Source organism: Rhizobium sp. SEMIA 4085, assembly GCF_013004495.1.
GTDB lineage: Bacteria > Pseudomonadota > Alphaproteobacteria > Rhizobiales > Rhizobiaceae > Rhizobium > Rhizobium gallicum.
The window spans coordinates 1-57,671 of the sequence record NZ_JABEPH010000002.1 but is presented as its reverse complement, the minus strand read 5'-3'; the positions used below and the strand labels follow the sequence as shown (position 1 = coordinate 57,671).

Sequence of the window (57,671 nt, the reverse complement as noted above, 5' to 3'; positions counted from 1 at the left end):
CAAATTTGATGTACGTAAATCAAAAATTTCAAACGGCTGTCGAGCACCCCATAAAAAGGCCGGCATGGTCTCCCAAGCCGGCCGTCATTTCGAACCTTCGAACGCTCAGTGGCCCCCGCTGCCGCCGCCGCCGCCCTGGGGTTCCGGTTTCTTGATCATCGCGACCCCGAGGATCATGGCCACGAAAAGTACGGTCAGGATCAGGAATACGTCGCTGAAGGAGAGAATGATCGCCTGTCTGGTGGCAAGTCCGACCATCTGCTTGATCGCAGCCGAAGCACCGTCCAAGCCATAGGAGTTGAAGTTGGCAGTGAGGTTGTTCATCTGGTCGATCGCAGCCGGATTACCCCAATCCATGTTTTCCCGCAGCCGCTCGTAGTGCACGTCCTGACGGTTGGAGAGAACGGTGTTGATCACCGCAAGGCCGACTGCCCCGCCGAGGTTACGAGTAAGGTTGAACAGACCGGAGGCACCACGTATACGTGAAGGCGGCATCGTGCCGAGCGCGATGTTGTTGATCGGCACCATGCACATCATGAGTCCGAAACCGCGCAGGATCTGCGGGATGAAGAGCTCGTAGAAATCCCAGTCTTCGGTCAGGTGGGTCATGACGAAGGTGCCGGCCGCGAAGCTGGTAAAGCCGATCACCATCATCAGGCGAAGGTCCATCTTCGTCGACAGCCGGCCGGCAATCGGCGCAGTGAGGAACATTGCAAGGCCAGAGACAAACATGGTCTCGCCGATCATCAGCGAATCGTAACCGCGGATGCGCCCCAGATAGACCGGATAGATATAGGTGAGGCCGTATAGCCCGATGCCCATGACGAATGAGAATACCGAACCGAAGGAGAAATTCCTGTTGGTAAAAGCCCTGAGGTCGACGACCGGGAAGTCCACGGTGAAAGCGCGATAGAAGAAGATGATCGCGCCTGCCACTGAAGCCACAGCACCGGCGACGATATAGCTGTCGTTGAACCAGTCGTTCGAATTGCCTTCCTCCAGCACATATTCCAGCGCACCGAGGAAAACGCCCATGGAGAAAAGGCCCCACCAGTCGAACTTCCTGAAGAGCGACAGTTCCGGCTTGTCGAAGTCGATGAAATTCCAGGTGATGGTGGCGACCAGGATACCGGGAATGACGTTGACGAGGAACAGCCAGTGCCACGAGAAGGCGTGGCTGAGATAACCGCCGACGGTTGGGCCGATGGTCGGCGCAAGGGTGGCGATCAGGCCGATGATAGGCGAGACGATGCTGCGCTTCGACGGCGGGAAGATGGTGAAGGCGGCCGCAAAGACGGACGGAATCATACCGCCGCCGATGAAGCCCTGGATGGCGCGGTAAACGATCATCTGGTCGATGTTCGTTGCCGTTGCGCAAAGCACGCTCGACAGCGTGAAACCAGCAGCCGAAATAGCAAAAAGATAGCGTGTCGAGATGATGCGAGCGAGCGTTCCCGACAGCGGAATCATGATGACTTCCGCAATCAGGTAGGACGTCTGCACCCAGCCGATCTCATCCGAGCCGGCGGAAAGGCCGGCTTGGATTTCCGCCAGCGATGCGGAGACGATCTGGATGTCGAGGATCGACATGAACATGCCAAGCACCATCGCAAAGAATGCGATGAGCTTGCGCGGGTCCATTCGCTCTTCGGAAGGAGCGATCGGAACGGCGCCTGCTGTTGCGGTGGTAGCCATTGGCCTACTCCGGCTGGCTGATCACTTTGCTGCCTGCTCTCGACCGGGGGCCGTGCGGGTATCGACATCGACGACGACGCTGAGGCCGGCGCGCAAGCGGCCGCTGTCGAGCGCATCTTGAGGCAGCGCAATGCGGACCGGGACGCGCTGGATGATCTTGGTGAAATTGCCCGTCGCATTTTCCGGCGGCAGTAGCGAAAAGACGGAGCCGGAGGCCGGCGAAATCGACTCGACGGTGCCGACGATCGGATGGTCGTCATAAGCGTCGACATGCACATTGACCTTCGAGCCCGGAACCAGGTGCTGGATCTGCGTTTCCTTGAAGTTGGCATCGATGAAGAGCTGACGCACCGGAACGAGTGCCATCAGGCGCTGGCCGGGCGAAACGAGATCGCCTTCCTGAACAGAGCGGTTGCCGACGACGCCATCATACGGTGCCTTGAGAATTGTGAAGGACAGATCGCGGGCTGCCTTGTCCCGCTGAAGCTCGAGCGTGCGGACCGAACCTTCGGCCTCCCTGCGCTGCGCCTCGAGGATGGTGACGTTTGCTTCCGCCGACTTGATGGTGGCGTCACCGCCGACGAGATTGGCCTTGGCCTGGTCAAGAGCAATATTGGCAGTGTCGAGATCGGCCGTCGTGCCGACCGACTTCGCCTGGAGGTCCGCCTGGCGCTTCTGTGTGATCTCGGCGCCACGGACTGCCGCCTCGAGAGCCACCTTGGAGGCCTGGGCCTGAGCAAGCGCTGCCTTGGCTCCTTCGATCTGCGCGTCGATGCGGCTCAGAGACAGCTTCTCCGTAGCGATCTGGGCTTCGGCCTGATCGAGGGCATTTTGATAATCGCCGTTGTCGAGCGTGGCGAGCACGTCCCCGGCCTTCACCTGCTGGTTGGCGACGACATTCACCTTCGCGACATAGCCGGTGACCTTTGGCGAGATCGTTGCGATATCACCTTCGATATAGGCGTCGTCAGTCGACACCATGAAACGGCCGTTTGTCCACCACTCGTAGCCATATGATGCACCGCCGGCAAGAATAGCGAGCGCCACGATCGGTAGCACCAGGCTGCGGCGTTTCTTCTTTTCAGCCGGAGCGGTCTGCGTATCGGGGGCAGTCTGAGGGGCACGCGGAGCTTCCGCAGTCGCCGGTTCGGCAGGGACAACGGCGTCCGGCGCCGTCTCGTCCCTTGCGGAATCGCTGACAATGCGGGCGACATTCGTTTTCTGGTTGGACGACATGTGCAAAGACCGGGTAAATCGAGTGATATTGATCGAACTGAACGGTTCGGTTCAGTTGACATAAAGCGTTTTTAAAGCCATATCAAGTCATATCGAACCAGGCGGTTCGATTTTGTAATGTTCGCATCGGCGAACGCGGTTAAGGAGACAATGACGGACATTTTCAAAGATACGGTCGAAGCCCCGGTCGCAAGTGGCCGATGGGCGGCAGGAGAGGATCCGGCAAAGCGCAGGCAGATCCTTGAGGGGGCGAAGCGTGTCTTCATGAAACTCGGCTTCGATGCCGCGAGCATGAACGACGTGACGCGCGAGGCTGGTGTTTCGAAAGGAACGCTTTATGTCTACTTCGCCAACAAGGAAGAGCTTTTTACTGCGATGATGGAGACCGAGCGCGCCGCTTTTGTCGCCAGCGTGCGTGCGGCTCTCAATGCCAATCCCGATCCGGACACGGCTCTTTACGATTTCGGCATGACCTTCGTCCGGCACACAACCGAAGAAAAGGTCATCAATGCCATACGCACCGTCATCGGAGTGCGCGACCGCATGCCGCACCTTTGTCAACGCTTCTTTACCGGTCCCGAAAATATCCGGACCGTCCTCACCGACTATCTGAAGGCGCAGGTCGCCGCCGGGCATTTTGTGATCGAGGATGTCGAGCTTGCCGCTCGCCAGTTCCTGGAACTCTGCGGCGGAGGCTTCTTCAAGCTGCGCCTTTTGGGCGACATGGCGGGTCCTCCCTCCGAGGAGGAGATGAGCCGCATCATCCGCGGTGCGATCCGCGTCTTCCTTGCCGCCTATGGCGTTAACCAGAACCGGCCAGCCTAAACGCCTTCGATTTCTTTCGGCGTCGCGCTAAAATCCAGCAAAAGCGATCAAACCTGCTTGCCGGTTTTACTCTAATCAGGAGACCGCAACCGAGGAAGTGTGCATGAGTGCCATTGGACGGGCGATTTGGTTTATCGAAAGCCATTCCGCCAGCGATATCTCGTTGGATGATATCTCGGACGCCGCAGGTCTGTCGCGCTATCATCTGTCGCGCGTCTTCGGGCTCGTCACCGGCCACTCGATCAGCGGCTATCTCCGCGGACGTCGTCTGAGCGCGGCCGCATTGGCCCTGATCGGCAGTTCATCGAGCATCCTCGAGGTTGCCCTCGGCGCGCGTTACGGCTCGCACGAGGCTTTCACCCGTGCCTTTCGCGACCAGTTCGGCATCACTCCGGACGCTATTCGAAAGCAGGGGCACGTCCGCAACATCGCTTTAGTGGAGCCGATAAAAATGGACCCCGCACGCCTCAACGAACCTGAAGGACCCCGCTTCGAAAGCCTGCCGCCAATGCTTTTTGCCGGACTGCAAGAGACCTATGGGTACGGCGACAATGCAGCAATTCCTTCACTTTGGCAGAAATTCAACTCTTATTTCGGCAATATTTCCGGCCAGCGCGGCAATGCCGCCTATGGCATCTGCACACATATCCAAGGAGAAACCGAAACGTTTCGCTATATGGCAGGTGCCGAAGTCACCGATGCCGACGACCTGCCGGAGGGTTTTACGACGCTGAAAGTGCCCGCTCAGCGCTACGCCGTCTTCACTCATCGCGGCCACGTCTCCGCTATTGCGGCAACGATGCACCATATCTTCGGGACATGGCTGCCCTCCTCGGGTCTGCAGCACGCCGAGATGCCAGACATGTTCGAACGCTACGACGAGCGTTTCGATCCCCATACCGGCACGGGCATCACGGAAATCTGGATACCGGTGAAGGAATAAAAGCCTTCCCGGTTTCGTATATTCCCCTGCGCGCTTGTTTCTTGGCGCCTTCACCTTAAATTGCGGGCGTCAGATTCCATGGCGCGAGGGAAAATAGCTTATGCAAGATATCATCATGCTCGTTCAGGATCCGGCAGCCTGGGTGGCTCTGGTGACCCTGGTTGTCATGGAAGTCGTCCTCGGCATCGACAACCTGATCTTCATTTCCATTCTCACCAACAAGCTGCCGGTCGAGCATCGTGATAAAGCTCGCAAAGTGGGCATCAGCCTTGCCCTTCTCATGCGTCTTGCATTGCTCGGTACCGTGGCCTGGATCGTCCAGCTCACCACACCTGTCTTTCAGGCTTTCGGTCATGGCTTCTCTTGGAAGGACATGATCTTGATCGCCGGCGGCCTGTTCCTCGTATGGAAGGCCACCAAGGAAATTCACCACAGTGTCGATCCGGAAGATCACAACGAGGATTTCATCGCGAGTTCGGCAACGACGGGCTTTGCGGCGGCGATCAGCCAGATCCTGCTGCTCGACCTTGTCTTCTCGGTGGACAGCATCATCACCGCCGTCGGCATGACCCCGCACCTGCCGATCATGGTCATCGCCGTCATCGCCGCCGTCACCGTCATGCTGTTTGCCGCCACGCCGCTTGCGAATTTCATCGAGAAAAACCCGACGATCGTCATGCTGGCGCTGGCCTTCCTGCTGATGATCGGCACCACACTCATCGCCGACGGCATGGGGTTCCATGTACCGAAGGGCTATGTCTATGCCGCCATGGCCTTCTCGGCGCTGGTTGAAGTGCTGAACATGTTTGCAAGAAACGCCCGAATGCGGAAGAAGGCCAGCGGGCATTGACGGGATTTAGACGGGGGGCGCGACAAAAACGCGCCCTTTGCTTTTTAGCCAGGCCGCTCCCCTGGCGAGCTCCCTGTGATCGCCGAAACCAGCCGCTGATCGCCTGCCGTGATGTCCGGCGCGAAACGGGCGGCGCCCGCCCTGTCCGGCGAGATGCTGGAAATGACCATTTGCGCCCGGCGAGGTGAAGGATAGGAACTTTGCATCCTGCATGACATTGATTGGTCCAGGAAAGCGTACAAGTATCATCCGGCGATCAGCCCTAACCTTCAGAGCGGTATGACGACCCAACAGATCCTTTCCTTCGGCGTGATCGGCCTGATGATGGCAATCTTCATCTGGGACCGGTTCCGTTACGACATTGTGGCTTGTTGCGCCCTCGTTCTTGCGGTTGCAGCCGGTCTCGTTCCTTTCGGCAAGGCATTTTCCGGCTTCGGAGACGACATCGTCATCATCGTCGGCAGCGCCCTCGTCGTCAGCACCGGGGTGGCCCGCTCGGGGATCGTCGACATGGCGATCAAGCGCTTCTTTCCCAATCTGGACAAGCCGCATCTACAACTTGCCCTGTTGCTTATCGTTGTTGCGGTGCTATCAGCCTTCATCAAGAATATCGGCGCATTGGCGATCATGATTCCGGTCGCCTTCCAGTTCGCCAGGAAAACCGGCAAATCACCATCGCTCTATTTGATGCCGATGAGTTTTGCTGCGCTGCTCGGCGGCTTGATGACGCAGATAGGCACTTCGCCCAACATCGTCGTATCGCGATTGCGCGAGGAGATCACCGGTGCTCCCTTCACCATGTTCGATTTCACGCCTGTCGGCGCGACCCTGACCCTTGTCGGCATCGTCTTCTTGATCTTCTTTCATTGGCTGGTGCCGGAACGGCAAAACGAGAATCCGTCGCTCGAGGAGGCGCTCGACCTCAAAACCTATTTTTCGGAGGCGACGGTTGTCGAAGGATCAAGCTTCGACGGCAAGAAGCTGAACGAACTCCTTCAACTCGGCGACGGCGAAGTCGTGGCGACGGCGATCCTGCGCGGCCACTCCCGCATGTCGCCTTTTCCCGACGTGACACTGAAGGCCGGCGATACGATATTGCTGGAAGGCGTGCCGGATGCACTCGATCGCGTGGTGACCCATGCGAAGCTGAAGCTCTCCGGAAAGCCCATCCCGGAAGCGCGGGCGGAAGGCAATCTCGTGTCGATCGAGGCTGTCATCACCGCGGAATCGATGCTGATCGGCCTTTCCGCTCGCCAGCTCTCGCTGTGGAACCGGCGGCGGGTCAACCTGCTCGCCGTCAGTCGCCAAGGCCACAAGCTCACCGAGCGGCTGAGCGAGGTGACGCTTCGGGCCGGCGACGTTCTCCTGCTTCAGGGAAGCCGCAGGAACCTGCCTGCCTTCCTGCAGGAATTTTCCTGCCTTCCGCTTGCCCAACGTGACATCATGCTTGGCACGCCACGCCGAGGCTATGTGCCCCTTCTGATCCTCGCCGCCGCCATGGGCGTGACTGCCGCGGGCCTCACGCCGGTTTCGGTCGCGTTTTTCTGCGCGGCGCTGGCCATGGTCGTCTTTCGCGTGATCCCGCTCGTCGATGTCTATAAGTCGCTCGATGCGCCGATCCTGATCATGCTTGCAGCACTGATCCCGGTATCCGATACGCTCCGTACCACGGGCGGCAGCGATCTGATTGCCGGATGGCTTGGCGATTTCGCTGCCCAGATGCCGCCATTCGGCGCGCTGGCGTTGATGCTGGTGACCGCCATGGCAGTCACGCCATTCCTCAATAATGCCGCCACAGTCCTTGTCATGGGGCCGATCGCGGCGAGTTTCGCCGAAGCCCTCCATTACAAACCGGAAGCTTTCCTGATGGCGGTTGCTATTGGCGCCGGCTGCGACTTCCTCACGCCAATCGGCCATCAATGCAATACGCTGGTTTTCGGCCCCGGTGGCTACCGCTTCAGCGATTACCCTCGCCTGGGCCTGCCGCTCTCCTTCATCATCATCGTGGTGAGCGTGCCCGTGCTTCTCTATGTTTGGCCTGCGCTTTGAGTGCCTGGCGCCCATTTTCCTTGACGTGCGCGGTCGAATATGGCCTTAAGGCCAGCCAAACGGACAATCGGCGGATGAAGTGGGCAGAATGCCCTTATCCGGCCGGTTTCCTGATCCAGTGATCTGCATTCTTACCGCCGAACGTCGCTTTCGCAGGAAAGCCGTCCGGCATTCATTTGACGGGCACATAAAATGACAGCTTCCGGCGTCCGCGTCCGAATCGCTCCCTCGCCGACTGGCGAGCCGCATGTCGGGACCGCTTATATCGCTCTCTTCAATTCTCTTTTCGCCAAGAAAAACGGCGGCGAGTTCATTTTACGCATCGAGGATACCGATGCTACGCGCTCGACCCCGGAATACGAAAAGAAGGTCCTGGATGCGCTGAAATGGTGCGGCCTGCAATGGTCGGAAGGCCCCGACATCGGCGGGCCCTATGGCCCGTACCGCCAGAGCGACCGCAAGCATATCTACGGCGAGTATGTCGAAAGGATCGTTGCTGCCGGCCACGGTTTTCGCTGTTTCTGCACGCCGGAGCGTCTGGAAAAGATGCGCGAGGCGCAACGCGCGGCAAACCTGCCGCCAAAATATGACGGCCGCTGCCTGAGCCTCTCGGCAGAAGAAGTCACCTCGCGCATGGCGGCAGGCGAACCTACTGTCGTGCGCATGAAGATCCCGGCCGAAGGCTCCTGCAAGTTCACCGACGGGGTCTATGGCGACGTGGAAATCCCGTGGGATGCGGTCGACATGCAAGTCCTCTTGAAGGCCGACGGCATGCCGACCTATCACATGGCAAACGTCGTTGACGACCACCTGATGAAGATCACCCATGTCGCCCGCGGCGAGGAGTGGCTGGCTTCGGTACCAAAACACATCCTGATTTACCGGTATCTCGGCCTCGAGCCGCCGGTGTTCATGCACCTGTCGCTGATGCGCAATGCCGACAAGTCAAAGCTGTCGAAGCGCAAGAACCCGACCTCGATCTCCTATTACACCGCGCTCGGCTATATCCCCGAGGCGCTGATGAACTTCCTCGGCCTCTTCTTCGTCCAGATCGCTGAAGGCGAAGAGCTGATGACGATGGACGAGCTCGCCGGAAAATTCGATCCGGAGAACCTCTCCAAGGCGGGCGCGATCTTCGACATCCAGAAGCTCGATTGGCTGAACGGCCGCTGGATCCGCGAGAACCTTTCGGAAGAAGATTTCCAGCATCGCGTCCTGCAGTGGGCGATGGAAAACGATCGCCTGAAAGCCGGTCTTGCGCTCTCGCAGTCGCGCATCTCCAAGCTTGGGGAACTGCCGGACCTCACGGGCTTCCTGTTCAAGTCGGACCTGAACCTTGATCCATCCGCCTTTGTCAAGATCAAGTCGCCGCCGGAAGAGATTCTGGAAATCCTCAACACGGTTCAGCCGGACCTCGAAAAGATCCTTGAATGGAACGTCGGGTCGATCGAAGCCGAGATGCGCGCCGTTGCCGATCGCATGGGCAAGAAGCTGAAGGTGGTCGTCGCACCGCTTTTCGTCGCCGTCTCCGGCTCATCGCGCTCGCTGCCGCTCTTCGATTCCATGGCGATCCTCGGCCGCGCCGTCGTACGCCAGCGCCTGAAACTGGCGTCCCAGGCGGTCGCCTCCCTCGTCGGCCCGAAGAATTGAACCGGACGTTTGCATCATGACTGAGAAGACCGAAACAGCGACCCTTTCCTCCGACGCGACGGAAGTCCGCGCCCAGAAGCTGAAGCTGCTGCGCGAACAGGTCGGCGATGTCTATCCGGCGCATTTCCACCGGACGATGACCAATGCCGAACTCGCTGCGAAATACGAGGGCCTGGAGCCGGACACCGAGACACAGGATGTCGTCACCGTCGCCGGCCGCGTCTATTCCTCGCGCAACTCCGGCATGTTCATGGACATCCATGACGCTTCGGCCAAGATCCAGATCTTCAGCCACAAGGACACGACGCCGCAAGAGGCTCGCGCCCTGCTGCCGATGATCGACATCGGCGACATCATCGGTGTAACCGGCGCGGTGCGCCGCACCAAGCGCGGGGAACTGACGATCAACGCGCAGCAGATCACCATGCTGACCAAGTCGCTTTTGCCGATGCCCGAGAAGTGGCATGGCCTCTCCGACATCGAGCTGCGCTACCGCAAGCGTCACCTCGACATCATGACCAACGAGGAATCGAAGCTCCGTTTCCAGCAGCGTTCGAAGATCGTCTCCGGCATCCGCCGCTTCATGGAGAATGACGGCTTCATGGAAGTCGAGACACCGATGCTGCAGTCGGTCTACGGCGGTGCGACCGCCGAACCCTTCAAGACGCATCACAACACGCTCAAGCTCGACATGTACCTGCGCATCGCGCCGGAACTGTTCTTGAAGCGCACGCTGGTTTCGGGCCTCACCGACAAGGTCTTCGAGATCAACCGCAACTTCCGCAACGAAGGCGTCTCGACAAGGCACAATCCCGAATTCACCATGATGGAGTGCTACTGGGCCTATGCCGACTACGAGGACATGATGGACCTCGTCGAACGCATGTTCGCCGAGCTTGCCGTTTCGGTCCATGGCAGTACGGAATTCACCTTCGTCGACAAGCAGATCTCCTTCAAAGGCCCGTTCCGCCGTGTGCCGATGCCTGACGCCGTCAAGGAAGCGACCGGCATCGACTTTCTGGCGATCAAGACCGACGAGGAAGCCCGCGCCGCCACGAAGGCCGCGGGTTTCGAAATCGAGAAGGACGCAACCTGGGGCGAATGCCTTGCCTTCATCTTCGAGGAGAAGGTCGAAAGCACGCTGATCCAGCCCGCGCATGTCACGCATTTCCCAAAGGATATTTCGCCCTTCGCCAAGGAAGTGCCGGGTGAGCCGCGCCTCGTCGAGCGTTTCGAGACCTATTGCAACGCCTGGGAACTCGGCAACGCCTTCTCCGAACTCAACGATCCAGAAGAGCAGCGCAAGCGCATGGTCGAACAGCTGGAGCAGGCTCACGCGCGCGGCGAAAAGGAAAAACAGCTGGACGAGGAATTTCTGGACGCAATTGACCAGGGCATGCCGCCCGCCGGCGGTCTCGGCATCGGCGTCGATCGCCTGATCATGCTGCTCACGAATTCCGCCTCGATCCGCGACATCATCCTCTTCCCGGCCCGCCGCAGCAAGGCGGACTGAGCAGGTTCAAAACGCGGGCGGCCGATGGTCGTCCGCCTTTCGCATGCCCAATGATCAATGGCCGGAGGCAGGAGCAGCCTTGCTGCCTTCTGGCGCAGAAACGGCTTCGCCTTCCGATGGTGCATCCCCTTCACCGCCTTTTTCGTTGCCCTCGCCTGCGGTTGCAGCGACAGCCGTCGGATCAATGCAATCGGAGCGTTGCTTGAACGAGGCGTTCAGCGCCTGGATTTCTTCGTCCGGCAAATCGATGCGCTCGCCGAAAAACAGGCCGTTCTCGCTCGCCTGACCATCGTAAAAGCGGGCGGTATAGGGTTTTCCGTTCAGCCCTTCGACCAACTGGTCGGGATGCGGGATATAAACCACGTCGGCGCCGATCGCCCTGCCGCGAATATCCGAACGCAGCGTTGGACCGTTTTCATCGAGGACCACGACCTGTACCAGATCCGGCCTTTCTTGCGCGTAAACGGCTTGCGCCACGCGGAGCGCCGTCTTGACCCGTGTCATGCCGTCCGTCGGCTCGGTCTTGATGTATTTGCGAATCCAGACGCGATCCTGCTTCTTGATGGTCACCAAGTTGACATCGGTACAGGAGACGCCGTTCGCCTCTTCCAACACCTGGCCGATGATGTTGTCCCTGCCGATATAAAGGGCAACACCGCCGGAAGCGCCTATGAACAAGGCCATTCCGCCGATCACGATCACCAATTTCCGGGAGGGCCGGAAGATGCGCAGTAAGGCCTTCACGCCAACTGCTCCGCCATCGAAAAAACTCCAACGCAATACATGCGAGTGATGCTAGTCAAACGACGTTTCGGAATGCTTAAGTGGTCTTTCGAGAAACATACCAATTCAGGCTAAAGACCAAAAAAGGTCCACCACCCGATGTGCTTGCCATGATCGGTTTGGCCGTGCTCTAAAAACACACATGGCCTTCACCCTTCGCCAGATCCAGTATTTCGTCGCCGTTGCCGAGCAGGGTTCGGTGACGCGCGCCGCGCAGAATCTTTCCATCTCGCAATCATCGGTCACAGAAGCGCTGAAGGAGTTGGAAACCGACCTCGGCGTCGAACTCTTCGAACGTCACCCCCGCGGCCTGACGATCACCCACAACGGTCACCAGTTCCTCCGGCATGCGACTAAAATTCTAGCCAGCGTCTCCGATGCCCGCGCCAGTTTTTCCAGCCTGCAAAGCGCTCTGTCCGGAACATTGAATATCGGCGTCACCTCGCTGGTCGCAGGCTACGTTCTCTCCGATCTTCTGGCGCGATACCGCCGCGCCTGCCCTGGTGTGGAGGTTAGTGCAATCGAAGACAATGGCGGCTATCTGGAGCATCTGCTGGTCGGCGGTGAACTCGATGTCGCGGTCATGGTAATCTCCAATCTGCGCGACCGCATGGCGCTGCAGGCGGAGATCCTCGAAACTTCGCCCTATCGTCTCGGGCTGCCGATCGGCCACCCGTTGGTTTCGGCCGACATCATCTCGGTTGCCGACATTGCCCGCGAGCCGCTGATCATGCTGACGGTGGATGAGATCGAGGAGAACACCGGCAAGCTGCTGTCAGCGCTCGGCGCCCGCCCGCATGTTGCCTTCCGCACCCGGTCGGTGGAAGCCGTGCGCAGTCTCGTCGCAACAGGCGCCGGCGTCGCGCTGCTTCCTGATCTCGTCTACCGCCCCTGGTCGCTGGAAGGCGACCGGATCGAAAGCCGCGATGTCTCCGGTTCATTGCCAGTCGTCCAGGTCGGCATGGTCTGGCGCAAGGGTTCCAGCCTGCCGCAAGCAGCACGAGATTTCGTCGGTATTGCGGAAGCGATGCGATCCGGCCGTGCGCGATAAAAGATATCGGAATTTCCGATATCGTCTTTCTGATAAATGAATTTGCGAAACCGGATATTTCAGCGCACCTTTCAGCCGGGAACAAAATGCCGCAACAAGCGGCACAAACCGGGAGACAGGCGATGAAGTACCTTCTGAAATCGTGCACTGCTGCCCTCGCAAGCTTAAGCTTCGTGACGCAGGTGGCTGCTGCCGAACCGTTGAAGGCCTTGGACAAGGGTGAGGGTGCGGTCAGCATCGTCGCCTGGGCCGGCTATATCGAGCGCGGCGAAACCGACAAGAATTACGACTGGGTTACAGATTTTGAAAAGAAGACCGGCTGCAAGGTTTCCGTGAAGACGGCGGCGACCTCGGATGAGATGGTGGCGCTGATGAACGAAGGTGGCTTCGATCTCGTCACCGCTTCGGGCGATGCTTCGCTGCGTCTCGTTGCCGGCAAGCGCGTGCAGCCGATCAATACCGATCTCATTCCGAGCTTCAAAAACCTCGACGAACGCCTTCAGAGCGCTCCGTGGCATACCGTGGGCGGCGTCCACTACGGCGTGCCCTATCTGTGGGGGCCGAACGTTTTGATGTACAACACCGATGCCTTCAAGGATAAGGCCCCGACCAGCTGGAAGGTGGTATTCGAAGAAGAAACGCTGCCTGATGGCAAGTCCAACAAGGGCCGCGTCCAGGCCTATGACGGGCCGATCTACGTCGCCGATGCTGCCATGTATCTGATGGCCCACAAGCCTGATCTCGGTATCAAGGATCCCTACGAACTCAATGAAGACCAGTATAAGGCGGCCCTCGATCTGCTGCGCGGCCAGCGAAAGCTCGTCTCCCGCTACTGGCATGACGCGATGATCCAGATCGACGACTTCAAGAACGAAGGCGTCGTCGCATCCGGCTCCTGGCCGTTCCAGGTGAACCTGATGCAGGCCGACAAGCAGAAGATCGCCTCGACCTTCCCCGAGGAAGGCGTCACCGGCTGGGCCGACACGACAATGCTTCATGTCGACAGCGAGCATCCGAACTGCGCCTATATGTGGATGGAGCACTCCCTGTCCCCCAAGGTCCAGGGTGATGCCGCCGCCTGGTTCGGCGCCGTCCCCTCCGTTCCGGCAGCATGCAAGGGCAACGAACTGCTGACCGATACCGGCTGCACCACCAACGGCTTCGACCACTTCGACAAGATCAAATTCTGGAAGACGCCTGTTGCCAAATGCACGACACAAAGTGAATGCGTGCCGTATCATCGCTGGGTGTCTGACTATATCGGCGTGATCGGCGGGCGGTAGTCAACAGGCAGAATGATTGCCCCTAATCCTCTCCCACACGCAGGGAGAGGCGACATGCCCCAAAACCTCTCGCCGCTATCTGAAACGCCCCGAGGGGCGAGAGCATCGCCGCGAATCCCCTTCGCCGCGCGCTTGCGGCGAGAAGGTGTCCCGCAGGCAGGATGAGGGGCATCATGTATAACCCGGAGACCCCAATGACCCCCGCCGTCCGTTTCCAGCAGGTTTCGCGCCATTTCGGCCAGGTTCGCGCAGTCGACGGCGTCGATCTCCAAATCGCACCGGGCGAGTTCTTCGCGATGCTCGGTCCGTCGGGTTCTGGAAAGACGACCTGCCTGCGTCTGATCGCCGGCTTCGAACAGCCAACGGATGGGCATATCGAGATTTTCGGAGAAACGGCAGACGGTGTCCCGCCCTACCGCCGCAACGTCAACACCGTCTTCCAGGACTACGCGCTCTTCCCGCATCTCAACATCCTCGACAACGTTGCCTACGGGCTGATGGTCAAGGGCATCGGTAAGGCAGAGCGCACCAAGGCGGCCGAACAGGCGCTGGAACTTGTGAAACTTCCGGGCTACGGCGCCCGCCGCCCCGGCCAGCTCTCCGGCGGCCAGCGCCAGCGCGTGGCACTCGCCCGAGCGCTCGTCAACAAGCCGAAGGTCCTGCTGCTCGACGAGCCGCTTGGCGCGCTTGATCTGAAGCTGCGGGAGCAGATGCAGGAAGAATTGAAGAGCCTTCAGCGCGCACTCGGCATCACCTTCGTCTTTGTCACCCACGATCAGGGCGAGGCGCTCTCCATGGCAGACCGCGTCGCCGTCTTCAACAATGGCGGCATCGTGCAGGAGGGTACCCCGCAGGATATCTACCGCCGTCCGAAGACATGCTTCGTCGCAGATTTCGTTGGTTCCTCGAATGTCATCGCGCCAGATGTAATGACGTCGCTGGGCGGCGAAAAGCGCTGGGCAAGCCTGCGCCCCGAGGCGATCCATCTCTCCGGCGACGGCATGGAGGCGGCGGTCGAAAACACCAGTTTCCTTGGCGCCGCGACTCGCCTGACGGTCGGCATGAGGGGCACACGCCTGCATGTCACACTACCCGCAGGTGCCATTGTGCCGGATATCGGCGCCAGCGTGCGCCTTGCTTGGCAGCCGGCCGACGTGCATTACATGGATGATGCAGCATGACAGTGCTTGCCCTGACAAAGCCTGGCGTTACGACCTCCATCTTGCCCGGCCGGGGCGGAATCTTCGGTGGGTTGTCGGACGCCTTCTGGCGCCATCCGAAGCTACTGCTTTTGCTGATGCTGACACCGCCGCTGCTGTGGCTCGGCATCATCTATATCGGTTCGCTTATCGCACTGCTGCTGCAGAGTTTCTTCTCGATCGACGATTTCTCCGGCTTGATCAAATACGAGTTCACGCTTGCGACCTATGCCGAGCTTCTGAACCCGGCCAATTTCGACATCATCGTCCGTACCGTCGTCATGGCGGTCATGGTGACGATCGCATCGGCCGTCATCGCCTTCCCAGTCGCCTACTACGCCGCGCGCTATGCGCAGGGAAAGTGGAAGGCGTTTTTCTATCTCGGTGTCATGCTGCCTCTCTGGTCGAGCTATCTCGTCAAGGTTTACGCCTGGAAGCTGATCCTCGCCAAGGAAGGCATCCTCACCTGGATCTTCGCCAAACTGCATCTCTCATGGCTGCTCGACGCCATTCTTACGCTGCCGGTTGTCGGCGGCAATTCGCTTTCGGTGAGCTATCTCGGAACCTTCGTCGTTTTCGTCTATATCTGGCTGCCCTACATGATCCTGCCGACGCAGGCCGCTCTCGAGCGCGTGCCTGCAAACCTGATCGAGGCCGCCTCCGATCTCGGCGCCACGCCGGGCCAGACCTTCCGCACGGTGCTGTTCCCGCTCGCGCTGCCCGGCATCGTCGCCGGCTCGATCTTCACTTTCTCGCTGACCCTCGGCGATTACATTATCCCGCAGATCATCGGTTCTTCCCGCCTCTTCATCGGCCAGGCGGTCTATGCGCAGCAGGGCACCGCCGGCAACGTGCCGCTCGCCGCCGCCTTCTCCGTCGTGCCGATCGTCATCATGGCCATCTACCTCTGGCTTGCAAAGAAACAGGGGGCCTTCGATGCGCTCTGACCGAGGACACCGCTCCCCTCTCCCCCTGAAGATCGCAGCCGTGAGCGGCCTGCTTTTCCTGCATCTGCCGATCCTTTTGATCTTCGTCTATGCATTCACCACCGAGGAGAAGAGCTACCAGTGGCCGCCGCCGGGGCTGACGACGCAGTGGTTCGACGTGGCCTGGAACCGGCCTGACGTCTGGGCAGCCCTCGGCCTTTCTGTTCAAGTCGCCTGCATCGCCACCGCTATCGCCCTGGTGCTCGGCACGCTTTGTGCTGCCGCCGTCAGCCAGACGAAGTTCTTCGGCCGCGAGGTAATCTCTTTGCTCGTCATTCTGCCGATCGCCCTTCCCGGTATCATCACCGGTATTGCGCTGCGCTCGGCCTTCAGCCTGTTCGACATCCCGTTCTCGGTCTGGACGATCGTGCTTGGCCACGCCACCTTCTGCGTCGTGGTCGTCTACAACAATGCGGTCGCCCGCTTCCGCCGCACCTCCGGCTCATTGATCGAAGCTTCGATGGACCTAGGTGCCGACGGCTTCCAGACTTTCCGGCACGTCATCCTGCCGAATATCGGCACCGCGCTGCTTGCCGGCGGCATGCTTGCCTTTGCGCTCTCCTTCGACGAAGTCATCGTCACCACCTTCACCGGCGGCCAGCAATCGACACTGCCGATCTGGATGCTCGAAGAACTCATCCGCCCGCGCCAGCGCCCGGTCACCAACGTGGTCGCCATGGCCGTCGTGCTCGTCACCTTCCTGCCGATCCTGGCAGCCTACTACCTCACCCGCGACGGCGACCAAATCGCCGGAGCCGGCAAATAAAAGGGAGAACATCATGGACACCCAGATGCTGATTGGATCCCGCTTCGAAACGGGCACGGAAACGGACGAACACATCCTGAACCCGAAGACGGGCGAGACGGTGCTGAATCTGCCGGAAGCCTCGTTCGGCCAGATCGATGCCGCTGTGGAAGCCGCCGGGAAGGCTTTCAAGCGGTGGTCGCAGACGACACCTGCCGAACGCTCCGGCTATCTGCTGAAGATCGCCGATGCCATTGAGAAAGACGGACAGGGCTTTGCCACGCTCGAAGCACTGAACTGCGGCAAGCCGATCAACGCCGTGCTCAACGATGAAATCCCGGCGATCGTCGATTGCTACCGTTTCTTCGCGGGCGCTGTCCGCAACCTGCATGGCCCGGTTTCGGGCGAATACCTGCCTGATCACACCTCGATGATCCGCCGCGACGCAATCGGCATCGTCGGCTCGATCGCGCCCTGGAATTATCCACTGATGATGATGGCCTGGAAGCTGGCACCCGCGATTGCCGGCGGCAACACCGTCGTCTTCAAGCCTTCCGAACAAACGCCGCTGACGGCTCTGAAGATGGCGAAACTGCTCGCTGACATCCTGCCCGAGGGCGTTGTCAACGTCATCCTCGGTCGCGGAGAAAGTGTCGGCAATGCGCTGATCAACCACCCGAAGATCGCCATGATCTCGATCACCGGCGATGTTGCGACCGGCAAGAAGGTGCTGCAGGCAGCCGCCAAGTCCGTCAAGCGCACGCATCTGGAACTTGGCGGCAAGGCCCCCGTCATCGTCTTCGACGACGCCGATATCGATGCCGTAGTTGCAGGCATTCGCACCTTCGGTTACTACAACGCCGGCCAGGACTGCACCGCCGCCTGCCGTATCTATGCTGACGCCAAGGTCTACGACAGGTTCGTCGCCGATCTCTCCTCGGCGGTTTCCTCGATTAAGTTCAACCAGGCCGAGGACACTGAAAACGAGATCGGCCCGCTGATCTCCAAGCGCCAGCGCGACCGCGTCGAAAGCTTCGTCACCCGCGCTGCCGAGCACAAGCACATGGAAATTACGACCGGCGGCAAGACCTCAGGCGACAAGGGCTTCTTCTTCACGCCAACCGTCATCGCCGGTGCCACGCAGGATGACGAGATCGTCCGCCGCGAAGTCTTCGGCCCGGTCGTCTCCGTTACGCGCTTCACCGACGTCGAGGATGCCGTCGCTTGGGCGAACGACAGCGACTATGGCCTTGCCTCCTCCGTCTGGACCAAGGACATCAGCTGCGGCATGAAGACGGCCGCGCGCCTGCAATATGGCTGCACTTGGATCAACACGCATTTCATGCTGGTCAACGAAATGCCGCATGGCGGTCTCAAGCAATCCGGCTACGGCAAGGACATGTCGGTCTATGCGCTGGAGGATTACACCGCCGTCCGGCACGTGATGATCAATCATGGTTGAGTAATTCCGACCAGTATCAGTTGTGATCAAGACCGTCGCAGACAACTGCGGCGGAACAATTTGGCCTTTCCTGCGTCCTCTTTCTGTATCCAACGCAGAGGAAACATCCATGCTCAAATGGGCTCTCATATTTCTCGTCATTTCGCTGGTTGCCGGGTTCTTCGGTTTTTCCGGTATCTCAGCCGCCACCGCAACGATCGCGCGCGTCCTTTTCGGCATCGCCCTCGTCATCTTCCTGATCTTCCTGATCTTGGCGCTGATCGCCGGCCAAGCGGTTCTCTAGAACAGCGTGGCTTGCCTAGAGCAGGCTCGCTCCGACATTGATCGCGAGTGCGAGGATCGTCGTATTGAAGAGAAACGACAGCACTGCGTGAAGCAGCGCGATCTTGCGCATCGTCATGGTGGAGACGGCAACATCAGCCGTCTGCGCCGCGACGCCGATCGTGAATGAGAAATAGAGGAAGTCCCAATAGACGGGCTCTTCGATCCTGTCCGGAAAAATCAGGCCTTCACCCTTGTCAGGTCCGCCATAGAATCGATGGGCGTAGTGGATGGTGAAGAGCGTGTGGAGGAAAATCCAGGAGACCAGGATCGTGACCACCGCCGCGCAGGCCCTGGCGAAGGCGACATCAGGTGGTGCTTCTTTCACGGAATGCAGCTCGAGCCCAATGCCAGCAATGCTTGCGAGCGCCGCCGCGATCGACAGGAAGAGCACGAAGGTGTCTGAAAAATCCAGATCTTCCGCTCGCTTCCTGATATCCGCGACTGTCGCCCGAAGCATCCTTCGCCAACTGATACATGTAAAGACGATGGCCGTCACGTTCCAGCCGACCAGCACGTTCTTGGCGTTCACATCCCGGGAGGTGAGAAGGAGGAAAACGACCAAGCCCGCAATGAAAGCAATGATGATGCTCAGATGCCGGACGGCATAGGTCATTATCGAACTGCGCTGATCGTCATCCGCCATGTCTTTCCTCAGGCTTTATGCCATTGATATCAGTACGAAAAAGGCGCGGCCACCATTGGCAACCGCGCCTTTTAGCCGTTTTCTATGAAGACGTCAGGCAGCAGCGAGCTGCAATTCCTTCTGGACCATCGTGCGAAGCGCTGTCAGGTCCTTGGCGAAGGCGCGAATGCCTTCGGCAAGCTTTTCGGTTGCCATCGCATCTTCGTTCATCATCCAGCGGAAGGCCTTCTCGTCGATTTCGATCCTCGGCTCGGCCTTCTTCGTGTCCGGCGAGAGCTTGCGGACCAGCGCGCCCTGATCGTTGGCGAGTTCGTCGAGCAGCGCCGGGCTGATGGTCAGGCGGTCGCAACCAGCCAGTGCTTCGATTTCACCGGCGTTGCGGAACGAGGCGCCCATGACGATCGTCTTGATGTCATGCGCCTTGTAGTAATTGTAGATGTCACGGACAGACTGAACGCCCGGATCCTCTTCCGCAGTGTAATCCTTGCCCGTCGACTTCTTGTACCAGTCGAGGATGCGGCCGACGAAGGGCGAGATCAGAAAAGCCTTCGCATCGGCGCAGGCAATGGCCTGGGCCTTGGAGAAGAGAAGCGTCAGGTTGCAGTCGATGCCCTCCTTCTGCAGCACTTCCGCGGCGCGGATGCCTTCCCAGGTCGAGGCGAGCTTGATCAGAATGCGGTCGCGCTCGATACCGCGCTCCTTGTAGGAGGCGATGATGCCGTGCGCTTTGGCGATCGATGCTTCAGTGTCGAAAGAAAGGTCAGCATCGACCTCGGTCGATACGCGACCCGGCACGAGCTTCGACAAGGCGGCGCCAACGGAAATCGCTAGACGATCGGCAACGGCTGCGGCAACCGCATCGCTGTTTCCGCCCTGTTTCTTGCCCCAGGAGACGGCTTCCTTGATTGCGTCGGCAAACATCGGCGTTCCGAGTGCCTTCAGAACGATGGTCGGATTGGTCGTGCAATCGACCGGCTTCAGGCGGGCGACAGCCTCGATATCGCCGGTATCGGCGACGACCGTGGTCATGTCGCGAAGTTGGTCAAGCTTGGATGTCATGGTCAAAATCCCTTGTGAACTCGAACTGCTAACTTGAGCTGCGGACCGGCGCGAGCTCCGCCCGGCAATGAGGTAGTCTACAGGCAGATGAGTTTGCTGCAGGCGAAAACGCGTGCCTTCCCATGTGCCCGCACATTGTCTTCCTCGGACAAACGACTGCGTCGGGAATGACTATCGCCATTCCGAAATGAGAAAGTCAAGGACATTTGTGCATTTCAATTGACATAAGTGTCACGCCCGTCATTATCGCTGGGAACAAGGAAAATGGCCCTGTTTTTCCGCCTCCGGATGCAACTAGGGTGAAACTCAAGCAGGAGAAGATGTGGTCAAGCTGAAACGCGGCACGCACACGGCTTACTCAGAAGCCTCCTCGCTGAGGCTACGCGCCGCGTGGCTCTACTACAATCAGGGCCTGACGCAGAAGGACGTCGCCGAGCAGCTCGGCATAAGCCGCACGACAGTCATCCGCTTGCTCGACGAGGCGATGAAGCGCAGCGAGGTGCAGATCTGGATCAACGATTCGATCGGCGACTGCGTCGAGCTTTCCGTGAAGCTGGAGCGCGCCTACGGGCTCGACGAGGCAATCGTTGTGCCCGCTCCCGTCAGTTCCGACGTCGATAGTCTCGCAAAGAGCGTCGGGCTTGCGCTCGGCCAGTTCCTCTCCGAGGCGATCCCCGACGACTATACGATCGGCGTCGGCTGGGGACGCACGATGACGGCTTCGCTTTCGAGCTTCCGGCCGCCTCGGCGCACCAATTGTAAGGTCGTCTCGCTGCTAGGCGGCATCGTCGCCGTGCACCAGACAAACCCCATCGACTATACGTGGCGGCTTGCAAGCCAACTTGGCGCCGAGTGCTACATGTTCCTCTCGCCGCTGCTCGTGGATTCGGTCGAGACGAAGCGTAATCTGATCGAAAAATGCGGGCTGGACACGATCTACCGGCTTGCGGAAGACCTTGATCTTGCGATCGTCAGCTGCGGCGACATCGGCCCGCATTCGACATCTCTGTCGGAAGGCTGGATTTCCAAGGCCGAACTGCGGCAGCTGATCGAGGCCGGCTGCGTCTGCGACACGATGTTCAATTTTCTGGACAAGGACGGCAACACCGTCGATCACTCGATCAACAGCCGCGTGATGTCGGTCGATCTGGACACCCTGAAGAAGGCACGGCACATCGTGCTCTCTTCAGGGGGCGCACACCGCGCCGTCGCGGTCCGTGCCACCATCCGGCGCATCGGCTGCAATACGCTGATCACCGACGAGAGCGCCGCAAAGGCGCTGCTCGAACTAGCCGAAATTCACGCCTGACCGGCTTCCCACCCCAGTATCGCCCGTTTGCGGGTGAGACCCCAATGGTAGCCCGTCAAGTCGCCATTTTTCCCGAGCGCACGGTGGCATGGCACAACGAAGGAGATCGGATTGCGTCCAATCGCAGCACCGACTGCACGCGATGCCGTCGGCTGGCCGATATCTTTAGCGATGTCCGAATAAGTCATCGCTTTGCCAAGCGGAATCTTCAAAAGACTCTCCCAGACGCGGACCTGAAAATCCGTGCCGATGAGCACGACGCGCAAAGGCTGGTCTGCAGACCACTTTCCGGGCTCGAAAATGCGCTCTGCATAAGGCGTGGTTGCCTGCCGATCCTCGACATATTGGGCATTCGGCCAGCGGCACGTCATGTCTTCGAAACAGGCGGCCTCGTCGCCGAGATCGCTGAAGGCAAGGCCTGCAAGGCCGCGATCGGTGGCCATGACCAGCGCGACGCCGAAGGGCGACTGATGGAAGCCGTAGCGGATCGTCAGGCCGCCGCCCTTTGCCTTCCACTCACCGGGCGACATGGCCTCATGGGTGACGAAGAGATCGTGAAGACGGCTTGGACCGGAAAGGCCCACCTCGATCGAAGTTTCAAGCAGCGGCATGTCTTCATTGCGCAGCAACCGCTTGGCATGATCGAGCGTGACTGCCTGCAGGAAGGCCTTGGGCGAAAGCCCGGCCCAGCGGGTAAAGGTCTTTTGAAGCTGCGTCGGCGACTGGTTGAGCCGCGCGGCAATCGCCTCCAGCGACGGCTGGTCGCGATAGTCCTCGGTGATAAGTTCGATGACCTGACGGACGGTCTCGTAGTCCGGACCCTCCGGCGTCGTGTCTCTGTTCAGATTGGCGATCATATTCATCGTTCTTCTCCTTGTAACAAGGAGATAGTCAAGGGGAGCATCGCAAGCCACCCGTTTCTTGCGCAACGTCTAAATACGCTGCTTGACTGTCGCCAGCGCTCCTTTGAAGGCCTTGGCAAAGCTTTCGCGATCATCCGGATTGAGGAAGGAGCCGATATCCGTCCTCCGGCCCTCGCCGAAAATATGCATGGACAGAATGCCGATTTCCTGGTGGCGGCGGACGAGGAAACGCGCCCAGAAGGGATTGAAGTGATGCTCCACCATGCGTCCGGAAGGCGCGAACTTGCGGATCGCGACATCTGTGCGCGAAACGGTCACTTCCTCGCGCGCCTTGCCGGAGCGATAGTTGAGCCAGAAGGCACCGTAGAGCAACGCGAAATCCAGCCCGAAGAAGAAGCCGATCGGCCAAGCGCCTGTTATGACGAAGAATATCCCATAGATGAAACAGACGGCACCGGAAATCAAAAGCAGCACCCTGAAACCCTTGCGGCCGAGCGACCGGTAAGGGAAAAGTTCGGCTGCAAAAACAGGCTGTTCGTTCGCCCGCCCGGCGTTGCTTTCCGTCATGGCTGATGAGTATAGATTGTCGATGCCCGATCCGAAACTCAAATCCGTCCGCAAAACATCGCAAAAATCGAAAGTGATCACCCGCCGCAAGGCCGTCCCGGTGCGCACCGCGTATTCGCAAGCCGAGCGCGAGGAGATATTCCGCCGCTTCTCGATCCAGCGGCCGGAACCCAGAGGCGAGCTGGCACACACCAATCCGTTCACGCTCGTCGTTGCCGTGGCACTCTCCGCCCAGGCGACGGATGCCGGTGTCAACAAGGCGACGCGGGCGCTTTTCAAGGTAGCAGATACGCCGGAGAAGATGTTGGCGCTCGGCGAGGAACGCCTTCGCGACTACATCAGGACGATCGGCCTTTACCGCAACAAGGCGAAGAACGTCATGGCGCTCTCGCAAATGCTGGTCGATGAATTCGGCGGCGAGGTTCCGCAGAAGCGCGAGGAACTCGTGCGCCTGCCGGGCGTCGGCCGCAAGACAGCGAACGTGGTTCTGTCGATGGCCTTCGGCCAGGCGACGATGGCGGTGGACACGCACATCTTCCGCATCGCCAATCGCATCAAGCTGGCGCCGGGAAAGACACCGGACGAGGTCGAGGACCGCCTGATGAAGGTGATCCCCGGTCACTACCTTTATCATGCCCACCACTGGCTGATCCTGCACGGCCGCTACACGTGCAAGGCGCGCCGCCCGGAATGCGAGCGCTGCGTGATCGCCGATCTCTGCAAATCGCCGGAAAAGAGCTGCGACATACCGGCGCCGCTGGTCGAACTGCCGCCGCAGGTGATCGGCGAGGCCGTCGAATAGCCGAACAATCGGCCTCCTCGAACTGACCTACCGGTGAAAACCGAGATCCCGTTGGGAAATCAGCTTGTAGAGATGAACCATCATGCCCGCCGCAAAAAGCGGCGTCAGCAGATTGAGAAAGGGGATGGCCAGGAAAGCGGCGATCACCAAACCGCCGAGAAAGACGGTAGAAGCGTGCTTTGCCCTGAAGAGCCGGGCCTCCTGCGGAGAACGGAAGCGCATGGCGGCGAATTCGAAAAATTCCCGGCCGAGCAGATAACCGTTCACCAGGAAGAAGGCAATCAGGTTCACGCCCGGGATGAAGAGCAGGAGAAGAGCGACAATATTGCCGGCGATCACCACGCCCAGGAACTTGAGTGAACTCGCGATTGCCGGGGCGATCGGCATCGCCGTCCCCGGGGTATCCTCGGGATAATCCCGCTTCTCCACCACTTCCGCCACGTCATCGAGAAAAAGGCCGGCAATCAACGCCGTCACGGGCGACAGCAGCAGCGCCAAGGCCAAGGCAAGACCGATGCTTGCGAGAATAACAAAGACGAAGCTCAGCCAGCCGGCCCAATCCGGAATTTCCGGAAAGAAGCCCGCGATCCACGGAAATAGCAAAGTCATGAACAGGCCTCGCAGCACGAACCAGAGCCCAATGAGAACCAGGATCGTAAGCCCCAGCACCTTCCAGAAAACAGACCGGGTTTCAGGTGCAAAAAGGTTGAAAAACGCAAGGCGCGCGGCATCGAGGATCATTCTTCGCATCTCCAGGTTATATCTGCGCATGTAGGAATCTCAACGCCCGACGGCAAGTCGAAATAAAACTACATGCAACGATGGAAAACTTGTCTAAAATAACACACTAATATATAGTCTATAGTATTCGATATAAACTTGAGCCTAGGACGCAGCTTCCGGAAATAGTTGCAACGGCAAGTCTCGCCAATAGCGCATCCGCGAATTGCCTCTGGGAAGTCAGGGAGGCTGATGTGGAAGACTTTGTTCAGAAGCTCAGACACTATGTGAAGTCAGGCACGCCGGCCGAGCGCAGAATTGCGAAGTATTTTACCGAGCATCTGAACGACCTTCCCTTCGAGACCGCTGCCTCCGTGGCCGACAGGCTCGATCTAAGCCCGATGACGGTTGGCCGTTTTCTGCGCGCCCTCGGCTATCAGGGTCTCGACAGCGTCAAAGTCCATTTCCGTGAAACCGCAGTCACCTCTCCTGTCCAGCTTCAAAATTCGCTCAACGAGTTGCAGACCGACGCCTCGGAAGGAAAATCGCTTGCCTTGCTCGTCACCGAGCAGATCCAGGCACTGCACCACATCTACCATCTGACCGCACAGACGCATTGGGCCGAAGCCGTCGCGATGATTGGCATGGCGCGCGAAGTTTTCATTGCAACGCATGTACGGCTCGCGGGCTTCGCGACGCATTTCGCCCACCGGCTGACACGGTCGCGCGATGGCGTCCACGCACTGGACGGTTCGGCAAACCGCTTCGCCGAACTCTTCGCTCGCCCGAGCGGCGAAGGCGCCCTCTTGATCATCATCGATTGCCGACGCTTCGGCAAAGCGCGTCTGTTGGCGCGAACCGCGCGGCGCTATGGCTACAAGGTCGTGCTGATCACAACGGAAAACAGCGACTGGCTGCCCGACCAATCCAACGTCATGCTGGCGCTTCCGCCTGCCCGCTCGCCCGACGAGGACAACCTTCCTCCGTTGATCGCTCTTCTCGACTGTCTGTCGGAATCCGTCATTGCCGCCGCAGGCGAAGAGGCGCTCGCACGCCGGCGGCGAATGTCGGAATTCGGCACCATTCTCGGAGAAAGCGGCAATCGCTAGCTTATCGCGTCCAGTTCGGCGCGATGGCGATACATCGCGAGAAACCGCCGGTATTCGCGATCATACAGAGCCTGCTTTGTCGCGTCCGGCGCACGCTCTTCACCGCCGGGATACATTGCCACGCCGGCCGTCGTGAGATCCTTATGTAAGCCACAGGCAACAGAAGCCCCGATCGCAGTGCCCAGCAACACCGCCTCGTTCATCTTCGGAACGACGACCCTGCAGCCTGTCGCATCCGAGTAAAGCTCCATCAGCACGGGGTTCTTTACATGCCCGCCCGCAACATGCAGCGTGTCCGGCACATAACCGTATTCCTTCATCTTTTCGAGAATATGCCGGATGCCGAGCGCAATGCCGACGGCCGTACGCCAGTAGAGCGCGCAACGGCCGTCGAATGACGTATCGAGCGTCAGCCCGCTGATAGTGCCGACGGCGTGCGGATCGGCAAGAGGCGACCGGTTGCCGTGGAAATCCGGCAGCACGAAGATGCGCGAGCCGAGCGTGTCGCCGTCTTCGGCCCGCAATTGCGCAATGCGGGAGACGATCTTCTGATGCAATGCGGCGGTGGGCTCGCCCCCGGCGGCATGCATACGCACGATATGCTCGAGCAACGCACCCGTCGCCGATTGACCGGCTTCAACAAGCCACGAATCGTGAAAGACGACCTCGTAGTACGGTCCCCACATGCCATGGCTTGGCTTTCGATCGCGGGAGAACGAAATGATGCAGCTCGAGGTTCCCGCAATGAGCGCCAACTGACGCTCAAGCTGCGCTGGGTCGGCCGCATAGCCGGCAAGCGTGCCGAGCGCGCCCGCATAGGCGTCGATCAGGCCTGCCGAAACGTGGCAATCCGTCGTGAGCCCGAGTGCTGATGCGGTCTCCTGGGTGAGCGTGCCGACGCTAGTGCCGACCGGTGCTGTCTCGTCGGGTAGATGGCCGCGCTCCTGCAGGTCTTCCAGACCGATCTGCGCGAGAAAATCCCGCTGCCAGCCCTTTTCCTTGTGCGCCAGATAATTCCACTTCGCCGTCAGCGTGCTGCGCGAACGGGCAAGCGAGCCCGTCGCCTTCCATGTCATGAAGTCGGCAAGATCGAAGAAATAACCGGCATTCATCCAGGTGCCAGGCAGTTTCTTCTTCAGCCACATCAGCTTTGGCATCTCCATCTCCGGCGACATGAAATGCCCGCAATGATCGAGAACCGCATGGCCGGTTGCCGTGCAGAAATCAGCTTCGTTCAACGCCCTGTGGTCGAGCCAGACGATCGTGTCGAAGCGCCTCTCGCCCCCGGTCGAGACGCTGATCTGCCCACCATCGACATCGCGGACGACGAGCGAGCATGTGCCGTCGAAGCCGATCGCACCGACAGACGCAGGAGCTGCGCCCGATTGTTCCATCGCCTTGCGAACGACGATGCACACCGCAGACCAGATGTTTTCGGAATCATGTTCGGCATGATTTTCACGCGGCCTATTCATGATGATCGGATGTTCGGCCTTTCCGAGCAGGCGACCGCGGGCATCGAACACACCGGCACGCGCGCTGCCGGTGCCGACATCCACCGCAACCACATGATCATGCATCAAGGGCAGGCCCCATCCAGCTTTTGTTTCTGGATAAGGTGTATCAAATCCGGCATTGCGTCAAACACGCGTTCCGGCGAAAGCCGCTCGAGTTCGGCACGATAACCTGCAAAATTGGCATGCGACCCGCCGGTAAAGGCAAAGACCGTCATGCCTGCGGCCTGGGCTGCCTCGATCCCCGCCGGGCTGTCTTCGATTACGAGGCAGTCCTCCGGATCGACCTGCATTTCGCGGGCCGCATGCAGGAAGAGGTCCGGCGCCGGCTTTCCATTCTTCACCATCGAGGCGCTGAAGATGTTCGGTAGCTTGTCGATAAGGCCGGTGACGGTGAGCGACAGCCTGATGCGCTCGACCTGGCTGGACGAAGCGACGCAGCACGGGATGTCGAGCGCGTCGATTGTCGCACCTATGCCTTCGATCGGCCTCAGTTCTTTCCTGAATCGCGAATAGAGATTGGTGCGGATGCGCTCGAGAAACTCGTCGCCGGCATGCACCTGATATTCGCTCTTCATCGTTTCGATGACGGTCGCTAGGCTCTTGCCGAGGAATCGCCCATAGACCTCCTCCTCGGTGATCGGCACTCCGAGGTCGTTCATCGCCTCGACGAGCACGCTGACGGAGATCGGCTCGCTATCGACAAGGACACCGTCACAATCGAAAATGACCAGGCGTGTTTCAGAATTAGCCATGAAGACCAACCAGAGTTCCGTTCGGGCGCGTTATCGGCTCGCGCATGCGCAAGCCGGATCAATGGCGGCAGGAATTGCCGCCATGTTGATTTCCTACACTGCAAGCTTGCCGTCGAGATAGAGCTGCAAGGTCGCGCGGGTGCCCTTTTCCCACGCTGTTTTCAGGGCATGCGCAAAACGCTTGCAGAACAACTCCGATTGCGACACCTCGCCGAAAATGTCGTCGAAGACGAGGAACGCCGCCGGATCGTCCTTTGCCCTCAGCGCGGCGGCATGGAGCCGGTCGGCACTAGCATCGTTGAAAACGATCTTTTTGCCGCTGTCGGTCGTGCCCGCGAAGTAACGGCACCAGAGAGCCGAAACCAGCGAAAGACCGACGACGTCCTTGCCCTGGCGCAGATTGTCGAGCGTGGATGGCAGGATAAATTTCGGCTGACGGTTCGAACCGTCCTGGGCCAGGCGCGGGATCGTGTCGGCGATCTTCGGGTTCAGAAGTCGGCGTTCGATCAGCGCGAAATAATCCTTGAGCGAGGTATTCGGCACGGGCGGCACGATCGGGATGATCTCGTCGTTTTCGAGTTTGGCGAGGAACGCGCGGATCAGAGGCTCTTGCATCGCGTCATGCACGAAATGGATGTCCATCAACGCCGCCGGGTACGCGATCGCCGCATGGCCGCCATTGAGGATGCGTATCTTCATATGCTCGTAAGGCGTGACATCCGGCACGAAGGTGACGCCGACTTTATCGAGCGCTGGCCGTCCGGCCGTAAACTTGTCTTCCAGCACCCACTGCTTGAACTCTTCACAATAGACCGGCCAGTTGTCTTCAATACCGAAAGTATCCGTCAGCAAATCGATCTCGCGCTGGCCCGTTGCCGGCGTAATGCGATCAACCATGGCGTTCGGGAAGGCGACATTCGCCTTGATCCACACGGCAAACGCCGGATCGGAAAGCTCCGCCATGCCCAAGACGGCGTTTCTGGTGACGGCACCGTTATGCGGAATGTTGTCGCAGGACATAACGGTGAAGGGCACGATGCCCTTCTCCTTGCGTGTCTTGAGACCGGCAACGATAAGGCCAAAAACGGTTTTCGGCTCGGACGGGTTTTTTCCGTCCGCGACAATCGCCGGATTCGATGGATTGAATTTGCCGGACGCGTCGATGAAGTATCCGCCCTCGGTGATCGTCAGCGAGACGATGCGGATAGCGGGATCGGCGAGTTTGGCGACGATGGCTCCGCAATCGCCGACCGGCAGGATGTCGACCATCGGCCCCGTGACACGCGCCGCCGTCTTGTTGTTGTCCTGCTCCACGACCGTCGTCAGGAAGTCCTGCGCTGCAAGCTTCTCGCGCATCGCGGCGTCGGAAGGCAGCATGCCTGCGCCGATGATGGCCCAGTCGTGATCCTTTCCTTGGTTGAAAAGGTCATCGAGGTAGATAGCCTGGTGGGCGCGGTGGAAATTGCCAACGCCGAAGTGCACGATGCCGGCCGTAAGCGACGCTCGGTCATAAGCCGGGATTTCGGCCGTTTTAGCCGCAGCGGCAAGCGTTGCCAGCGTTAATTTGCACGCAGTGTTCACGCCCTCTTCGGTGCTGTCGACCTCGTTCTCCCGCTCTGCTCTCAGCAAACCGGACGCCTTGCCCGGCCTGCATTCTCACCCCGCCCGGCATTTGCCTCAGATGGCGAGGCCGCCCTCGTTGAATTTATGGATACGCGTCTTGTCCGCCGTCAGATAGACGGTGTCCCCGGCCTTCGCCGGGAAATCGCCGCCACCACGTGCCGTAACCGAGCCGATACCATCGACGTCGATATGCAGGAACGTGTCGGAGCCGAGATGCTCGGCGACGATGACCCTGCCCTTCCAGTCGCCGCTTTCGGTCGAAAGCAGCACATGCTCCGGACGCACGCCGATCGTATGCGCATTCAGCGCAGCCGCATTCTGACCGGTGATGAAATTCATCTTCGGCGAGCCGATGAAACCGGCAACGAAGAGATTGCGTGGGCTCTTGTAGAGCTCCAGCGGCGAGCCCACCTGCTCGATGTTGCCGCGGTTCAACACGACGATCTTGTCGGCCATTGTCATGGCTTCCACCTGGTCGTGGGTGACGTAGACCATCGTCGTCTTCAGTTGTTGGTGCAGTTCGCTGATCTCGATGCGCATGTTGACGCGAAGTGCGGCATCGAGGTTCGATAGCGGCTCGTCGAAGAGGAAGGCAGATGGCTGGCGCACGATGGCGCGACCGATCGCGACTCGCTGCCGCTGGCCACCGGAAAGCTGGCGCGGCTTGCGCTCCAGATAATCCGTCAGGTTGAGCACGCGAGCGGCATCGCTTACCTTCCTGTCGATCTCGGTCTTGTCCATGCCCGCCATCTTCAATGGGAAGGCAATATTGTTGCGCACGCTCATATGCGGATAAAGCGCATAGGATTGGAACACCATCGCAAGCCCGCGCTCGGAGGGTGCCTTTTCGGTGGCGTCCTTGCCGTCGATGACGATCTTGCCGCCGGAAACGTCCTCCAGCCCGGCGATCAGCCTGAGCAACGTGGACTTGCCGCAGCCCGACGGGCCGACGAAGACGACGAATTCGCCGTCCTGGATGTCGAGATCGATCGAAGGGATGACCTTGGCTTCGCCGAAGACCTTCGAAACGCTCTGAAGGGTAATGCTGCCCATGTTTCTCTCCCTGATGTCTTATTTCACCGCGCCGAAGGTCAGGCCGCGGACGAGTTGTTTTTGGCTGAACCAGCCGAGGATCAGGATCGGCGCAATTGCCATTGTCGATGCTGCCGAAAGCTTGGCGTAGAACAGACCTTCGGGGCTGGAGTAGGAGGCGATGAATGCCGTCAGCGGCGCGGCTTTCGATGCGCTGAGGTTCAGCGTCCAGAAGGCTTCGTTCCATGCCAGTATGATGTTGAGGAGCAGCGTAGAGGCAATGCCCGGTATCGCCATCGGCGTCAGCACGTAGATGATTTCCTTGGCGAGCGATGCGCCGTCCATGCGCGCCGCCTCGAGGATTTCGCCAGGGATTTCCTTGAAGTAGGTGTAGAGCATCCAGACGATGATCGGCAGGTTGATCAGCGTCAGCACGATCACCAGCCCCATCCGGCTGTCGAGCAGGCCGAAATTGCGGAACATCAGGTAGATCGGAATGAGCGCGCCGACCGGCGGCATCATCTTCGTCGACAGCATCCACATCAGCACGTCCTTGGTCCGCTTGGTCGGCGAGAATGCCATGGCCCAGGCGGCAGGGATCGCGATGATGAGGCCGATCAGCGTCGAGCCGAAGGAAATGATCACCGAATTCATGAAGTGGCCGAGATAGTTAGACCGGCTCTGCACCTCCGCATAGCTTTCCGTCGTCCAGTGGAAGAACAGGAACTGCGGTGGCGAAGCAATCGCGTCGGCCTCCGACTTGAAGCTCGTAAGAAACGTCCAGAGGATCGGAAAGAAGATCAGGATCGCCAGCGTCCAGGCGATTGCCGTCATGATCACCTTGCGTTGAGTTGTGACTTTTCTAGCCATCTCAAGACTCCAGATTCTTGCCAACAAGGCGGACAAGGAAGATCGCGACGATGTTGGCGAGGATGACCGCAATGATACCGCCCGCCGAAGCGCCGCCGATATCGAACTGAAGAAGCGCCTGCGCATAGACGAGGTAGGTCAGGTTCGTGCTCTGCGTGCCCGGGCCGCCGTTGGTGGTAACCAGGATTTCGGCAAAGACCGAAAGCAGGAAGATCGTCTGGATCAGGATCACCACCGTGATGGCGCGCGCCATATGCGGCAGAATGATATAGATGAATCTCGATATCGCGCCGGCGCCATCCATTTCGGCAGCTTCCTTCTGCTCCTCGTCCAGCGACTGCAACGACGTGAGCAGGATCAGCGTCGCAAACGGCAGCCACTGCCAGGCAACGATCAGAATGATCGAGAACAACGGCGCGTTTGCCAGCCAGTCGTAGGGCTGCAGTCCGAGCGCCTTGGCAAGATGTGCGAAGAGCCCGTTGACCGGGTTCATGAACATGTTCTTCCAGACAAGCGCTGCCACCGTCGGCATGACGAAGAACGGCGCAATCACCAGGATGCGCACGATGCCCTGGCCATAGATGTCCTGGTCGAGCAGCAAGGCGAAGGCGATACCGCCGACCACGGTGATGATCAGCACGCCGAGCACCAGCAGCAGCGTATTGGTGAGTGCTGCGAAAAAGGCCGGATCGGACAGGAAGTAGCTGTAGTTCAGAAAGCCGACGAAGCTCTCCATTCCCGGGCTGAGAAGGTTGTAGTTCAAAGTCGAGAAATAGATCGTCATCGCAAGCGGGACGATCATCCACGCGAAGAGAAGCACGACGGACGGTGCGATCATCATTCGCGCTGCGGAGCGGGTGTGTAACGTTGCCATGGCGATGACCGATCCTGTTTCGAGGGACGTCTGGCTGCAGGGCAGCTAAGAAAAAGGGGCCGCCGACGCTATTCGGGCATTCGGCGGCCCAGAGGGGCGGGAGGTCAACGATCCCACCGTCTCAGGAGGTTATTATTTGATGTAACCAGCCTTGGTCATTTCGCGGGTCGCCAGTTGCTGCGCGCTCTGCAGCGCCTGGTCGACCGAGACCTGGCCGGCGAGAGCGGCGGAGAACTGCTGGCCGACGGCCGTGCCGATGCCCTGGAATTCGGGGATCGCCACAAACTGGACGCCGACATAGGGAACCGGCTTTACGGTCGGCTTGGTCGGGTCAGCCGCATTGATGGAGTCGAGCGTCATCTTCGCGAAAGCCGCAGCCTTCTGGTATTCTGCGTTCTCATAGAGCGAGGTACGCGTGCCGGGAGGTGCGTTCAGCCAGCCTTCCTTCTCGGCGACGAGCTTGGTGTAGTCCTTGCTCGTTGCCCAGGCGACGAACTTCTCAGCTGCTTCGACCTTCTGCGAGCTCGCCGGGATGGCAAGGCTCCAGGCCCACAGCCAGTTGCCACGCTTGCCGAGACCCTTGTCCGGAGCCAGTGCGAAACCGACCTTGTCGGCAACCTTCGATTCCTTCGGGTTGCTGACGAAGGAGGCCGCAACGGTGGCGTCGATCCACATGCCGCACTTGCCGGTCTGGAAGAGCGCCAGGTTTTCGTTGAAGCCGTTCGACGAAGCGCCGGGAGGGCCGGCTTCCTTCATCAGGTCGACGTAGAAGGTGAGCGTGTCCTTCCACTCCGGCTGGTCGAACTGGGGTTTCCAGCTCTCATCGAACCAGCGGGCACCGAAGGAGTTCGACATCGCCGTGAGGAAGGCCATGTTTTCGCCCCAGCCGGCTTTGCCGCGCAGGCAGATGCCGTAGATTTCCTTGTCCTTGTCGGTGATCTTCTTCGCAGCGTCGGCGATGAAGTCCCAGGTCGGCGCGTCGGGCATCTTCAAACCGGCGGCGTCGAAGAGGTCTTTCCGATACATGACCATCGAGCTTTCACCGTAAAACGGCGCCGCATACAGCTTGCCGTCTACAGTCAGGCCGCTGCGTATGGCTGGCAGCAGGTCGTCGGCGTCATAATCGGCGCCCAGGTTGTCGAGCGGCAGGAGCCAGCTCTGCTTTGCCCAGATCGGGACTTCATAAGTGCCGATCGTCAGAACGTCGTACTGGCCGCCCTTGGTCGCGATGTCAGTCGTGACCTTCTGGCGCAGAACGTTCTCTTCGAGGGTAACCCATTCAAGGTCGATGTCGGGATTCTTCGCCTTGAAGTCATCCGTCAGCTTCTGCATTCGGATCATGTCGCCGTTGTTCACGGTCGCGATCGTCAGCGTTTCGGCCGAAGCCATGCCCGCAAACGCCAATGCTGAGCAGGCGCCCAGCAGAATAGTTCTCAATGTCATATCTTCCTCCCAGAAGATGGGGTATGAGCATTCGCTTTGCTCGTGAGCAATTACTCACTACAGAGCGTGGGATGTCAATTGGAATCGTTGCTGCAACAGCGAAATGACCAGCTATGCGATTGATTTTGAATATGATATTTTTTGCTCAAGACGTGAGCAAAAAATCGGCAGTCTGTTCATCGGTGATCAGGCTATTGATTTGACGGCCAACAATTGCGGCCCTAATCGCCTTGAACTTGCGCTTGCCCTTGGCGATTCCAATGACTGTCGAGGTTTCGCGTGAAGGAATCGAGGCCGACGCGACGCGCTCGTTGATCGGATTATCGAGAAGCCTGCCCTCCTCGTCGAAAATCCAGCCGCAGATTTCGCCGACGGCCCCCTCGCGCATCAGCTCCATCATCTCGTCCTTCTCCAGGAAGCCGTCGACGCACAGTGGGCCGTCGATGCCCAGTTCGCCGATACCGACGAAGGTCACATCGGCTTGGGCGCTGATTGCAAGCGTGTAGCGCACCAGTTGCTGGCCATGGAGCAATTCACGCTCCTCGGCCGAGGTGACGAGCACGGGCAGCGGCATCGGGAAGTGCCGCGCCTTCACCGCATCCGCCATGCTGAAGATGACATTGTAATAGGCGGCTGAACCGTCCGGCGTGATGTTGCCCGTCAGCGAAACGATGCGATGATTCGGACATTCGATCGTCGGCAGTTGATCGACCGCAGCCTTCAACGTGCGGCCGGTACCAACGGCGAGCACGATCGGATCCGGCCGCTTGAGCCATCGCTCGATCTCAGCAGCCGCCGCTTCGGCAATGCCGACCGTCCTCGATGAAGACCCCGGATCGCTCGGCACGATCTCGACATGCTTGAGGTCGAATTTCTTGCGCAGCTGGTTGGCGAGCTCGAGGCAGGCAGCAATCGGATGATCGAGCCGCACTTTGATGAGTTTTTCAGCGACGGCCAGCGACACCAGGCGCTGTGCTGATTGTCGCGAGATACCCATCGCAGAGGCAATCTCGTCCTGCGTGCGCCCAGCCACGTAATAAAGCCAGCCCGCACGCGCTGCGTCGTCCAGCCGTCCAGGTGTCTCGGTTCTTTTCGCCATTGAGGTCTACCGCGCGTAAAATGGGCCGGCTTTCTGCCGGACGAATATCTTTGAGTCTGTGCCGCGCCAGATCAGAACAAAATTGAGCAAAAGTCGAGTGCATTGAGAAAATGCATCGGCGGTATGGGCGAATATTCGCTCAGGCAAACCAGTTTGTGACGAAGAAGATCGCAGCCTTGATAAGGCCGTAGATCACGCCGCCAACGACGGTCAGTGAAATACCGGCCATGACCATTCCAAACGCCGAAAAGAGACCGTCCTTGCCCAAAATGCCGAAGGAAAACAGGCAGATGGTAAAAGCCGGCAGGATGTTGCCGAGCGGGATCGGCAGCGTCAGGATGACCGCAAGCACTAGGCACAGAAAGCCCACAAGGTATTCGGCAGGCGGCTCGACGAGGAAAGAAAGCCGCGGCTGCAGCATGCGCTCGGCAAAGGCGAGCCAACGGTGGATTCGCGAGACGACCGCCTCGAAATCCTCGCGCTTCATCGACCGTCCGGCAATTACCTTCGGTAACCATGGCTTCAGCCCGAACGTCAGCTGCGCTGCAAGAAAAAGTAGCGGCGCGCCGAGGATTGCGGAGGTTCCGGGCGGCGTCGGCACCAGATTGGGAATGGCAAAGACCAGCATGAGCGCACCGGTCGCGCGGTCGCCCATCACCTCGAAAAGATCGCCGATCGAAATGCGCTCGCGGCTCCTGTCACCCGCAAGCTGCCTCAGGATGGCCGAAAGCCGTCGCCCTCTTAGGCGCGGACTCCTGATCAAACGCCTGCGCGATGTCTCCATTTGCTCGATTGTCATAACATCCCGGCTCGTCGGCTCGCGACTGATACCATCTCAATGTGAATCTTCTCTGTCGAATGCGCCGCCATCATGGCCGCGCGGGTTCTGGATCACGGCTATTGCATGGCGATTTTTCGCCGGCACCCTTCACTTGACCCTTAGCAAAAAGCAGCGCTACTGCTCTTGGCAAGGAGAAATTGCTTGCGCATTCTTTTGGTTGAAGACGACAAGATGATTGGGCAAGCGGTGCGCGATCACGTTGCAGCGGCCGCTCACGCGATCGACTGGATGTGTACGATCGGCGATGCTGAGGCCGCTGCAGGCTCCGTCGACTACGGTCTGATCCTGCTTGATCTGCAGCTTCCCGACGGCAGAGGCATCGATTTGCTGAAACGGTTGCGTAACGACGGCATGGCAATGCCGGTAATAATTCTCACTGCGCGCGACCAGATTTCCGATCGCATCGAGGGCCTGAACGCCGGCGCCGACGACTACCTCGTCAAGCCATTCGATCTCGGAGAATTGCAGGCCCGCATCATGGCGGTCGCGCGCCGCTACGACGCCAATCCAAGGACTATCATCCGCATTGCCGATATCGAGATCGACCGGCCGCAGCACAGAATTGCCATCGCCGGCGAGCCGGTCGTGCTGACCAGCCGCGAATGGGCTGTGCTCGATCTGCTCATCGCCCGTCCGGGCGCAATCGTGCCGAAGGACCGGATCGAGGAAGCCCTTTATGCCTTCGGCTCGGAGATCGAAAGCAATACGGTTGAGGTCTATGTCAGCCGGCTGCGCAAGAAGATCGGTCGCGACAGGATCAAGACCGCCCGCGGCATCGGCTACACGCTGGCGCAAGCATGAGACGCGAACCGAGCATTACGCGCCGGCTCATTCTGGCGCTCACAAGTACTATGGTCATCTTCTGGCTCGCCGCGATCGGGCTCGGCATCCAGGTGATGCAGCACGAATTCGACGAGCTTTTCGACAGCGCCCAGCAGGAGACGGCCCAGCGCCTTTTGGCGCTGATCGTCGACGACCTGAACCAGCGCGCCGAAACCTACGCTTCCGGCGTCGCAATTTTAAATACGCCAGCCAGCCGCGAATATCTGACCTATCAAGTCCGCGACAAGGACGGAAATGTCGTTCTCCGCTCCAATGACGCTTCGCCCGAACCTTTCGATGCGCCACTCGTCCGCGGTTTTCACAACAACGATCACCAGCGCATCTATACCGAAGCGACCGCTGACGACGCCCTGTTCATGCAGGTGGCCGATCGCCTCGGCAATCGTCGCGAAGCCGTGCGCGAAAGCGCCGTCACGCTGCTGCTTCCACTGATCGTGCTGATCCCGGCGAGTATCTTCGCCATCTGGCTCATCCTTGGCCGGGCGCTGAAGCCGATCGAAACGCTACGCCGGGACATCGCCACCAAGGACAGCGGCAACATGGCAGCCATTGAAGGCGACGGGTTGCCGAAAGAAATCAAGCCGATCGCTCGCTCGGTCAATCTTCTGCTCGCTCGTCTCCGGTCGGCCCTTGAAGCGGAACGCGAATTTACCGCTAACAGCGCTCACGAGCTCCGCACGCCGATTGCCGGCGCTCTGGCACAGACCCAGCGATTGGCCGAAGAACTGTCGGCCGGTGCCGCCAGGACGCGGGCGCTGCAGGTCGAAAGCTCGCTCGTCGATCTCGGCCGCCTTGCCGAAAAACTGCTGCAGCTTTCACGCGCCGAAGCCGGCATCGGTGCCAGCGACAAAGCCGCCGATCTCAGCAAGGTGCTGGAGATGATCGTCAGCGACTACGAGCGCGACAGCCGCACCAAGGGGCGCGTCAACTATGTGCCCGACGCCGGAGCAACGCTTGTCCGTTATGCAGACATGGATGCCTTTGGCATCGTCATGCGCAACCTCATCGAAAACGCGCTTCTTCACGGCGACCAGGATCGGCCCGCCACGGTCAGCCTGGATAAGGCCGGGACCATCCGTGTCGTCAATGGCGGCCCTGCGATCCGGGAAGCCGATCTTGCGGGCCTCAAGAAACGCTTCCGGCGCGGCACGACCAGCGCATCCGGTTCCGGACTGGGCCTTGCGATCGCCGACCGCATCGTCGCACAGATGGGCGGCACGCTGGAACTCCTCTCCCCGGCAAGCGACGAGACTTCCGGCTTCGAGGCGAAGGTGAACCTGCCGGCATAGGACTTGCAAATCCGCCCGAAGGGTGCGAGCAGACGCGGAAACTTTCGAGGCAGACAAGCATGATCATCTCACTCGACATCGGCGGTTCGGCGATCAAAGGCGGTATCGCACGCTCGGAAACGGATATCGTTCCAATGGGTCGCCGTCCGACGCCCAAGGATGATTTTGCTGCTTTCGCCGAGACCATCCGCAGCTTCATAGCAGAGACCAGCGAAACACCTTCGTGCCTTGCCTTCTCGATTGCCGGCGTCGTCGATCCGGATACGCAACGGCTGACATGCGCCAACATTCCCTGCATTCACAACCGCAGCCTTGCGGCTGATCTGGAGGCCGAACTTGGCTTTCCGGTCCTGATTGCCAACGACGCCGATTGCTTCACCATGGCCGAAGCCGAACTCGGCGCCGGGCGCGGCCACCGCATCGTCTTCGGTGCGATCCTCGGCACTGGCGTCGGCGGCGGGCTCGTTTCCGACGGCCGGCTCGTCAACGCCTCGGGCGGTTTCGCCGGCGAATGGGGTCACGGCCCGATCCTCGCCTGCGAAGCCGGCAATCCCCCCGTGAAAATCCCGGCCCTTCCCTGCGGCTGCGGCCAGAAGGGCTGCGTCGATACAGTCGGTGGCGCCCGCGGCCTCGAGCGGCTTCACAAGACGCTGCACGACCTCGACTTCCCGAGCGAGGAAATCATCGCGCAATGGCGACGGGGTGAGGAAAAGGCGACGAACACGATCGATGTCTATACCGATCTCGTCGCCTCGCCCTTGGCACTCACTGTCAATATCACCGGCGCGACCATCGTCCCGGTCGGCGGCGGCCTTTCCAATGTCGAGCCGCTGCTTGCCGAACTCGACAAGGCCGTAAGGGGCCGCACGCTGCGCAGGTTCGACCGGCCGCTGATCGTGCGCAGCGAATGCCGCTTAGAGCCGGGCCTCATTGGCGCGGCTCTTCTGGGCCTGAAAGCGGTAGCGGCTTGAGAGCATTTTTTCGAGTGAGTTGATTGGAAAATGAAAATGGCGGGGCTTTCACCCGCCATTTTCACTCTGCTGCCAATGCCGGCGGATGATGGTCATCCGCCTCTTCCTGGTTGGCATTGGCATATTCGGTCTCCGTGTCCTTGGTCTTCGGCTCGCGGGCGAAGAAGAGGGCATAACCGGCTGGTAGCACGAGGATGGTCAGCACGGTCGCAACAAGAATGCCGCCCATCATCGCGTAGGCGAGCGGACCCCAGAAGACACCGCGGGAGATCGGGATAAGGGCGAGAACTGCCGTCAGCGCCGTCAGCATGATCGGCCGGAAACGGCGCACGGCCGCACCCACGATCGCCTCCTGCCGGTCCATGCCCGCCTTGATATCCTGGTCGATCTGGTCGACGAGGATGATCGAGTTGCGGATGATGATGCCGAGCAGCGCAATCACGCCGAGGATCGCGACGAAACCGAAGGGCGCGCCGCTGATCAGCAGTGCGGCAGAGGCACCGATGATGCCGAGTGGGCCGGTCGCGAGCACCAGCATCGCTTTGCCGAAATGCTGCAGCTGCGCCATCAGCAGCAGGACGATGACGACGAGCATGATCGGCGCCTTGGCGGCGATCGAAGCCTGACTTTCAGCGGCATCTTCCGCACCGCCCTGGATTTCGATCTTGTACCCGGCAGGCAGGCTGTCGCGCAGGCCCTGCATATCGGCATACATCTTCATCGCCACGTCGTTTGGCTGGATGCCATCTGGCAGCGTCCCGCGGACGGTGATCGTCGGCAGGCGGTCACGCCGCCATTCGACGCCTTGCTCCATGACGGGGACGACCCTGGCGACCTGCGAGACCGGAACAAAACCTCCGAAGTCCGTCGGGACATAGACCGAATTGACCGCCGACACCAGCGAACGGCTGGAATCCGGCTCCCGGGCCACGATCGAGACCGTCTCTTCGCCGTCGCGGAAGTCGTCAAGCGACGTGCCGGACACGGCGGTCTGCAGCGTCTGGCGGACGCGCTGCGAAGTGACGCCGAGGGCGCGGGCACGATCCTGGTCGATCACCAGCTTCATGGCCGGCACCGGCTCCAGCCAATCGTCGTGGACGGCACCGAGCTGCGGATTTTCGGCAAACTTCGCCTTCACCTGATCGGCGATATGGCGAACCTCCTGGCGATCCGGTCCCATGACGCGCATTTGCACGGGCCAGCCCGTCGGCGGACCGAGGAAGAGACGGTCGACCTTGCCGCGGATCGACGGAAAATCGTCCGCAAGGATGCTGCGCAGCTTGACGATCAGCCGCTCGCGGGCAGGTTCATCATTTGCGATGATCAGGAGCTGTGCGAAGTTTGGATTGCGAAGCTGCTGGTCGAGCGGCAAGAAGAAGCGCGGTGCGCCCTCGCCGATATAGGTGGCAATGAACTTCTTGTCCTTGTCATCCATCATCTTGGCTTCGAGCATCTTTGCCTGCGTCTCGACTTCCTTGATGCTGGTGCCTTCCGGCAGCCAGAGATCGACGAGAATTTCCGGACGCGAGGATTGCGGGAAGAAGTTCTGCGGAATGAACTGGAACGCCCAGAGACTCGTCGCAAAGGTGAAGAGCGTGGCAGCCAGCACGATGATGCGATGACGCACAGCCCATGCGACAGTGGTGCGCAGGCGGCGGTAAAAGCGCGTGTCGAAGACATCGTGATGCTCGCCGGCGTGCTTGCGCTGCTTGAGGATCATGTAACCCAGCCACGGCGTGAAATAGACCGCGACGAACCACGAGACGACGAGCGCGATGCCGACCACATAAAAGAGCGAGCGCACATATTCGCCGGCCGTCGATTCTGCAAAGCCGACGGGAATGAAGCCTGCCGTGGTGATCAGCGTACCGGTCAGCATTGGGAAGGCGGTCGAGGAATAGGCGAAGCTCGCCGCCTCGATCTTCACGAGGCCCTCTTCCAGTTTTCGTTCCATCATCTCGACGACGATCATCGCATCGTCGACCAAAAGTCCAAGCGCAATAATGAGCGCGCCGAGCGAGATGCGCTGCAGGTCGATGCCGAGTTCGTACATGATGGCGAAGGTCGCAGCCAGCACAAGCGGAATCGCTATCGCAATGACAAGGCCCGATCGCCAGCCGATCGACAGGAACGAGACGATCAGCACGATGATAAGCGCTTCGCCAAGCGCATGCATGAATTCGCTGATGGCCTCGGTCACGACATCCGGCTGATTGGATATCTGGTCGACGGAAACGCCATAGGGAAGAGATTCATCGAAGCGCTGATAGGTCGCTTCGATATCCTTGCCGACATCCGTGACCTTGAAGCCTTTGGCCATGACCACGCCGACCTGCACGCTTTCGTGCCCGTTGAAACGGTATTTGCGTTGATAGGGGTCTTCGAGCCCGGAGGTAACGGTGGCAATATCACCGAGACGCGTCACCTGGTTGCCGGAACGCAGGCGTAGTTCGCGAATATCCTCGGCCTTCTTCACATCGCCTTCGACGGAAATACGCACCGAACGCAGCCCGGTATCGACAGAGCCGGCAGGATCGACTGTGTTCTGGCCTTTGATGGCATTTTGCAGGTCGAGGATCGTAAGTCCTCGTTCGGCAAGCGCCTTGGAGGAAACGTCGATGTAGATCTTTTCCGGCTGGTCACCAATGATGACGGCCTTCTCGACGCCCCGCGTCGAAAGCAGCATGTCGCGCGCCTGGATCGCGAATTTCTTCAGTTCCGGATAGGAGTAGCCGTCGCCGCTGATCGAATGAAGTGTGATGAAGGTATCGCCGAATTCGTCATTGAAATAGGGCCCAAGCAGGCCTTCCGGCAGCTCGTTCGAAATATCGCCGACCTTCTTGCGCACCTGATAGAAGGCATCCGCCACTTCCGCGGAGTTCGTGTCGCCCTTCACCTGCAGCGTAATGACGGCGCTGCCGGCACGGGTGTAAGAGCGAACGAAATCGAGATGCGGCGTTTCCTGCAGCTTGCGCTCGATCTTGTTGACGACCTGGTCCTCCATTTCCTGGATCGAGGCGCCTGGCCACATAGCTTGCACGACCATGACACGGAAGGTGAAATCCGGATCTTCCTTCTGCCCCATGCGCATCAGTCCGAGCGCACCGGTGATGATGATCAAACCGAAGAGGAAGCGTGCAATGCTGGGATGACCGATTGCCCAGCGCGACAGATTGAAGGAGCGTTTCTCGGTGGTCGAGTTGTCCATGACAGTATTCCCTCTCCTGGACAGCAATTATTGAACGGTGCCGGCGGGCTCGGCGGAAGCCGACTGCTCGCCCGGCACCGAGACCTTCAGGTTCTCGGTCATGAACTGCGTTCCGGCAGCAACAACGAGATCCCCGCTCTTCAGGCCATCGGTGACGTTGACGCCGTCGCCGGTGAAATCACCGACGCGGATTTGGCGTGCGTGCACGGTTGCCGCGCCGCGGTCGACGACCCAGACGATCTTCTTCCCATCCTTCTCGGCAAGCGCGCTCAACGGCACCGCCACATAGGGATCGGAATTCGTAACATCCGCCTCGATCGTCGCCGTCATCCCGAGCAGAACACGCTGATCATTTGGCAGGCTGATGCGGACGGAAAAGGTCCGGGACTGCTGATCGGCGCTTCCTGAAACTTCGCGCACCTTGCCGTCGAGCACCAGCTTGTCATCCGACCAGAAGGTTGCCTTCACCGTCTTGCCCGGCTTGAATTCGGCAATATCGTTTTCCGACACCGCGATCTGAACTTCCTTCTCGCCATCGATGGCAACGGCGACGACAGGTGTACCGGAAGCGACGACCTGACCCGTATCCGCACTGACTGCGGTTACGATGCCGTTCTGATCGGCCTTCAGATCCGTGTAACTTACCTGGTTCTTCGCCTGATCGAGCGAGGAGATCGCAGCATCGCGCGTCGAAACAGCTTGGTCATAGGAAAGCGAAGCCTGCTCGAGTTGCGATTTCGGTGTGGCATTCTTGTCGAAGAGCTGCCCGGCACGCTTGTTGGCGAGATCTGCCGTCTGTACGCCCTTCTCGGCCGCCGCCAGGTTGGCTTCAGCCGTCTTCACCGCGAGCTGATAATCCGTGGAATCGATGCGCGCGAGCACATCCCCAGGCTTCACTCGATCGCCGATATTGACGAGTCGCTCCGTGATCTTGCCCGCAACACGGAACCCGAGATTCATCTCGATGCGTGCTTTTACAGCACCGGAATAGTCGAGGGCTCGCGTTTGGCCGGCCATGGCAATCTCCACGACTTTTACGGGGCGGACGATTTTTTTCGTCTCTGCCTTCTCCTCCTCGCTGCAGCCGGCAAGGCCGAGGCTGACGATGCCGACAAACGCGAAGCTGAAAACGGACGGCAGATTGCGTGTCTTGAGCGAAACCATCTTCGCACTCCTGATCGTTTCGTGTGTTTCTGACGGCCTGGCCATGCCGTTATTTCAATGCCTTGATCGAATATTCGATGAGTTCGTCAACCGTCGCGCGGTTGGTCTTGGCAAGACATTGCGCCACCATCTGGGGGTGGCAGAGCGTCACGGTGGCCGCACCGAAGCAGCGTGATGCAACATTTGCATCCTGCTCGGCGAATTCCCCGGCTGCGATCCCTTCGCGGATCACGCCGGCGATCAGTTCATGAATGGCGTCGATATGTCGTTCGATGACATGCCAGTCGCGTTCGATTGCGACGACGACCATCTCGTGCACCTTCTGTTCATCAAGCATCGTGTCTAGCGTCATCTGATACTGGCCATACACAAATCGTCGCAGGCGCTCCGAGGCGCTGATCGGCAAGTGGCAGATGTCGTAGGCCTGCTTGTAACTGGCCGCCAGCATGCGGCCGCAGATCGCCTGGTGGATTTCCACTTTCGAGGCGAAGAAGCGGTAGATATTGGCCGGCGACATGCCGAGGTCACGCGCCACATCGGCAACCGTCGTCTTGCCGTAGCCATAGTGGCGGAACAGCCGCTCTGCCGCATCCAGAATGCGCGTCACATTTTCCTGGCGGGTACTGTCCAGCATGTTTTCTGCGGTTTCATTCATGCGTTTTCAGAACCTTACTTACGACTGACGAATTTTGAATTTCGTCAGTCGTAAAACATCAGGCGTCATTTGTCAATATTCCGCCACCGCCAAAAAAATGCCGCGGCATCGGCTCGCGGCATTTAAAATCGATCATTGGGGAAATCAGTCCAGCTTGACGTCGAGTGTGATCGGCACGGCGGAAAGCGCCTTGGAAACCGGGCACCCTGCCTTCGCCTTATTGGCGAGCTCGGTGAACGCCGCCTGGTCGGCGCCGGGAACCTTGCCGGTCAGCGACAGATGGATCGCGGTGATCGCGAAGCCACCTTCGACGCTCTCGAGCGTTACCTTTGCCGTCGTCTCCATGTCTTCGGCAGTAAGCCCCGCATCGCTGAGAATCAACGATAGTGCCATGGTGAAGCAGCCGGCATGGGCCGCGCCGATCAGTTCTTCCGGATTGGTGCCTGGAATACCTTCGAAGCGGCTCGAAAAACCATAGGGATGCTCCTTCAACGCGCCGCTCTGTGTCGATATCCGCCCCTTGCCGTCCCTGAGGCCGCCGGACCATTGAGCCGAACCTGTACGATTGATCTGCATGCCGTCCTCCTGTTTCGATTGGACTCATCCGGAAAGGACTTTTGCCGCTTCCCGCCGCAGAGAGGCCAGGCCTCCCCGAACGGCAATATAAGGCTCTATCGGCAGAAGACGACAGCTATCAGAAAATCGGTCCCGAAGAAGACCTGCACTCGCCTGATCGCGCGATAAATCATCATACAATGGAATTGCCTTTGTATGATATTGCAGTAAAGGGTTGTGCACATGCGCCGAGGAGACGTCGCATGGAAACCCGAATTTCCACTAGGATTCGGTTTGCTTCACCGGTGAGGCTAGAGGTCAGTGGACTCCAGCGAGCAGCAGGATGAGGGCGAAAACCCGCGCGAGCGCCGCCCGCGCGTGCGCCGAAACGTCACAGTCTCGATCGCGCGAGCTATCTGTTCCCACCGTTATCCAGCAGGCCTGCCGCTGCCGCGCGAAAACGACCTCTGCGAAATCTACGGCGTCAGCCGCACCGTCATTCGCGAATCCCTGAAAATCCTGGAATCCAAAGGCCTCGTGCGCGGCAAGCCTCGTATCGGCACGACCGTCTGCGACAAGGACGACTGGAACATACTTGATGCCGACGTGCTCGAATGGATGGGACCGCATATCGAGGATTCCGACCTGCTCGGCTGCATCCTCGAAGCCCGACGCACCATCGAGCCTGCGGCCGCCGAATACGCAGCCGCACGCGCAACGGCACAGGAGATTGCCGATCTCGACCGCGCCTGGCGACAGATGCGCGATTGCGCCAACGATCCGGAAAGCTTCACCGATGCCGACATCATGTTCCATTCGGTGCTGCTAGCCGCGAGCCACAACCAGGTGTTCCGGCGGCTCTCGAGCGCCATTCACGCCGCGGTGAAATATGCCCTGCACGCCTCGAATGTCGCGGTTAAAAACCGCCAGGACGCAGTTGCCGTTCACGGCGAACTGGTCGAGGCACTCAGGATGCGCGACCGTAAACGGGCACGCGAATGCGCCAACCGGATGCTGGATCTTGCGGTGCGCGATCTTGCAGCCGTCAAGAAAGCCACCAGCAGCGCCCCGTAGAGAAACACGAGAAGAATGAGGCCTGAACCGATGAAGATCACGAAACTGACCACCTATATCGTTCCGCCGCGCTGGTTGTTTTTGAAGGTCGAGACCGATGAGGGCGTGGTCGGCTGGGGCGAGCCGGTGGTCGAGGGCCGGGCTCTGACCGTGGAAACCTGCGTGTACGAGCTTGCCGACTACCTGATCGGCAAGGATCCATTCCTGATCGAGGACCACTGGAACGTCATGTATCGCGGCGGCTTTTACCGCGGCGGCGCCATCCACATGAGCGCGCTTGCCGGCATCGACCAGGCGCTCTGGGACATCAAGGGCAAGGCCCTTGGCCAGCCGGTCCATTCGCTGCTCGGCGGCCAGGTGCGCGACCGGATCAAGGTCTACAGCTGGATCGGCGGCGACCGCCCGTCAGACGTCGCGCGCAATGCCAAGGAGGTCGTCGCGCGCGGCTTCAAGGCGATCAAGCTCAACGGCTGCGAGGAAATGCAGATCGTCGACACCAACGAGAAGGTTGAAAAGGCCGTCGAGACCATCGCCACCATCCGCGAGGCGATCGGCCCGCATATCGGCATCGGCGTCGATTTCCACGGCCGTGTCCACAAGCCGATGGCAAAGGTCCTGGCCAAGGAACTCGAGCCCTACAAGCTGATGTTCATCGAAGAGCCGGTGCTTTCCGAAAACAGGGAAGCGCTGAAGGAGATCGCCAATCATTGCTCCACGCCGATCGCGTTGGGCGAGCGGCTCTACTCGCGCTGGGATTTCAAGTCGGTGCTTTCCGACGGCTATGTCGACATCCTCCAGCCGGACCTTTCGCATGCCGGCGGCATCAGCGAGTGCCGCAAGATCGCGGCGATGGCGGAAGCCTATGACGTGGCGCTCGCCCCGCATTGCCCGCTCGGGCCGATCGCGCTTGCCGCATGCCTGCAGGTCGATGCCGTTTCCTACAACGCCTTCATCCAGGAACAGAGCCTCGGCATTCACTACAACCAGGGCAACGATATCCTCGACTACATCTCCAACAAGGACGTCTTCAAGTACGCCGAGGGCTTTGTCAGCATTCCCCAAGGGCCGGGTCTCGGTATCGAGGTCGATGAGGCCTATGTCATCGAGCGCGCCAAGCAGGGGCACCGCTGGCGCAATCCTGTCTGGCGTCATGCCGACGGCAGCTTCGCCGAGTGGTGAGAACCAACAAGGGTCGCGTCGAGCGGCCCTTGTTGTTGCACCGTGTAGGAGGCAGCGCGCGCCATCCGTCATAGTGAAAGCTCATAGGAGGAGATTTCAAATGACCAGAGCAATCGCAGTGATCGTCGCACGCATTATCTTCAGCTTCATCTTCTTCATGGCGGCTGGCTTCAAGTTTGCCGACATGGGCGCCACATCAACCTATATCGCCTCCGCCGGTTTTCCGCTGGCCGGCTTCCTGGCATGGGTCGCGGCCTTCTTCGAGATGGCTTTGGCGCTAGCCTTGATAACCGGCGTCTTCTTTACGGAGGCAAGCCTGCTTGCCGGCACTTATGTCGTCTTCCTGGCATTCGCCTTTCATGGCCCGTCACGCTGGACGGATAACCAGGCGGAATTCGGTTTCTTTATCGACCACTTCAGCTTCCTCGCAGGACTTCTATTTGCCGCCGTGCACGGGCCGGAGAAGTGGGCGATCCGCCGCAGCCTGGTGAGGCTTTAAGGCCGCCAGCCCGATAACTTCGCCCCCGCGGCGGAACCATGCCCCCATTCGAACATTGCCCTAACGCAAAACCGAACGAGGGATTGGGAAATGGAACTTCAGGGAAGAACTGCACTGGTCACCGGCGCGGGTTCCGGCATCGGAAAGGCGACCGCTCTGAAGCTGGCCGCAGAAGGCGCAAGGGTTGCCGTTTTGAGCCGCACCGGCCGCGAGGCGAAACAAACCCGCGACGAAATCCGCTCCGCAGGCGGGGAAGCGATCTCGCTGAAGGCCGACACCAGCGACGAAGGCCTGATGCGCGACGCAATTGCAACCCTTCTCGGCAAGTTCGGAGGCATCGACATCGTCGTTGCCAATGCCGGCATCAATGGCGTCTGGGCGCCGATCGACGACCTGAAGCCGCAGGAGTGGGACAAGACGATGGCCGTCAACCTGCGCGGTACCTACCTCACCCTCCATCTCACCGTTCCGTATATGAAATCGAACGGCGGCTCCATCATCGTCGTCTCCTCGATCAACGGCACGCGGACCTTCACGACACCTGGGGCGACCGCCTATACCGTCACGAAGGCCGGCCAGGTGGCGATGGTGCAGCAGCTGGCACTGGAACTCGGCAAGCACGGAATCCGCGTCAATGCCGTCTGCCCGGGCGCCATCGACACCAATATCAGCGACAATACCAGGAGCCGCCACCGCGAGGAGACGGAAATCCCGGTCGTCTGGCCGGAAGGCGAAATCCCGATCAGCGGCGGCGAGGCAGGGCATAGCGCGGATGTTGCCGAAGCCATCCTTTTTCTTGCGACAGAGCGCTCGCGTCACATCACCGGCACACCGATCTGGATCGATGGCGGCCAAGGCCTGCTGCGCTAGGGTCAGCCTCCGAGCCGCGCAGTTTCCAGCGTGTAAAGCTCCTGCGGCCGCTTGACGCCGCGCAGCGCATAACGGCCGATGCAGGCGAGGCCGCTGCGCTGAGCCTCAGGAATAGCAGCTGCAAAATCCGATGACATCAGTACGTTGAGATCGACCGATCGGCATATCGACGCGATGCGGCTGACCTCGTTGACCGCCGGACCAATGACCGTGAAGTCCAGCCGTTCCTGGCTGCCGATATTGCCGTAGAAGACATCGCCGATATGCAGGCCGAGATAGACGTCGGTCGTCGGCCTGCCATCGGTGGCGCGCGCTTGATTGAGCGTCGAAAGCCTCTTGCGCAACAGACCCTCGGCGCGCAATGCCGCGAGGCACGCCTCGGATTGCTCCTCAGCCTTGAAAATCGCAAGCACACCGTCGCCGATGAGCTTCAACACGTCGCCACCTGCCTCATGGATCGCGGAAATCACCACTTCGCTATAGGCGTTGAGCAGCGGCAGAATTTCTTCCGGCGGCGCGCTATCCGATATCTTGGTGTAATTCAGAAGATCCGAAAACCAGAGTACCGCCGAAATCCGCTCGGACTTGCCGCGCGTGATCTTGCCCTCCAGCACCTGCTTCGCTGCATCCTCGCCTAGATAGACCTCGGCGATCGTGCGCGCGATGCGGCCGAGCGCGATGCACTTGATTGCCAGCGCCAGGACCGGCACGAGCTTGCGCAGGATGGCGAGGTCGTGGTCGCAAAATCCTTGCGGATGCCGGGTCGTAAAATGCGAGAAAAAGCAATCCATCTCGCCGATCGTACCAGCTTTGGCGAAGCGATGTACCATGGCGACGAAATCGGTGTGGCCCGCTTCGGCCATCTCGTCGAGCATGACGAAATCCGTCGGGTCGCCGAAGCCGATGCGGCGGCGCACCTCGCTCTCTTTGCCGGACCAGAGATAGTAGAAGGCCGAACGCTGCCAGTTATCCCGCGCACTGCCCTCGCCGGTCGGACCGTATTCGAATTCGGTCTCTATGTCCTCCTGGCTGTCCCACCGGAAGGCACGGCCCTCGTGCACCGGGTGCAGTGTATCCATAAGCGCCATGCCGCGATCGAGCGGCAGGCCGAATTCGCGGCAGGACTTGCAAAAGCCGGTCAGCAGCTCGGCTTCAGAGGCACCCTTCAGTCCCTGTTCCGTCAGCCATGCGGCCACCGTTCCGACGTCGCTGTATTCCATGTAGCCGATCCTCACTGTTGAAACCTGTACCCCGATTTCGCCGGCAAGGGAAAGACAAACTCACCCGGGTACGGGCATATTGTAAGGTGTCACGATTTCGACCGTCGACGGCGAAGACGCCGCGGGATGGCCCGAAAGTTGGCGGCCGATGATGGTCCGGAAGGCAGAGCGGGCGTCCATGCGCAAGTCGTGATGCAGCACGAAGCCGATCTTATGCGCAGCAAGCAGAGCCCGGTTATCGGCATCGAGATCATGAGCGACGAAGATCAGGATCCGCCGCTGCATCGCCTCGAAGGCCGCCAGAACCGCCTTGTTACCGCCGCCGATCGAATAGACGGCATTGATCGCCGGATCGTCAGCGATGGCGCGTGCCGTCTGCGTACCGGTCGCCGCATCGGTTCCGTGTCCCTCGCTGATTTCTGTAATGCCGATCTGCGGATAGCGGTCCCGGATGAGGCGGCGAAAGCCGATCTCCCGCTCTTCTTCGCCACGAAAGCGGCCGCTCGACAACGTCACCAGCACCTGGCCGGAGGCGCCGGAAAAGCGCTCGCCAATCAGATAGGCAGCCGTCTCTCCCGCTGCCCGGTTGTCCGCGCCCGCGTAAGCGGCGCGCAGCGAATTCGGCAGGTCCGTCACCAATGTGACAACGGGAATGCCCGCTTCGTCCGCGCGCGCTACGGCCGCGACGATCTCGGGGACATCGGGCGCCTTCAGCACGATCCCATGCGTTCCGCGAAGCCGAATGCGGTCGAGAAGCAGGACCAGCTCGCCCGGCTTCATCACCTCGGCAAAATGGAAGCGGCAGCGGAAAACCGTCGGCAGGAATGTCGCAACCTCGGCCTCGAAGGCCGCCCGTACGGCAGTGCTGAAACGGTCCGGCGTCTCCATGACGATATCGATCGCGAACTTTCGTGCCGCGGTCTCGGCGCCGGCCTGCTGCTTCTCGAGTTCAACGATGGCAGCCCTGACACGCATTTCGGTCTGGCGCCGTACGCCGCCTCGTCCATTCAAGACGCGATCGACCGTTGCGGTGCTCAATCCCGCTTGAAAGGCAATATCCTTGACGAGGAATATATGCGCCATGCCAATACTGATGGTTTTTTGATGGATTTCTGATCTATAACACGCTCATCCTCGGCGTATAGTGCCATCATCAGAGATGGAGGAGCCGCCTGATGAAAACCGATAACCCACAGAAACTCCGTGCCGATCGCGTCTGGCTGACCGAGGATGCCTGCGATCTCGACGAGTTTCGTGCACTCGCCGAGAAGACCACGTTGCTCGCCGACTATCCGACGGCAGACAGGATCGACAAGAACGTTCTGATCTACGAGAGCCGCAAGGTTATCGCCGCGATCGCCGATCCGCATGGCCGCCGCGCCGTCCTCGCCGAGATATGCGAAGCTTTCGGCGAAGGTCCGGGTGTGGTCGTCTTCAAGCACGCCTATGAGGACCCGAGCGTTATTGATGGCGCCAGCAGGATCTTCGATGACCTTATCGAGGGGCAGCACCGCACCTCGACCGGCGGCGGCGACCATTTCGCCAAGCCCGGCGCCAATGACCGCATCTGGAATTCGCTGGAAAAGCATTGCCTGGCTGATCCGGCAAATTTCGCCAAATATTACGGCAATGCCATTGTCGCCATCGCCAGCGAAGCCTGGCTCGGACCAGGCTACCAGATGACGGCCCAGGTCAACCGCGTAAACCCGGGCGGTGCAGCGCAATCCGCCCACCGCGACTATCACCTCGGCTTCCAGGCTTCGAAAGTAATCGAGCAGTTCCCGTCGCATGTGCACCGGCTTTCTCCAGTGCTGACGTTGCAGGGCGCGGTCGCGCATTGCGACATGCCGCTCGAAAGCGGGCCGACGCTCTTCCTGCCACACAGCCAGACCTATGTACCCGGCTACCTCGCGTTGAAACGGCAGGAGTTCAAGGACTATTTCGAGGAAAACCACGTCCAGCTACCGCTCGAAAAGGGCGATGTGGTCTTCTTCAATCCCGCCCTTTTCCATGCCGCCGGCACCAACCGCTCGGCAAATATCAGGCGTCTCGCCAATCTTCTGCAGGTGTCGTCCGCCTTCGGCCGCGCGATGGAAACGGTAAACCGTGAACGGATGAGCGCGAAGTTGTTCCCGGCTCTAAAGGCGCTGAAGGGCAGGCTCTCCGACGCAGAAATCGCGAATGCCGTCGCCGCTTGCGCCGAGGGATACTCCTTCCCCACCAATCTTGACCGCGATCCGCCCCTCGGCGGCCTTGCCCCGAAGACGCAATCGCAGCTCATGCATGAAGCGTTGAGGCAAGGCTGGAGCGACGAGGCATTGGTGACGGCGCTGGCCGAACAGGCGGAGAGGAAGTTGAGCTAGAAAGGTTAGGCTGGAGCAAGCCGACCCTTCATCCGATCCCCCGGGCAAACCATCGCGCCACACGTTTCTTCTGCCCACCGAGGAGAAGGTCCTGCAGGCGGATGAGGGGCGAGCGTCAGCACTGACAGCAAACGGGGGCCTCGCCCAACGGGGCGCCATTCGGATATCATCGCCACACATCAAGGGGAGGAGCCAAATGACCACAGACCATGGCCGTCTCGACGGCAAGATCGCGATCGTCACCGGCGGCACGCAGGGGCTCGGCGCGACGATCGCCCGGCTCTTTGCGGAACGCGGCGCAAAAGGCATCGTTATCTGCGGCCGCAATGAACGGAAGGGCAAGGCGAAAGCGGAGGACATCTCGTCGAGAACCGGCTCAAAGGTCGTCTATGTCAAAGCCAATCTCGGCAATGTCGAGGACGCGCGCAATGTCGTCCATGTCTGCGACCAGGCCTTCGGCCGCGTCGATGCACTGGTGAACGCAGCGGCGATTACCGATCGCGGAACGATCCTCGATACAAGCCCGGAACTCTTCGACGCCATGTTCGCCGTCAATGTCCGCGCGCCATTCTTTCTGATGCAGGAAACCGTCAAGGTCATGCGTCGCGACAAAATCGAGGGCACGATCGTCAATATCGGCTCGATGTCTGCAAGAGCCGGCCAGCCCTTTATCTCCGCCTATTGCGCATCGAAGGGTGCGCTTGAAACATTGACGAAGAACACGGCCTATGCGCTGCTTCGAAACCGTATCCGCGTCAACGGTCTCAATATCGGCTGGATGGCGACTGAGGGTGAGGACCGCATCCAGAGAGAATATCACGCCGCGTCCGACGACTGGCTGGCGAAGGCCGCGGCAAGCCAGCCCTTCGGTCGCCTCGTCGATCCGGAAGAAGTTGCCCGCGCCTGCGCCTATCTCTCGTCTGCCGAATCCGGCCTGATGACTGGCTCGGTCATCTGCTTCGACCAGTCGATATGGGGCGCATATGACGGATCACCGCATCCGGCGGCAGCCCTTTGAAAAATCGCCAGAGCCCGGCGCATTTGCCGCACCGGGCTCTGGCACGCATCGCCGTTTATGTTTACGAAGAACCTCATATCGCTTTGGGGAGGTGCCAATCAGTGTCGCAAGATATCCTCTATGAGATTCGCGACGACCGCTTCCGCAGCCTGATTGCAGGAAGCGCCAGGCTGGAGGAACTTTATAGCGGCTGCCGCTGGGCGGAAGGCCCTGTCTGGTTCTCTGATCTCAATTGCCTGATCTGGAGCGATATCCCGAACGAGCGCATGCTGCGCTGGGTGCCGGATGGCGGCGTTTCGGTCTTCCGTTCGCCATCGAATTACGTCAACGGCAACACCCGTGATCGTCAGGGGCGCCTGATCTCCTGCGAACACGGCGGCCGTCGCGTTACGCGTACGGAGCCCGACGGCAAGATCACGGTGCTGGCCGACAGCTATCAGGGCAAGCGTCTCAACTCGCCAAACGACGTCGTCGTCGCGTCCGACGGCTCGATCTGGTTCACGGACCCGAGCTACGGCATCAAATCGGACTACGAAGGCCACAAGTCGGAGCCGGAACAGGAGACGCGCAACGTCTACCGCATCGATGCGCAGAGCGGCGTCGTCGAAGCGGTGGTTACCGACTTCATCCAGCCGAACGGCCTTGCTTTCACGTCCGACGAAAAGCAGCTCTACATTGCCGATTCCGGCTCTGCCGATCATGACGTGCCGCGCCATATCCGCGCCTTCGACGTCATCGATGGCAAGAAGCTCGCCAATAGCCGTTATTTCTGCTCAATCGACAACGGCATACCGGATGGCTTCCGCTTCGACACCAGCGGAAATCTCTGGAGCAGCGCCGCCGATGGCGTGCATTGCTTCGCCCCGGACGGTACCTTGCTTGGTAAGATCAAGGTGCCGCAGACCGTCTCCAACGTCACCTTCGGCGGTCAGAAGAAAAACCGCCTGTTTATCACCGCAACACAGTCGCTCTATTCAATCTACACGGCGACGAATGGCGCACAATATCCGTAAGCGGCTCTGCCGGCCGCGCCAATCAGACACGCTTTAAAGAGGAGTCCGGGATGCGGTCCGTCGTCTCGTTCAATGAATCCTGGAGTTTCCACGAAGGCTTCGGCCAGCAGCTTCTCGACGCTTTCGACGGCACGACGAGCGTCAGCCTGCCGCACACCGCCGTCGAGCTGCCCTTCAACTATTTCGACGAGAAGCTCTATCAGCGCGCCTTTACTTATCAGAAAGTCTTGCGCTGGCTGCCCGAGTTCGAAGGCCGCGAAGTATCGATCGTCTTCGATGGCGCCATGGCCGATAGCGTCGTCTACCTGAACGGCGAAGAGATCATCGCTCATAAGGACGGCTACACGCCCTTCGAGGCCCGCCTCACCGGCAAGCTTGTTAAGGGCGACAACCTGGTTACCGTGAAGGTTGACGGCAGCGAGAACCCCGCAATCCCGCCTTTCGGGGGCCGTATCGACTACCTCACTTATGCCGGCATCTATCGCGATGCCTGGCTTAAGGTCACCGGCGCGGTTTCGATCCGCAACATCAAGATCGAAACCGCAAATGTACTCTCCGACGTCAAATCCGTTCGCGTCCGCTGCGATCTCGCCAACCCGCAAAATGCCGCGTTTCTTGGCACCGTTACGGCTTCGCTGAAGGACGCATCCGGCACCGTCATCGCGACCGCGAGCGGCGATACGACGGGCGAAGACGTGACGCTGTCCTTCGAAGGCCTTATGGGCATTTCGCTTTGGGACATTTCCAGTCCTGCACGCTATGAAATCACCGTCGACCTGAAAACCAGCCACGGCTCGGATCGGCTGTCGTCGCATTTCGGCTTCCGCAGCGCCGAGTTCACGCCGGATGGTTTTCTGCTCAATGGCAAGCCGCTGAAACTGCGCGGCCTGAACCGCCACCAGGCATTTCCTTATGTCGGCTATGCGGCCGGGCGCTCGGCGCAGGAGCGTGATGCCGATATCATGAAATCGGTGCTGAAGTGCAATATCGTCCGCACCTCGCACTATCCGCAGTCGAAATGGTTCCTGGACCAGTGCGACCGCATCGGTCTGCTGGTTTTCGAGGAGATCCCCGGCTGGCAGCATATCGGCGACGTGGAATGGCAGCAGGAGTCGATCCGCAACGTCCGCCGCATGATCGAACGCGACTGGAACCACCCGTCGATCGTCATATGGGGCGTGCGCATCAACGAATCGCAGGATAGCCACGACTTCTACGCCGAAACCAACCGGCTCGCCCGCGAGCTCGACCCGACCCGCAAGACCGGCGGCGTGCGCTACATCACGGAAAGCGAGTTGCTCGAAGACGTCTACACGATGAACGATTTCATCCTCGGCAACGAGGAACTGCCCGGCGCCAATCGCCCACGCACGGCGCTTCGCAACCAGCAGGAAAGCACCGGTCTTGATCGAAAGGTGCCGTACCTCATCACCGAGTTCAATGGCCACATGCATCCGACTAAGATCTACGATCAGGAGGCGCGCCAGGCAGAGCATGTGCGTCGTCACCTCGAGGTGCTGAACGCCGCCTACGGCGATCCGGAAATCGCCGGCGCGATCGGCTGGTGCATGTTCGACTACAACACCCATAAGGATTTCGGCTCCGGGGACCGAATCTGCTATCACGGTGTGCTCGACATGTTCCGCGAGCCGAAATTTGCCGCCTATGCCTATTCCAGCCAGTGCGATCCGGCTGACGAGATCGTCATGAAGCCGGTGACCTTCTGGGCGCGCGGGGAACGCACCATCGGCGGCGTTCTGCCTCTGATCATTCTTACGAACTGCGATGAGGTCGAGCTGAAATACGGCTCGATCACCAAGCGCATCGGTCCGGATCGTGATCATTTCCCACACCTACCCCACCCGCCCGTCGTGCTGGACCATCGGCATTTCACGACCGATGAGCTTGGCACGTGGGGTTTTGAGTGGCTCGACGGCGAGTTTACGGGTTATATCGACAGCCAGCCCGTGGCCAGGTTGCGGCTTGCTGCCGATCCGCTGCCGACGACGCTCGACGTGGTGGCCGACAGTGGATCGCTGAAAGCCCGCGAGCGCGACACGACGCGCGTCATCATTCGCGCGATAGACCAATATGGCCAGCGACTTCCCTTTCTGCATGATAGCGTGACACTGCGCGTCGATGGTCCAGCCAAGATCGTCGGCCCCTCCACTATTCCGCTGCAGGGCGGGACGGCTGGCTTCTGGCTGGAAGCAACCGGGCTCACCGGCAACATTACGGTCGAGGCAGTCTCGTCCCGTTTTGCACCTGTCACCCTGCATGTAACGGCCGTCTGACGGACGCTTATGCGATCCGGAGCTCGCTCTCCGGATCAAAGAACACCGCCTTATCGAGATTGAAGGCAAGGCGCGTGCTCTGACCAGGCTGAATACCGGCATCGGCGCGCAGCCGCGCAATGACCGACTTGCCGCCGAGCTTCGTCACGGCGAAAGTGTCCGAGCCTGCGGGCTCGACCACCTCGATCGCACAGTCGCCTTCCGCCAGCGACTTTGCCTTGCGGTCGGCGCCGTCCGGATCGGTCAACGCTTCCGGGCGAATGCCGAAGATCACCTTCTTGCCGGCATAGGAGGCCAGGCTGTTGCTTGCAGCCGAAACCGGCAGCTTTAAGGCTTCGGCGTTCGGCCGGTCGAGTGAAACCTGCAGGCCGCCGGCGCTGTTTTCCAGCGTCGCGTTGAGGAGATTCATCGCCGGCGATCCCATGAAGTCGGCAACGAAGATATTGGACGGGCTATTGTAGATTTCGGCGGGTGTACCGAACTGCTGCAGCACGCCATCCTTCAGTACGGCGATCTTGGTTGCCAGCGTCATCGCCTCGATCTGGTCGTGCGTGACATAGACGATCGTCGTTTTCATACGCTGATGCAGGCGCTTGATCTCGGTGCGCATATCGACGCGCAGCTTGGCATCCAGGTTCGACAGCGGCTCGTCGAAGAGGAAGACCTGCGGATTGCGCACCAACGCGCGTCCCATCGCAACGCGCTGGCGCTGACCGCCCGAAAGCTGGCTTGGCTTGCGGTCGAGCAAATGGCCGATCTGCAGCATGTCGGCCACTTCCTTGATCGCCTTTGCACGCGCATCCTTCGGCACGCCGCGAATCTCCATGCCGAAGGAAAGGTTTCCCGCCACCGTCATGTTCGGGTAGAGCGCGTAGGACTGGAACACCATGGCAATGTCGCGCTTGGAGGGATGAAGACCGTTAATGGTGCGGCCATCGATGCGAATATCGCCCGAGGTAATCGACTCAAGGCCGGCAATGGTGTTGAGCAAAGTGGACTTACCGCAGCCCGATGGACCGACCAGCACGAGGAATCCGCCTTTTTCAAGCTCCAGATCGATCCCCTTGAGGATGTCGACGGCGCCGAAGCGTTTTTTAAGACCGGATATTTCAAGGAAAGCCATGGGTTACCCTTTGACGGCGCCCGCCATCAGGCCGCGCACGAAATAGCGGCCGGCGAGGACATAGACGATGAGCGTGGGCACGGCGGCGATCATCGCAGCGGCCATGTTGACATTATATTCGACCACGCCGGTCGAGGTATTCACGACATTGTTGAGCGCCACCGTCATCGGCATGGATTCACCGGTGCCGGCATAGGCGGAAGCGAACAGGAAGTCGTTCCAGATATTGGTGAATTGGTAGATCACCGTGACGACGATGATCGGCAATGAATTTGGCAACATGATGCGACGGAAAATCTGGAAGAAGCTGGCGCCGTCAACCTGCGCTGCCCTGACCAGTTCAGTCGGAAAGGCCTCGTAGAAATTACGGAAGAACAGCGTCGTGAAGCCCAAGCCGTAAACGACATGCACGAAGACCAGATTGACGGTCGGATTGCCGAAGCCGAAGCTCATTCCCGTGGCGTTCTGGAGCGTGACACCGAAGCGGCCGAGTGCACCGAGGATCGTCGCCATCGGCAGCAGCACCGACTGGAACGGAATGAAGCAGGCAAACAGCATCAGCCCAAATACAAGCTTATCGCCGGGAAAGCGCCATTTGGTCAGCACATAGCCGTTG

General features: G+C 59.9%; 52 protein-coding genes. 27 read left to right on the top strand and 25 right to left on the bottom strand.

Going from position 1 to position 57,671, the window contains the following annotated elements:
- Window positions 1-105 precede the first annotated feature (105 nt).
- Together C9413_RS00610 and C9413_RS00605 are read right to left on the bottom strand one after the other, a co-directional pair.
- On the bottom strand, window positions 106-1,695 hold the full coding sequence (locus tag C9413_RS00610; RefSeq protein WP_039846160.1) for a DHA2 family efflux MFS transporter permease subunit: 1,590 nt from the start codon (window positions 1,693-1,695) through the stop codon (window positions 106-108).
- A gap of 21 nt (window positions 1,696-1,716) precedes the next feature.
- Window positions 1,717-2,931: an HlyD family secretion protein gene (locus C9413_RS00605; RefSeq protein ID WP_039846161.1), complete on the bottom strand. Its 1,215-nt coding sequence runs from the start codon at window positions 2,929-2,931 to the stop codon at window positions 1,717-1,719.
- A gap of 150 nt (window positions 2,932-3,081) precedes the next feature.
- Here C9413_RS00605 and C9413_RS00600 point away from each other — a divergent pair, with 150 nt between their 5' ends.
- From C9413_RS00600 to lysS, 6 genes are all read left to right on the top strand, one after another.
- Window positions 3,082-3,756: a TetR/AcrR family transcriptional regulator gene (locus C9413_RS00600; protein WP_039847004.1), complete on the top strand. Its 675-nt coding sequence runs from the start codon at window positions 3,082-3,084 to the stop codon at window positions 3,754-3,756.
- Window positions 3,757-3,859: 103 nt separating this feature from the next.
- The gene (locus C9413_RS00595) at window positions 3,860-4,699 is read left to right on the top strand and encodes a GyrI-like domain-containing protein (protein ID WP_039846162.1); all 840 of its coding nucleotides are present in this window, start codon (window positions 3,860-3,862) and stop codon (window positions 4,697-4,699) included.
- Window positions 4,700-4,799: 100 nt separating this feature from the next.
- Window positions 4,800-5,549 (top strand): TerC family protein, encoded by a 750-nt coding sequence (locus C9413_RS00590; RefSeq protein WP_039846163.1) that lies wholly within the window; start codon window positions 4,800-4,802, stop codon window positions 5,547-5,549.
- 279 nt (window positions 5,550-5,828) lie between these two features.
- Window positions 5,829-7,598 (top strand): SLC13 family permease, encoded by a 1,770-nt coding sequence (locus tag C9413_RS00585; protein ID WP_039846164.1) that lies wholly within the window; start codon window positions 5,829-5,831, stop codon window positions 7,596-7,598.
- Window positions 7,599-7,790: 192 nt separating this feature from the next.
- Window positions 7,791-9,248 carry a glutamate--tRNA ligase gene (gene gltX, locus C9413_RS00580; RefSeq protein ID WP_170250107.1) on the top strand — a complete coding sequence of 486 codons (1,458 nt, stop codon included), beginning with the start codon at window positions 7,791-7,793 and terminating at the stop codon, window positions 9,246-9,248.
- Window positions 9,249-9,264: 16 nt separating this feature from the next.
- The gene (gene lysS, locus C9413_RS00575) at window positions 9,265-10,761 is read left to right on the top strand and encodes a lysine--tRNA ligase (RefSeq protein WP_039846166.1); all 1,497 of its coding nucleotides are present in this window, start codon (window positions 9,265-9,267) and stop codon (window positions 10,759-10,761) included.
- A gap of 54 nt (window positions 10,762-10,815) precedes the next feature.
- On the opposite strand, the gene C9413_RS00570 is transcribed toward lysS, so the two are convergent.
- Window positions 10,816-11,505 (bottom strand): hypothetical protein, encoded by a 690-nt coding sequence (locus tag C9413_RS00570; RefSeq protein ID WP_039846167.1) that lies wholly within the window; start codon window positions 11,503-11,505, stop codon window positions 10,816-10,818.
- Window positions 11,506-11,686: 181 nt separating this feature from the next.
- Here C9413_RS00570 and C9413_RS00565 point away from each other — a divergent pair, with 181 nt between their 5' ends.
- From C9413_RS00565 to C9413_RS00535, 7 genes are all read left to right on the top strand, one after another.
- The gene (locus C9413_RS00565; protein ID WP_170250106.1) at window positions 11,687-12,595 is read left to right on the top strand and encodes a LysR family transcriptional regulator; all 909 of its coding nucleotides are present in this window, start codon (window positions 11,687-11,689) and stop codon (window positions 12,593-12,595) included.
- Window positions 12,596-12,717: 122 nt separating this feature from the next.
- Window positions 12,718-13,878, top strand: a complete 1,161-nt coding sequence (locus tag C9413_RS00560; protein WP_039846169.1) for an ABC transporter substrate-binding protein — start codon at window positions 12,718-12,720, stop codon at window positions 13,876-13,878.
- Window positions 13,879-14,072: 194 nt separating this feature from the next.
- The gene (locus tag C9413_RS00555; protein WP_039846170.1) at window positions 14,073-15,059 is read left to right on the top strand and encodes an ABC transporter ATP-binding protein; all 987 of its coding nucleotides are present in this window, start codon (window positions 14,073-14,075) and stop codon (window positions 15,057-15,059) included.
- Complete coding sequence (locus tag C9413_RS00550) at window positions 15,056-16,024, top strand: ABC transporter permease (protein WP_039846171.1); 969 nt, start codon at window positions 15,056-15,058, stop codon at window positions 16,022-16,024. The genes C9413_RS00555 and C9413_RS00550 overlap by 4 nt, the downstream gene beginning before the upstream one ends.
- Complete coding sequence (locus C9413_RS00545; RefSeq protein WP_039846172.1) at window positions 16,014-16,829, top strand: ABC transporter permease; 816 nt, start codon at window positions 16,014-16,016, stop codon at window positions 16,827-16,829. The genes C9413_RS00550 and C9413_RS00545 overlap by 11 nt, the downstream gene beginning before the upstream one ends.
- Before the next feature lie 13 nt (window positions 16,830-16,842).
- A complete protein-coding gene (locus tag C9413_RS00540) occupies window positions 16,843-18,270 on the top strand; it encodes a gamma-aminobutyraldehyde dehydrogenase (protein WP_039846173.1) in 1,428 nt (475 codons plus the stop codon).
- A 109-nt stretch (window positions 18,271-18,379) separates the two neighbouring features.
- Window positions 18,380-18,553, top strand: coding sequence for a DUF1328 domain-containing protein (locus tag C9413_RS00535; protein ID WP_022715956.1), 174 nt, complete (start codon window positions 18,380-18,382; stop codon window positions 18,551-18,553).
- Window positions 18,554-18,568: 15 nt separating this feature from the next.
- On the opposite strand, the gene C9413_RS00530 is transcribed toward C9413_RS00535, so the two are convergent.
- The gene (locus C9413_RS00530) at window positions 18,569-19,237 is read right to left on the bottom strand and encodes a DUF1345 domain-containing protein (protein WP_039846174.1); all 669 of its coding nucleotides are present in this window, start codon (window positions 19,235-19,237) and stop codon (window positions 18,569-18,571) included.
- A 93-nt stretch (window positions 19,238-19,330) separates the two neighbouring features.
- Window positions 19,331-20,296: a transaldolase gene (gene tal / locus C9413_RS00525; protein ID WP_039846175.1), complete on the bottom strand. Its 966-nt coding sequence runs from the start codon at window positions 20,294-20,296 to the stop codon at window positions 19,331-19,333.
- A gap of 322 nt (window positions 20,297-20,618) precedes the next feature.
- On the opposite strand from tal, the gene C9413_RS00520 reads away from it, so the two are divergent.
- The gene (locus C9413_RS00520) at window positions 20,619-21,605 is read left to right on the top strand and encodes a sugar-binding transcriptional regulator (protein ID WP_039846176.1); all 987 of its coding nucleotides are present in this window, start codon (window positions 20,619-20,621) and stop codon (window positions 21,603-21,605) included.
- On the opposite strand, the gene C9413_RS00515 is transcribed toward C9413_RS00520, so the two are convergent.
- Both C9413_RS00515 and C9413_RS00510 read right to left on the bottom strand, forming a co-directional pair.
- A complete protein-coding gene (locus C9413_RS00515) occupies window positions 21,596-22,468 on the bottom strand; it encodes a bifunctional helix-turn-helix domain-containing protein/methylated-DNA--[protein]-cysteine S-methyltransferase (protein ID WP_039846177.1) in 873 nt (290 codons plus the stop codon). The two genes, C9413_RS00520 and C9413_RS00515, sit on opposite strands and share 10 nt — an antisense overlap.
- A 69-nt stretch (window positions 22,469-22,537) precedes the next feature.
- Entirely contained in the window at window positions 22,538-23,035 is a 498-nt protein-coding gene (locus tag C9413_RS00510) for a DUF2244 domain-containing protein (protein WP_039847005.1), read from the bottom strand.
- On the opposite strand from C9413_RS00510, the gene nth reads away from it, so the two are divergent.
- Window positions 23,034-23,837: an endonuclease III gene (nth, locus tag C9413_RS00505; RefSeq protein WP_170250105.1), complete on the top strand. Its 804-nt coding sequence runs from the start codon at window positions 23,034-23,036 to the stop codon at window positions 23,835-23,837. The two genes, C9413_RS00510 and nth, sit on opposite strands and share 2 nt — an antisense overlap.
- A 27-nt stretch (window positions 23,838-23,864) precedes the next feature.
- Here nth and C9413_RS00500 read toward each other — a convergent pair whose 3' ends face one another.
- Window positions 23,865-24,578, bottom strand: coding sequence for a sulfate transporter family protein (locus C9413_RS00500; RefSeq protein WP_039846179.1), 714 nt, complete (start codon window positions 24,576-24,578; stop codon window positions 23,865-23,867).
- Between the two features lie 233 nt (window positions 24,579-24,811).
- On the opposite strand from C9413_RS00500, the gene C9413_RS00495 reads away from it, so the two are divergent.
- Window positions 24,812-25,666: a MurR/RpiR family transcriptional regulator gene (locus tag C9413_RS00495; protein ID WP_039846180.1), complete on the top strand. Its 855-nt coding sequence runs from the start codon at window positions 24,812-24,814 to the stop codon at window positions 25,664-25,666.
- Here C9413_RS00495 and C9413_RS00490 read toward each other — a convergent pair.
- The 9 genes from C9413_RS00490 to C9413_RS00450 form a co-directional block, all read right to left on the bottom strand.
- Complete coding sequence (locus tag C9413_RS00490) at window positions 25,663-27,246, bottom strand: FGGY-family carbohydrate kinase (protein WP_170250104.1); 1,584 nt, start codon at window positions 27,244-27,246, stop codon at window positions 25,663-25,665. The two genes, C9413_RS00495 and C9413_RS00490, sit on opposite strands and share 4 nt — an antisense overlap.
- Window positions 27,246-27,935, bottom strand: coding sequence for an HAD family hydrolase (locus C9413_RS00485; RefSeq protein WP_039847006.1), 690 nt, complete (start codon window positions 27,933-27,935; stop codon window positions 27,246-27,248). The genes C9413_RS00490 and C9413_RS00485 overlap by 1 nt, the downstream gene beginning before the upstream one ends.
- Window positions 27,936-28,028: 93 nt before the next feature.
- Entirely contained in the window at window positions 28,029-29,516 is a 1,488-nt protein-coding gene (locus C9413_RS00480) for a mannitol dehydrogenase family protein (RefSeq protein WP_170250110.1), read from the bottom strand.
- A gap of 96 nt (window positions 29,517-29,612) precedes the next feature.
- Window positions 29,613-30,611, bottom strand: coding sequence for an ABC transporter ATP-binding protein (locus tag C9413_RS00475; protein ID WP_039846183.1), 999 nt, complete (start codon window positions 30,609-30,611; stop codon window positions 29,613-29,615).
- An 18-nt stretch (window positions 30,612-30,629) separates the two neighbouring features.
- On the bottom strand, window positions 30,630-31,460 hold the full coding sequence (locus tag C9413_RS00470) for a carbohydrate ABC transporter permease (protein WP_022715969.1): 831 nt from the start codon (window positions 31,458-31,460) through the stop codon (window positions 30,630-30,632).
- A gap of 1 nt (window position 31,461) precedes the next feature.
- Complete coding sequence (locus tag C9413_RS00465) at window positions 31,462-32,334, bottom strand: sugar ABC transporter permease (RefSeq protein ID WP_039846184.1); 873 nt, start codon at window positions 32,332-32,334, stop codon at window positions 31,462-31,464.
- A gap of 132 nt (window positions 32,335-32,466) precedes the next feature.
- Window positions 32,467-33,777, bottom strand: coding sequence for a sugar ABC transporter substrate-binding protein (locus C9413_RS00460; protein WP_039846185.1), 1,311 nt, complete (start codon window positions 33,775-33,777; stop codon window positions 32,467-32,469).
- 145 nt (window positions 33,778-33,922) lie between these two features.
- Window positions 33,923-34,876, bottom strand: a complete 954-nt coding sequence (locus C9413_RS00455) for a sugar-binding transcriptional regulator (RefSeq protein ID WP_039846186.1) — start codon at window positions 34,874-34,876, stop codon at window positions 33,923-33,925.
- A 139-nt stretch (window positions 34,877-35,015) separates the two neighbouring features.
- Window positions 35,016-35,594, bottom strand: coding sequence for an exopolysaccharide biosynthesis protein (locus C9413_RS00450; protein WP_223844027.1), 579 nt, complete (start codon window positions 35,592-35,594; stop codon window positions 35,016-35,018).
- Window positions 35,595-35,858: 264 nt separating this feature from the next.
- Here C9413_RS00450 and C9413_RS00445 point away from each other — a divergent pair, with 264 nt between their 5' ends.
- The 3 genes from C9413_RS00445 to C9413_RS00435 are packed head-to-tail and all read left to right on the top strand — an operon-like array spanning window position 35,859 to window position 38,820.
- Window positions 35,859-36,518 carry a response regulator gene (locus C9413_RS00445; RefSeq protein WP_039846188.1) on the top strand — a complete coding sequence of 220 codons (660 nt, stop codon included), beginning with the start codon at window positions 35,859-35,861 and terminating at the stop codon, window positions 36,516-36,518.
- Window positions 36,515-37,849 (top strand): ATP-binding protein, encoded by a 1,335-nt coding sequence (locus C9413_RS00440; RefSeq protein WP_039846189.1) that lies wholly within the window; start codon window positions 36,515-36,517, stop codon window positions 37,847-37,849. The genes C9413_RS00445 and C9413_RS00440 overlap by 4 nt, the downstream gene beginning before the upstream one ends.
- A 59-nt stretch (window positions 37,850-37,908) precedes the next feature.
- Window positions 37,909-38,820, top strand: coding sequence for an ROK family protein (locus C9413_RS00435; protein ID WP_039846190.1), 912 nt, complete (start codon window positions 37,909-37,911; stop codon window positions 38,818-38,820).
- Between the two features lie 61 nt (window positions 38,821-38,881).
- Here the strand turns inward: C9413_RS00435 and C9413_RS00430 are convergent, their stop codons facing one another.
- The 4 genes from C9413_RS00430 to C9413_RS00415 all read right to left on the bottom strand — a co-directional run bounded on the left by C9413_RS00430 (window position 38,882) and on the right by C9413_RS00415 (window position 44,423).
- Complete coding sequence (locus C9413_RS00430; protein ID WP_039846191.1) at window positions 38,882-42,028, bottom strand: efflux RND transporter permease subunit; 3,147 nt, start codon at window positions 42,026-42,028, stop codon at window positions 38,882-38,884.
- Window positions 42,029-42,055: 27 nt separating this feature from the next.
- Window positions 42,056-43,192, bottom strand: a complete 1,137-nt coding sequence (locus C9413_RS00425; protein WP_039847007.1) for an efflux RND transporter periplasmic adaptor subunit — start codon at window positions 43,190-43,192, stop codon at window positions 42,056-42,058.
- A 49-nt stretch (window positions 43,193-43,241) separates the two neighbouring features.
- A complete protein-coding gene (locus C9413_RS00420; protein WP_039846192.1) occupies window positions 43,242-43,847 on the bottom strand; it encodes a TetR family transcriptional regulator in 606 nt (201 codons plus the stop codon).
- A gap of 144 nt (window positions 43,848-43,991) precedes the next feature.
- Window positions 43,992-44,423 carry an OsmC family protein gene (locus C9413_RS00415; protein ID WP_039846193.1) on the bottom strand — a complete coding sequence of 144 codons (432 nt, stop codon included), beginning with the start codon at window positions 44,421-44,423 and terminating at the stop codon, window positions 43,992-43,994.
- Window positions 44,424-44,723: 300 nt separating this feature from the next.
- Here C9413_RS00415 and C9413_RS00410 point away from each other — a divergent pair, with 300 nt between their 5' ends.
- From C9413_RS00410 to C9413_RS00395, 4 genes are all read left to right on the top strand, one after another.
- Window positions 44,724-45,476 (top strand): FadR/GntR family transcriptional regulator, encoded by a 753-nt coding sequence (locus C9413_RS00410; RefSeq protein WP_039846194.1) that lies wholly within the window; start codon window positions 44,724-44,726, stop codon window positions 45,474-45,476.
- Window positions 45,477-45,506: 30 nt separating this feature from the next.
- The gene (dgoD, locus tag C9413_RS00405; protein WP_039846195.1) at window positions 45,507-46,655 is read left to right on the top strand and encodes a galactonate dehydratase; all 1,149 of its coding nucleotides are present in this window, start codon (window positions 45,507-45,509) and stop codon (window positions 46,653-46,655) included.
- Window positions 46,656-46,755: 100 nt separating this feature from the next.
- Window positions 46,756-47,154 (top strand): DoxX family protein, encoded by a 399-nt coding sequence (locus tag C9413_RS00400; RefSeq protein ID WP_039846196.1) that lies wholly within the window; start codon window positions 46,756-46,758, stop codon window positions 47,152-47,154.
- Between the two features lie 90 nt (window positions 47,155-47,244).
- Window positions 47,245-48,024 carry an SDR family NAD(P)-dependent oxidoreductase gene (locus C9413_RS00395; protein WP_039846197.1) on the top strand — a complete coding sequence of 260 codons (780 nt, stop codon included), beginning with the start codon at window positions 47,245-47,247 and terminating at the stop codon, window positions 48,022-48,024.
- Window positions 48,025-48,026: 2 nt separating this feature from the next.
- Here the strand turns inward: C9413_RS00395 and C9413_RS00390 are convergent, their stop codons facing one another.
- Together C9413_RS00390 and C9413_RS00385 are read right to left on the bottom strand one after the other, a co-directional pair.
- Window positions 48,027-49,244 (bottom strand): adenylate/guanylate cyclase domain-containing protein, encoded by a 1,218-nt coding sequence (locus C9413_RS00390; protein ID WP_039846198.1) that lies wholly within the window; start codon window positions 49,242-49,244, stop codon window positions 48,027-48,029.
- Window positions 49,245-49,304: 60 nt separating this feature from the next.
- Window positions 49,305-50,327 carry a LacI family DNA-binding transcriptional regulator gene (locus C9413_RS00385; protein WP_039846199.1) on the bottom strand — a complete coding sequence of 341 codons (1,023 nt, stop codon included), beginning with the start codon at window positions 50,325-50,327 and terminating at the stop codon, window positions 49,305-49,307.
- 92 nt (window positions 50,328-50,419) lie between these two features.
- Here C9413_RS00385 and C9413_RS00380 point away from each other — a divergent pair, with 92 nt between their 5' ends.
- The 4 genes from C9413_RS00380 (at window position 50,420) to C9413_RS00365 (ending at window position 55,932) form a co-directional block, all read left to right on the top strand.
- Window positions 50,420-51,607 carry a phytanoyl-CoA dioxygenase family protein gene (locus C9413_RS00380; RefSeq protein WP_039846200.1) on the top strand — a complete coding sequence of 396 codons (1,188 nt, stop codon included), beginning with the start codon at window positions 50,420-50,422 and terminating at the stop codon, window positions 51,605-51,607.
- Between the two features lie 196 nt (window positions 51,608-51,803).
- A complete protein-coding gene (locus C9413_RS00375; protein ID WP_039846201.1) occupies window positions 51,804-52,625 on the top strand; it encodes an SDR family oxidoreductase in 822 nt (273 codons plus the stop codon).
- Between the two features lie 101 nt (window positions 52,626-52,726).
- Window positions 52,727-53,638: an SMP-30/gluconolactonase/LRE family protein gene (locus C9413_RS00370; RefSeq protein ID WP_039846202.1), complete on the top strand. Its 912-nt coding sequence runs from the start codon at window positions 52,727-52,729 to the stop codon at window positions 53,636-53,638.
- A 50-nt stretch (window positions 53,639-53,688) separates the two neighbouring features.
- On the top strand, window positions 53,689-55,932 hold the full coding sequence (locus tag C9413_RS00365; RefSeq protein ID WP_170250103.1) for a glycoside hydrolase family 2 protein: 2,244 nt from the start codon (window positions 53,689-53,691) through the stop codon (window positions 55,930-55,932).
- 7 nt (window positions 55,933-55,939) lie between these two features.
- Here the strand turns inward: C9413_RS00365 and C9413_RS00360 are convergent, their stop codons facing one another.
- Together C9413_RS00360 and C9413_RS00355 are read right to left on the bottom strand one after the other, a co-directional pair.
- Window positions 55,940-57,055: an ABC transporter ATP-binding protein gene (locus C9413_RS00360; RefSeq protein ID WP_170250102.1), complete on the bottom strand. Its 1,116-nt coding sequence runs from the start codon at window positions 57,053-57,055 to the stop codon at window positions 55,940-55,942.
- A gap of 3 nt (window positions 57,056-57,058) precedes the next feature.
- The coding region (locus tag C9413_RS00355) for a carbohydrate ABC transporter permease (protein WP_170250101.1) at window positions 57,059-57,671 on the bottom strand (613 nt) is incomplete at its 5' end.

Coding starts and splice junctions, on each gene's coding strand:
- C9413_RS00610 (WP_039846160.1), bottom strand. CDS start 1,695: ATGGCTACCACCGCAACAGCAGGCGCCGTTCCGATCGCTCCTTCCGAA.
- C9413_RS00605 (WP_039846161.1), bottom strand. CDS start 2,931: ATGTCGTCCAACCAGAAAACGAATGTCGCCCGCATTGTCAGCGATTCC.
- C9413_RS00600 (WP_039847004.1), top strand. CDS start 3,082: ATGACGGACATTTTCAAAGATACGGTCGAAGCCCCGGTCGCAAGTGGC.
- C9413_RS00595 (WP_039846162.1), top strand. CDS start 3,860: ATGAGTGCCATTGGACGGGCGATTTGGTTTATCGAAAGCCATTCCGCC.
- C9413_RS00590 (WP_039846163.1), top strand. CDS start 4,800: ATGCAAGATATCATCATGCTCGTTCAGGATCCGGCAGCCTGGGTGGCT.
- C9413_RS00585 (WP_039846164.1), top strand. CDS start 5,829: ATGACGACCCAACAGATCCTTTCCTTCGGCGTGATCGGCCTGATGATG.
- gltX (WP_170250107.1), top strand. CDS start 7,791: ATGACAGCTTCCGGCGTCCGCGTCCGAATCGCTCCCTCGCCGACTGGC.
- lysS (WP_039846166.1), top strand. CDS start 9,265: ATGACTGAGAAGACCGAAACAGCGACCCTTTCCTCCGACGCGACGGAA.
- C9413_RS00565 (WP_170250106.1), top strand. CDS start 11,687: ATGGCCTTCACCCTTCGCCAGATCCAGTATTTCGTCGCCGTTGCCGAG.
- C9413_RS00560 (WP_039846169.1), top strand. CDS start 12,718: ATGAAGTACCTTCTGAAATCGTGCACTGCTGCCCTCGCAAGCTTAAGC.
- C9413_RS00555 (WP_039846170.1), top strand. CDS start 14,073: ATGACCCCCGCCGTCCGTTTCCAGCAGGTTTCGCGCCATTTCGGCCAG.
- C9413_RS00550 (WP_039846171.1), top strand. CDS start 15,056: ATGACAGTGCTTGCCCTGACAAAGCCTGGCGTTACGACCTCCATCTTG.
- C9413_RS00545 (WP_039846172.1), top strand. CDS start 16,014: ATGCGCTCTGACCGAGGACACCGCTCCCCTCTCCCCCTGAAGATCGCA.
- C9413_RS00540 (WP_039846173.1), top strand. CDS start 16,843: ATGGACACCCAGATGCTGATTGGATCCCGCTTCGAAACGGGCACGGAA.
- C9413_RS00535 (WP_022715956.1), top strand. CDS start 18,380: ATGCTCAAATGGGCTCTCATATTTCTCGTCATTTCGCTGGTTGCCGGG.
- C9413_RS00530 (WP_039846174.1), bottom strand. CDS start 19,237: ATGGCGGATGACGATCAGCGCAGTTCGATAATGACCTATGCCGTCCGG.
- tal (WP_039846175.1), bottom strand. CDS start 20,296: ATGACATCCAAGCTTGACCAACTTCGCGACATGACCACGGTCGTCGCC.
- C9413_RS00515 (WP_039846177.1), bottom strand. CDS start 22,468: ATGAATATGATCGCCAATCTGAACAGAGACACGACGCCGGAGGGTCCG.
- nth (WP_170250105.1), top strand. CDS start 23,034: ATGGCTGATGAGTATAGATTGTCGATGCCCGATCCGAAACTCAAATCC.
- C9413_RS00510 (WP_039847005.1), bottom strand. CDS start 23,035: ATGACGGAAAGCAACGCCGGGCGGGCGAACGAACAGCCTGTTTTTGCA.
- C9413_RS00500 (WP_039846179.1), bottom strand. CDS start 24,578: ATGATCCTCGATGCCGCGCGCCTTGCGTTTTTCAACCTTTTTGCACCT.
- C9413_RS00490 (WP_170250104.1), bottom strand. CDS start 27,246: ATGCATGATCATGTGGTTGCGGTGGATGTCGGCACCGGCAGCGCGCGT.
- C9413_RS00485 (WP_039847006.1), bottom strand. CDS start 27,935: ATGGCTAATTCTGAAACACGCCTGGTCATTTTCGATTGTGACGGTGTC.
- C9413_RS00475 (WP_039846183.1), bottom strand. CDS start 30,611: ATGGGCAGCATTACCCTTCAGAGCGTTTCGAAGGTCTTCGGCGAAGCC.
- C9413_RS00470 (WP_022715969.1), bottom strand. CDS start 31,460: ATGGCTAGAAAAGTCACAACTCAACGCAAGGTGATCATGACGGCAATC.
- C9413_RS00465 (WP_039846184.1), bottom strand. CDS start 32,334: ATGGCAACGTTACACACCCGCTCCGCAGCGCGAATGATGATCGCACCG.
- C9413_RS00460 (WP_039846185.1), bottom strand. CDS start 33,777: ATGACATTGAGAACTATTCTGCTGGGCGCCTGCTCAGCATTGGCGTTT.
- C9413_RS00455 (WP_039846186.1), bottom strand. CDS start 34,876: ATGGCGAAAAGAACCGAGACACCTGGACGGCTGGACGACGCAGCGCGT.
- C9413_RS00440 (WP_039846189.1), top strand. CDS start 36,515: ATGAGACGCGAACCGAGCATTACGCGCCGGCTCATTCTGGCGCTCACA.
- C9413_RS00435 (WP_039846190.1), top strand. CDS start 37,909: ATGATCATCTCACTCGACATCGGCGGTTCGGCGATCAAAGGCGGTATC.
- C9413_RS00430 (WP_039846191.1), bottom strand. CDS start 42,028: ATGGACAACTCGACCACCGAGAAACGCTCCTTCAATCTGTCGCGCTGG.
- C9413_RS00425 (WP_039847007.1), bottom strand. CDS start 43,192: ATGGTTTCGCTCAAGACACGCAATCTGCCGTCCGTTTTCAGCTTCGCG.
- C9413_RS00420 (WP_039846192.1), bottom strand. CDS start 43,847: ATGAATGAAACCGCAGAAAACATGCTGGACAGTACCCGCCAGGAAAAT.
- C9413_RS00415 (WP_039846193.1), bottom strand. CDS start 44,423: ATGCAGATCAATCGTACAGGTTCGGCTCAATGGTCCGGCGGCCTCAGG.
- dgoD (WP_039846195.1), top strand. CDS start 45,507: ATGAAGATCACGAAACTGACCACCTATATCGTTCCGCCGCGCTGGTTG.
- C9413_RS00400 (WP_039846196.1), top strand. CDS start 46,756: ATGACCAGAGCAATCGCAGTGATCGTCGCACGCATTATCTTCAGCTTC.
- C9413_RS00395 (WP_039846197.1), top strand. CDS start 47,245: ATGGAACTTCAGGGAAGAACTGCACTGGTCACCGGCGCGGGTTCCGGC.
- C9413_RS00390 (WP_039846198.1), bottom strand. CDS start 49,244: ATGGAATACAGCGACGTCGGAACGGTGGCCGCATGGCTGACGGAACAG.
- C9413_RS00385 (WP_039846199.1), bottom strand. CDS start 50,327: ATGGCGCATATATTCCTCGTCAAGGATATTGCCTTTCAAGCGGGATTG.
- C9413_RS00380 (WP_039846200.1), top strand. CDS start 50,420: ATGAAAACCGATAACCCACAGAAACTCCGTGCCGATCGCGTCTGGCTG.
- C9413_RS00375 (WP_039846201.1), top strand. CDS start 51,804: ATGACCACAGACCATGGCCGTCTCGACGGCAAGATCGCGATCGTCACC.
- C9413_RS00365 (WP_170250103.1), top strand. CDS start 53,689: ATGCGGTCCGTCGTCTCGTTCAATGAATCCTGGAGTTTCCACGAAGGC.
- C9413_RS00360 (WP_170250102.1), bottom strand. CDS start 57,055: ATGGCTTTCCTTGAAATATCCGGTCTTAAAAAACGCTTCGGCGCCGTC.